We start from the raw sequence: 57,671 nt of genomic DNA on the forward strand, positions 1-57,671 counted from the left end.
GCGCGCCGTAACCCTGCCCTTGCATCTCGGCCAACGGTATAAACTTGAGCGCTGCTGAATTCATGCAGTAGCGCAGTCCGGTTGGTGCCGGACCATCCTCAAACACGTGACCCAGATGCGAGTCTGCATAGCGGCTGCGTATTTCGGTACGGACCGAAAAAAGACCTCTATCCTCTTTTTCAACTATACCGTCGGAATCAACAGGCTTGGTGAAACTCGGCCAACCCGTACCGGAGTCATACTTGTCACGGGATGAGAATAGAGGCTCGCCGGATACCACGTCGACATATAGCCCTGCTCGCTTCTCAGCATTATATGCGTTCCTGAAGGACGGTTCGGTAGCGTCCTCCTGAGTAACGCTGTATTGCTCTTTGGTCAACTGGACCTTGAGCATCTCGTCACTCGGTTTCACGAAGGTGTCGGGATTAAAGCCCTCTACCTGATCCTGATGTCCAAGCGACCCGTCAACACTTGCCGGGCGGTACTTTGAATAATCCACTGCCTGATCTTCGCCCCAGACCTTTTCGATGAACTGATAGCGCCCCGAGTTGAAGGTATAGAACTCATAGCGCAGCGGGTTTTTCGTATAGTAATCCTGGTGATAGTCCTCAGCATCATAAAAGGTATCGAAAGGAACTATCTCGATGACCACTGGCTCGTCATAACGACTGGAGGCTTCCAGCGCTGCCACCGAGGTTTCCGCAGCCCGCTTTTCTACCTCACCGTTATAAAAAATCGCTGGTCGGTATTGTCTGCCGCGATCTACATACTGGCCATCAGCATCCGTCGGATTAGCGGTTCGCCACAGGGTCTGGAGCAAGCCGTCGTAGGTAATAACCGCCGGATCATAATAGACCTGAACGGCCTCGGTGTGACCCGTACGCCCGCCTGAAACCTGCTTGTAGTCTGGATTGGCCTCATCACCGCCGCTGTATCCAGACACAGCTTCAATCACGCCGGGCACCTTTTCGAAGGCGGCCTCAACGCACCAGAAGCAGCCGCCTGCGAATGTGGCAATCGCCAGCGTGGAATCAGCCGGCGCGTACTTCGAAGCCATTTTCGAACCCATGTCGCTGGCAGCGTTCAGCTGGAACCCGGCCAGGGCAACGATAACTGCTGTGGATATCGGTAAAAGATAACGCTTCATGATGGTGTCCTCTTGCAGTGTGAATACCCACAGCTTGCGCGGGATTGATCACAGCAAAATCCGCGAGTTATCACGATTTCAAAACATCGTTCGCATCAAGTGGATTCCTTGGTAAGCGTATGCAAAAAACGGCGCCACCACAGGTGCGGTTTTCAACACTGATATCTCCGCCCTGTAGCACCATTATTCTGCGCGCTATCGCTAGCCCAAGCCCGGCATGGCCCGCCCCATAAGAGGCTTGGCCCCGATAGAAAGGATCGAAAATATGCTCCAGATCCTGCTCCGGGATGCCCGGACCACTGTCTTGTACGCACACCTGTGGGAAACCATCCACCTGACCAACCACCACCTCAATGCGCCCCCCGACGGCACTGTAAGCAATGGCATTACCGATCAGGTTATCCAGTACACGCTCGGTCATGCCCAGGTCCGCGAAGGCAACTGGCATTGTCGGATCGCCACTTAGCGTGAGCTCCAACTGACTATCACGCGCCACCTGCCCATGCTTCTGAACTACGTCGTGCGCCAGTTCTGCAAGCGGAAACGGCTCCGCTACTGGCTGCTTCTCTTGAGCTTCCAGTGCAGCCAGCTCGAAAAGATCTTCTACCAGATGGCTTAGACGTCGGCCTTCCTTGAGAGCAATATCAAGATAACGGTCCTGCTCGTCCGGACTGAGTCGCTCACGTCGTAACCTCAAGCTTTCGATATACCCCTGCATTGCAGCCAACGGGGTACGTAAATCATGGGATACCTGTGCGACAAGTTGGCGGCGTTGCGCATCTTTTTCAGTCAATTGCTCGATCTGGGAGGTAATTCGACGGGCCATATCGTCGAAGCTCACACCCAGATAATCTATTTCGTCACGCACCACTGGTCGCCTGTCACGCCAAGTGACACGGGGACTCTGGCTCATATTGCTGTTCTCGAACTCTTGCACCAGACTTGTCAAAGAGGTCAGGCGTCGCGTCAACAGCCGGAAAATAATCAGCCCTGTGACCATGACCACCGCCAGACTGATAAGCAGCGCCCAGGCACTCAGTGCCAGTAACTGGCTGCCCCGGGCCATGGTTTCTGCAGCGTCGTATTCCTCCCCGCGCAGCACCACATAGAGATATCCTTGTGGATCATCGGCAGAGGGTACTGGAGTGACGGAAAAAACTTTTTGTCGGTCATGGCTACGGGGATCGTCGCCCAGTACCGGATAGAGGCCAACGTTTTCCATCAATTGGCGTATAGGCACCAGCGAGACCTGCTTGCGCTTGATTTTCGCCGGATCCGCCGAGTAGGAGAGAATACGTCCGTCCATGCCCAGAAGGTAGATTTCGATGCTGGGATTGATGGTCATATATAGCGCGAACAATTCTTGCACGGCCACTCGGTCCAGTTTGCCTTCGCTGACCAGATTCCTGTCCGATACCAGATTGGTTGCCAGATCCCGGTGCAATGCCTGATTGACTGAGGCGCTGTAATCGCGCAACGAATACAGACTAATGAAGGTGTAAAGCAGGCCGACGGACAGCAGCAACACAAACAGCCCAGCAGCCAGGCGAGTGTAAAGTGTTTTCAGCATGGATCATTCGCGGAAGCGATAGCCCACCCCCCAGACGGTTTGGATAAATGCCGGCTGAGCCAGGTCTATTTCGATTTTGCCGCGCAGACGGTTTATGTGGGTATTGACGGTATGCTCATACCCTTCATGGTTATACCCCCACACCGCGTCCAGCAGCTGAGCACGACTGAACACCCGACCCGGATGCCGGGCAAAGTGCCAGAGCAGGTCAAACTCGCGTGCGGTAAGGTCAACCGGCTGATCCCTTACAAACACTCTCCGGCGTACTGGATCAATACGCAACTCGCCCTCGACAAGCTCTTCATCACAGGCTTCCGCCGTCGGCGCCGACGCCATGGCATCGACCCTCCGGAACAACGCCTTAACCCGTGCAGACAATTCGGCCACGCTAAAGGGCTTGGTTAGGTAGTCGTCCGCACCCATTTCCAAACCCAGCACCCGGTCCAGCTCGGTGCTTTTAGCCGTCAGCATCAGCACCGGCACATAACCCGGCCTGGAGCGAATTCCACGACATACCGACAGACCATCCAATCCGGGCAGCATCAAGTCGAGCACCACCAGGTCGATGCCTCCGGCACGAAAACGTTCAAGCCCGGTATCACCCCGATCACAGAGAATGGGGTTCAGGCCAAGTTCGGCCACATGGATGCAGACGAGCTCACCAATTTCCGGGTTATCTTCAACGATCAATACGTTTCGTGTCATAGGCTCAAGGTACCTGGCAAGCGCTCCATTAATTCATGGAATCCGATTTCTGCATTCCCTCGTGGTCCATGCCGTCGCCCATCTTGTTATCCATGCCGTCTTTCATCGTGTTTTCCATACCCATGTCCTCATCTTCCATGTGAGTGACCATGGCGCCCGGCATGTCATCTTTCATCATCTCCTGATGATCCATTGATTTCTTCATGTCGTCCTTCATCATGCCGTCGTCGGATGTCATATCAGCTGCATGGCTAACGCTTGCCATCAGCCCTAACAGACACATTGCCACGATTTTAGTCATGTTGTTCATAGTGATTCCCCAAGGATTAACACCTATCGATATGACAGGCTCGACACCATCCTCGGCGCGCACCATCACGAGGGCATCACCTAAGAGTAAAGAGTGTATCGCGGAAACTTCACGAATGTGTCACGGACGGTAGCTGAGCCCCGTCACGATATGGAGCGGAGAAGGTCCATTGTCATTCAGGGCCGGTCAGTTTCTCTGACGATAGATATAGGTCATCGGTGTTTAGCAACAGTCGGCCATCAGCGGCCCTCACACTGCTGCCTGGACTAGTTCATACTCTACCCATGCATGCAAACTACAATTAAGGACGCCGATACATGCCGAACAGTTCAGTGCACTGGGATCCAGACAGATTTTTTGACGATCTTCCAATGAAAGATACCCCCGGTATCAAGCTGCTGCTGGATCAGGCCGGCGTGCTTGTGGCAGGTCGGGGCGAAAGTATCGACAAAGTTCTTAAGCCTGACCAGCATATGCTCGGGCAGTCTATCGACACACTATTCCCCGAGACGTCCGGGAACGGCGGGCTACGAGAGGCCCACGCCAGTGCTTTGAACGGTAACTCAAAAAGCTGTCGCCAACGGGTCGGTGGTATAGATGTGGCTTGGGAACTGATCCCGGTGAATACAAAAAGAGGCGGAGAAGTACTGGCGCTTGCCATTATCCTAAGCGAAGACCATCCCCAAGAGAATGATGGACGAGAACGCCGGATTATGGACCGAACCACGGGCATTCCAACCCGGCAGGCGGTATTGGTGAAGGCTGATGAAATATTTAACAACCAAGCCGAGACGCAATGGGCCATCGTTCGACTTAATACTGTAGGTATGAGGCGCATTGGCCAAGCCCTTGGCCAGGATATGGGTGACCACGCGCTCCATCAGGCTGTCGGACATGTTGCAAGCTCGCTGGCCGAGGGTGAGTGCGTTGGTCGGGTAGATGGCAACGAGCTTATTGTGCTCATCCACCATAAAAATGACGACGATACCGTTGAGCGTATTCAGGCCATGGCTTTGCTGTTCGTCGAACCGCTGAAAGTTGGCCTGCTCCAGTTCATGCTTCAATTAAATGCGGGCATTGCCCGCTTCCCTCAAGACGGCATAACTGCAAAGGATCTGGAGCGGCGGGCCATCATCGCGCTTGAACGAACTCGGCGTTCTGATTTCCATTACGCATTTTTCAGCCTGGCTCTGGAGGATCACGTATTAGCTCACAGCTGGGTCCCGGCTGAAGCCACGCGCGCCCTTCGAGAAGCTGAATTTGAGCTGCACTATCAACCCGTAGTTGATACGCGCACCGGGGAGACAGTGTCAATGGAGGCTTTGATCCGCTGGCAACACCCGTGGAGGGGGATGATCTTGCCCGGGCACTTCATTCCAGTAATTGAACAAATGCCGCTTATCGTCAATCTCGATCTCTGGGTGCTTGAGCGCGCGTGCCATGAGGCGATGGCCATGGGCAAGCCGGTGGCGGTGAACATCACAGCCAACACCATAATAGGCCCAGACTTTTTGAAAAACCTGGACAGGGTCTTGGCTCAGAGCAAGCTGCCACCACGTTGGCTGACTCTGGAGCTCACAGAGCGAGTATTCAGTTCACCTGAGCTTGTGCTAGAGCCGTTAAAGGCAATTCACGAACGCGGCGTGCAAATTGCTGCCGACGACTTCGGCGTGGGCTATTCGTCATTATCCTACCTTTGGCAATATCCGCTGGATAAGCTCAAGCTCGACGGCTCTTTTATCCGTGCGGCAGCGCTCGATCAGCGGGCTAAGGTCCTAGTAAAGGGCCTTTTGCCGCTAATAAAAACCTTGAAAATGACAGTCATTGCGGAGTGCGTGGAAACTGAAGATGATCGTGCCTGGTTGCACGAAGCCGGCGTGTTTTTCCAACAGGGATATTATTTCGCACGACCGGCCCCTTGGAAGGGTAGCGGCACAATTGTCGCGCCATTTTCAGATATCAAAAAAGAATAAAAGAGAATCACCACTAGCGAACAGTAATCAGCAATGGCTTCTATCAAACCAGGGTTGATCGCCAACCCACTCGTCGGGGTAGTCGGCTAACGGCTCAATCTGCTCCATAAACCAGGCGCTCATTCGGCACCAGGCCAGCGGATTAGTGCTGCGTTCGCCTTTGGCAATCGCCTGCTTTACTGCGCTTACATCTACCCGACTCATATAGCCGCCGGTTATGACATCAGCCGCCTGACTAACGCTTGCCATCAGCCCTAGCAGACACATTGCCGCGATTTTAGTCATGTTGTTCATAGACATTTCCCCAAGGATTAACACTTGTCGATATGACAGGCTCAACATCCTCCTCGGCGGGCGCTTGAGTGAGGAACGGAGGGCTTGTGATTGTGTTTACACATGAGCAATACACACCACAGTTTTTTCACATCTACCCGACAGTCATTTCACACACGCCTGAGTAAGTTCGCGCCATCTTAGTTATCTCCCCAGGTGTTCTGTGAGCGAATCGACTCCAAAGTGTTTAGCAATAAGCCACAATATTCTGACCATGCTGGTTGCCCTGTGGTTGATGCTGAGCATGAACCTGGCGTTCTGGCGCACCGTCTGGCAGGGCGTCGGCGGACTAAGTAACGATAGCCTAGTGTTCCTGCTCAGCCTGCCGCTGTTTGTCTGGATTTGGCTGTATGTATTGCTCAGCCTCCTGGCCTGGGGGCGACTGACCAAGCCAGTATTGTGTCTACTGTTACTGGTGTCTGCCGGAGCCAGCTACTTTATAAACAGCTACGGCATCGTCATCGATTACAACATGCTCACCAACGCCATACAGACCGACAGCGCCGAAACCATGGAACTGCTCAATGGCAGCTTGTTTCTCTGGTTGCTGCTGTTAGGCATATTACCCGCTGTATTGGTCTATCGCGCGCCGATTCGCAGCATGAAATGGAAGCGCGAACTGGCTGGCAAGCTGGGTAGCGTGGCGATGCTATTGGGGATGTTTGGCGTCCTGGTCATGAGTCAGTACCAGCCCTATGCCTCATTGATTCGTAATCACCGTGAAGTACGCCTGATGCTGGTGCCCTCGAACGTAGTGAGCGCGGTACACGGATACTTGAAACGCGAGCTATCAACGCCCGTCACACTTGAAGTGGTCGGTACCGATGCCCATCGGCTCAGCGCAGTAAGCTCCGCCCACCGGCCGCGGGTCACCGTACTGGTGGTCGGTGAAACGGCCCGTGCCGCGAACTTTTCGCTTAACGGTTATGAGCGGCTTACCAATCCGGAGCTGGCGCAGCGCGACGTGATCAACTTCCCTCGGGCCTCTTCCTGTGGCACAGCCACGGCGGTGTCGGTGCCCTGCATGTTCCAGGACCTGGGCCGGGCAGATTACCAGGACTCGATGGCACGAAATCGCGAAGGCTTGCTCGACGTAATGCAGCGCGCCGGCGTAAACATACTTTGGCGCGACAATAACTCAGGCTGTAAAGGCGCCTGCGATCGAGTACCCACCGAAGATGTTTCGCACCTGAACCTCGAGGCGTTCTGTGTCGATGGCGAATGCCATGACGAGGCCTTGTTGCATACATTACAGACCTATCTGGACAACCTAACGCGTGACACCCTGGTGGTACTGCACATGAAGGGCAGTCATGGGCCCGCTTATTACAAGCGATACCCTGTCGCTTTTGAACGGTTTGTCCCGGTGTGCAAAGAGGTACAACTCGATCGCTGTGATACCGCCAGCATCGTCAATGCATACGACAACAGTCTGCTCTACACCGACCATGTGCTGGCCGCCACCATTGATTTGCTGCGCAACAATGCCGCACGTTTGGATACGGCGATGCTGTACCTGTCAGACCACGGCGAGTCGCTGGGTGAACACGGCCTATACTTGCACGGACTGCCTTATGCCATGGCACCAAGCGAGCAAACGCATATACCGATGGTCTTGTGGTTCTCTGAAGGTATGCAACGTAACAGCGGCATATCCGCCGACTGTCTACGCCAACAGGCCAGTCAGGAGGTATCGCAAGACAACCTGTTCCATTCGATGATCGGTCTGATGGGCGTGCGCACATCGGTCTATCAGCCACAACTGGATATTTTCCGTGCCTGCATGCCCGCTACTGTTGCCCAGCAGGTTGCACGCAGCGAACTAGGCGCCGATTGATTCAATAGAGCTTTATCCAATGGAGATGAAGTAATGCGTGATACCCAAGCTACAGAGACCATGATGAATAAAGTGCCGGCGGTGACGCTGGTGTTCTGGCTGATCAAAATCCTATCCACCACGGCAGGTGAAACCGGGGCTGATTTTCTGATTTTCAAGCTGCATGTCGGTCTTTCTGTGACCACGTTGATTATGGGTGCGCTACTCATAATGGTGATGGTGATTCAGTTACGCAAAATCCGTTACGAGCCTTGGGCATATTGGTTATGCGTGGTTCAAGTAAGCATATTTGGCACACTGCTCACCGATAGCCTAGTCGGCACCTATGGCGTGGCACTGACAACCACTTCGGTATTTTTCAGCATCGCCCTAGGGCTCACATTCGCGCTCTGGTATGCCTGCGAGCGCAGCCTGTCGATTCGACACATCTACCGTGGACGCCGCGAATACTTTTATTGGCTGGCGATTCTCATGACGTTTGCCCTAGGCACAGCGACTGGGGACTGGGTAGCGGAAGAAATGCGCTTGGGTTATTCCGTATCTGCGCTGCTGTTCCTGGGGGCTATTGGGCTGGTCGGAGTGGCGCACTACGTGTTCAAGCTCGATGTTGTGCCTAGCTTTTGGATGGCCTACATCCTGACCCGACCCTTTGGCGCATCCTGTGGCGACTGGCTCTCGCAATCCGTAAGCAAAGGCGGACTGGGGCTTGGCGTGGTTAACACCAGCGAAGTCTTCGCAGTGATCATCGTTGCTCTGGTAGCTTGGATGACTTGGCGCCAGCATAAGATCGATCGTGTTGTACAACCTACGGCATCACCATACAGAGATTAACAAATGATAGGTTCAGTCACTCAATGGTCAGCAGCAATAGCCCTTGCGCTATCAATTGTACTCCCAGCGCACTCGGCTGAGATTCCGCAGCCGACGGTGTTCGGCTGGGTTGAGGAAGGCATTCTTCTGCCCGAAAATGTCTCAGTGAAGATCAAACTCGATACCGGCGCGTTAACCTCCTCGATGGACGCCAAAAATCTGGAACGGTTCGAGAAAAACGGAACGGAGTGGGTGCGCTTCAACGTCGAATTTCAGGACAGCGATACAGGCGAAATAAACAGCCTCCCGTTTGAGCGCAAGATAGTTCGGAACGTAAAGGTACGCGGTGCAGGTGGTGCGGAACACCGGCCTATCGTGATAATGGAGATGTGTATCGGCAATGAAGTTTATAACGAACAGTTTTCACTGAAAGACCGCAAGAAGATGATTTATCCCGTACTCATCGGGCGGCGCACACTTGAAACTCTTGGTGCTGTGGATGTTTCTCGCACCTTCACCACTGAGCCCCGGTGCAGTTAAGCCGCTTTAGTTGACTAAAGGCTGGGAGCCACTTATTAAAGCTTGGTTACCAACAGGATCTTAGCGATATGAACATAATCATGTCATTCCGCCGCTGGGCCAGTGCGCTTAAGCGCCAGGTTCTGACGCTATGGTTCTGCTACCGCCACCCACAAACCCCTTGGTTGCCGAAAAGCGTTGCGATATGCGTAGTGGCCTATGCGTTAAGCCCAATAGATCTGATTCCGGATTTCATTCCGGTGTTGGGCTATCTGGATGATGTCATTCTCCTGCCATTAGGCATTTTGTTGGTGTTGCGGTTAATGCCCGCAGATATTCTTGAGGTGTGCCGAAGTCGTGCCAGGGAGTGGGAGCACAACGCGATGCCGAGACCAACAATCGAGTGGATGGCCGTTTTAATAGTGCTGATCTGGATGCTGGTAGCTGCAGGCCTATGGTTATATTTCGCATAGCCCCTTAGCCTTCTGGCTCGGCCAAATAAGCAACACTACCGAACAGTATCTACTTTCACGAACAAGGCTTTTTGCGCCGCCTCGCTCACCGCCACAACAGCTGGATGAGTAAGCCTGCGTTCCACAGAAATTGCGTAGTAGCTAAGCATGACCTCATCGACGCAACCAACAACCTCGGCGCCATATTGATCCCTAATTTCATCGCTCAGTATTATCGGCGCTGGGAAAATACCCACACCGGCCTTGCCAAAGGCTTTCATTAGCGCGCTATCGTCGAATTTACCAAGAATACGCGGCTGAATCTGGTGCTCGCTGAACCAGCGCATCAAGGGCGCCTGAACCGCCGCTTTATCGCCTGGAAGTAAAAAAGGGGCGCCTCTAAGGGATCGAGGGAAATCTGCCCGGTAGCGCACGGCCAATTCCGGCACCGCATAAAAGGCGATGGCGCACTGCCCCAGCGCGTGATTGTAGCCTTTCACTCCAAGCTCTGAGGGCAGCGGTCGATCCGAGATCACCAGATCAAGCTGATGAATGGCCAATTCTGCGAACAACCGCTCTAACTTGTCCTCGTAACATATGAGGCGCACGGATTCAGAGAGTGCCATGGCTGGCGCCAACAGCTGGTAAGCGAGCGTTTTTGGCACTGCGTCGGCAACCCCCACCCGAAACGGCAGTTCACCCCCTGCAGCCCCACTGAGTAAGGATTGTTCGAGCTCATAGCCTATCTGGAATATCTCGTCGGCATGGGTCAGTGCCAGTTTTCCCGCAGACGTCAGCTCGAGTCGCCTACCTACACGGCGAAACAAATCCGTGGTCAATGCTCGCTCGAGCTCAGCGAGTTGGCCACTGATCGTCTGAGGGGTGAGATGCAGTCTTTCAGCTGCACGCGTAATACTGCCGGCTTTGGCGACGTTCCAGAAATAATAAAGCTGCTTGTAATTAAGCATAGTGCAATCAGCCTCTCAATCAGTCTGCACCGATGTATTCGCAAAGAATAATCTGCTTTTCTTGATGCAGAAGCAATCCTAGTATCGCACTTTGAAATGGTCGGTCCCCCTCAGGATCGCAAACTGCAGGGTATGACCTGCCTGCTCAATAAGAGGGTGCTATGAATAGCGTCAAAAGGGAGCGGTTGCCGGCACAAGCGGCATCGAGGTTGAAAGGAATACGCTCGCGCACCTGGATGATTCTGGGGGCAGCGGTGCTGGCTTTTATCGGTCTGCTGATTTGGGCCGTCATTGCGGCCCTGTCCTGGCTATTTAGCCAGGTAGCGACTGTTTCCGACTTAGGCAAACGCTTTGCCGACGATGCTGTGACACAGGTCGAACAGATAGCGCCAGGACTGCGAGAACAGGCCGAGCAGTGGGTCCCAGCGGGAGTGAAAGACCAGGCAAACAGATGGCTGCCAATGGTAGGCGCGGACCTACCACCGGCCGATGTCAGTGGCACCGATGTTGGGCCGGTGTCGCGTTTTCCCGGCTTGGTGCGTAGCCACTTTACGCACGAAGGGAAAATCAATGAAGTGCGTTACACGGGCAACGTACCATTCGCGGCGGTACTGGCATACTACGTCCAGGGCTTTGCTGATGCGAGCTACGCTCACGAAGTGATCTCCGCCACAACCAGCATTGAGCAACACCGCTTCAAGGGTAACGGGGAATCCATCGACTTTTCATTGCTGCGGCATCAAGGTGCTCAGATAGAGGTTCGCTTGAGGCTCTCGTCTTCGTGATGGTTGAAGTGCTCGAGTCGATGAATCCTCGATGTGGAGTAAAGTGACATGCTTTTTGCTCTTCCACATTACCAGAATCGGCCCCTTGCGTTGCTCACCCAGCACGGCAAGGAAAAGGTGCTTGCGCCCAGCAACACGTCAGGTTTATGGATCGTCGAGCGCATAGCGAGACTGCCGTGCATGCATTGCGGTGCGCCAACCCGCTGTGACTACTGCAACCCTTGAGCTACTGATCATGCACAGCGCACTCATTACTATAGCCAACCTGCCGTTGAAACTCCGACTAAAAGCAGCATTTTGGGCCACTTGTTTATCTCGCGCGGCATGCGCTCGCTAACGCTATTTTGAGGATTTGAGATGATTAAAATTACTGAACATATGCGCAGGTACTCTTCTCAAGTGGTAGACGGCCTTGAAGCCACTCCCGCTCGAGCCATGTTACGAGCCGTTGGCTTCACCAACCAGGACTTCAAAAAGCCTCAGGTCGGTATTGCGTCGACCTGGGCCAATGTCACCCCCTGTAATATGCACATCAACAAGCTTGCCGAAGCAGCTGAGAAAGGCGCCAATGCGGCAGGAGGCAAGGCGGTCATATTCAACACCATCACTGTTTCCGACGGCATCGCCAACGGCACTGAAGGTATGAAGTATTCTCTGGTGTCGCGAGAGGTCATTGCCGATTCCATCGAAACCGTCGTTGGCTGCCAGGGTTTCGATGGCCTCGTTGCCGTGGGTGGCTGCGACAAGAACATGCCTGGCTGCCTTATTGGTATGGCGCGACTGAACCGCCCAGCCATCTTCGTCTATGGCGGTACTATCAAGCCCGGCAGCGGCCACACCGACATCATCTCGGTGTTCGAGGCCGTAGGCCAGCAGGCCAAAGGGGAGCTTGATTTGATCCAGCTTAAGCATATCGAAGAGACCGCAATACCCGGACCAGGCTCCTGCGGCGGCATGTACACCGCCAATACAATGGCCTCGGCCATTGAAGCACTAGGTATGTCGCTGCCAGGCTCTTCGGCACAGGAAGCCATCTCCAGCGACAAGACCTCGGACTCCTACCAAGCTGGCCAGCAGGTGCTGGAACTGATCGCTCGCGACATCAAGCCTCGCGACATCATGACGCGTAAAGCCTTCGAGAACGCCATCCGCGTCATCATCGCGCTGGCCGGCTCCACAAACGGCGTGCTGCACTTGTTGGCCATGGCTCATGCTGTGGATGTGCCGCTGACGCTGGACGACTTCACCGCGATCGGCAAGACCACGCCGGTGCTTGCTGACCTGCGCCCCAGCGGCAAGTACATGATGTCTGAACTGGTTGCCATTGGCGGTATTCAACCGCTGATGAAGCGCTTGCTCGACGCGGGGTTACTGCATGGCGATGTGCTGACTGTGACAGGTAAAACGCTGGCCGAGAATCTGGCCAACGTCAGCGACTATCCAGCCGATCAGGACATCATTATGCCGTTCGACAGGCCCATCAAAAAGGACTCGCATCTGGTTATTCTGCATGGCAACCTCGCGCCAACCGGCTCGGTAGCAAAAATTACTGGAAAGGAAGGGCTGCGCTTCGAAGGTACCGCGCGCGTATACAACCGCGAGGAGGAGGCACTGGCCGGCATCCTCAATGGTGAAGTCGTTGCTGGCGATGTCATCGTTATCCGTTATGAAGGTCCCAAGGGGGGTCCCGGCATGCGTGAAATGCTCTCCCCGACTTCGGCCATCATGGGCAAAGGACTCGGCAAGGATGTCGCTCTCATCACTGACGGTCGATTCTCCGGCGGCTCCCATGGCTTCGTGGTCGGCCACATCACGCCGGAAGCCTTTGATGGCGGCCCGATTGCACTGATTGAAAACGGCGATGCCATTACCATCGATGCAGAAACCCGCGAAATATGGGTTGCTCTATCCGATAGCGTGCTCGCCGAGCGCCGCGTGCGCTGGCAACAACCGGCACCGCTCTACACGCGAGGCGTCCTGGCCAAATACGCAAAATTGGTATCCAGCGCCGCAGAGGGTGCGGTGACCGATAAGTAGGTCAGACAGATAGCGACTAATACGCTCGGTGGAGTCGAAATATGGTACTGCTTGCAAGTACGCATGAAGATATAGTGCACGCCGCCAATATTGTGCGGTGCGGGGGGTTAGTAGCCTTCCCTACTGAAACAGTTTATGGCTTGGGCGCAGACGCCAGCAATGGCCAGGCAGTGACTCGTATTTTCGCTGCAAAGGGTCGACCCGCCGACCATCCTCTTATTGTCCACCTATCGGCGGCTGGCGAGTTGGAGCGCTGGGCACGCGATATTCCGGATGCAGCGTGGGTGCTTGCAGAACGCCTCTGGCCTGGTCCGCTCACACTGATCCTCAAACGCGCGGCGGGCGTCCTAGACGCAGTGACGGGCGGACAAGACACCATTGGATTGCGCGTGCCAGATCATCCTGTGGCGCTGGCACTGCTCAAAGCTTTCGGTGGTGGCATCGCTGCCCCGTCGGCCAACCGATTCGGACGCGTGAGTCCTACTTGCGCTGCCCATGTGTGGGCAGAACTCGGCGACGCCGTGGACTACGTGATCGATGGTGGATCCTGCCAGGTGGGGCTTGAATCCACCATACTCGACCTCAACGGAACACTGCCGCGCGTGCTGCGCCCGGGGGCCGTAACGGCTGACTTGCTTGCATGCATCCTTGGAGAACCGCTGGGCACCAGAGCCGGCAACCACCCGAGAGTATCGGGTTCACTGGCCTCACATTACGCGCCGGATACCCCGCTGCGATTAATCGAAGCGCATGCAATCGAGACTGCGGCCCAGTCATTTTTGATTATCGGACAATCGATTGCCGTCCTGTCGATGCGTCAAGTAGTTAGCCATCACCCCGATTGTCGGTGGATAACGATGCCCGCCAATCCCCGAGAATACGGACAGTTGCTGTATGCACGCTTACGCGAAGTCGATACCTGGGGTTGTCGTTGGATTCTCGTTGAGCAGCCACCCGCCTTGGCCGAGTGGGAAGCGGTACATGATCGCTTGATGCGCTCCGCCAGCGTCAGAGGGGTCGAGGGGATAGCATCATGAACTCACTTGGTCGCTACCCCTTATCCGAGAACCAGGCGCTGAGCTGACACCAGGCGAGCGGATTAGTACTGCATTCGCCTTCGGCAATCGCCTGCTTTACCGCGCCCACATCCACCCTATTCATATAACCGACGGCGTCTTCCATACGCTCGGCGGAACCAAAGCCACCCTCCAACATTTCCGCCATCGCTTCTTCACGACTCCAGCCGTCGTAGACTATGCGGTACATGGCACTGATAAGCCCGGTCCGGTTTTGGCCATGCTTACAGTGCAACAATACGCCGCCGTCTTGCTCGCCTGCCCGGATGGCGCCCAAAACGGCTATTACCTGAGTGTCGGTGACCCGGTCGCCGCGCAAGGGGATGTGAATACTGCGCATATCATCGCCGGCCAGCCATGGCTCGTCGCTTTCCTGATGCAAGTTGATTACGGTATGGATGCCGCGCTTGTGCAGTAGCGCAAGGTTGTTCGCCTGCGGTACAGCACTGCGATAGAGCGTCGGACTCAACGTATAAAAACGGAAGCTCGCGTCCAGCAGCGTCGCCCAGGCTTCCGGTCGCGCTTGCTCGGCGCTGAGTCTGGGCGACGGGATGTCTACGTGGTCACTACGCAACACATCGGGCCGCCACAGAAACACTGTGACCAACATTATGGACAGTGACAGCGCGAGCCAGCCTGCCGGACGCAACAGGCGCTTAAGTCGGTTCATTGTGAACGTCTCCATAGAGGTTTGCTGGGTCGGCCGCGCCTGAAGCCTGTCGGTACAGTATCAGCCGGTAGCAGATCAAACTGATGCACCAATCAAATAATAATGTCCAAATGTTATGGGACAGAAAATGCGCTCCCTGCATGGTGCGCCCAATAGAAAACACTGTTCCCAGTGTGAGCGCTACGACCAGTGCAGTCCGGGCTGCTCGTGGACGTCGGTCGCGCAGCATGAAAAACAGCGCCAACAGCGAAAAACCAGAAGATGCATGCCCGCCCGGCCAGCAACGACCGGCCTTGTCGCTTGGCGGCCGTTCGCTTAGCAGCGGGGTATGCACCTGATCGCCGCCATACTGCTGCAAGCTCCAGGGACACTGCACATTGGTCAGCGCCTTGAGCGGCGTCACCAGGCTGATACACAGCGTCATAGCCAACACCAGATACCCCAGCGATCGACGATATTGACGCAGCCATGTCGGCAGCAGGCTGAGCAAAAAGCCAATAATCGCCAGTACCCCGATGCCAATCACGGCCTGCTTCGCGCGGTCATGCAGTATGTCTTCCAGAAAGAAACTATGGCGGCCGATGAAGCCTACGCCCGGCTCATAGAACAGATTAGAAATAGCCATATCCAGTGGGCTCGGATCAATCAGCAGCAAGAGCATCATCAGACCTAGCGGCAACGCCAACCAAAGACGAAAGTTAAAAGGCCTAGAGACAGTAATAAGCGACCTCATCTCTGACTGACCTGAACTTTGGCTTGGGCTGGGGCGTGCCAGCCGAGCAAATTGTGACCGAAGTCGTAGCTCGCGCCCTCATAGTAGGCAATGCTGCGCGCGATTAGTGGATCACTCTGCTCGGCGAGGCTTTCAACACTTTTTCCCAGTGCATCGTCGTGCCGGCGCATCAGTTGACGCGGACTGAGAATCGCCAGGCTCGCGCCATCGAACAGGCCCAGATGCTGATAGTTACCAATTAATGCACGGCCTGGTGCAGCGTCGTCGCGCAACACATTGCGGCCAAAGAAGGTTGAGGTGTAATCCGTATTCAGCAAGCCCAGCAGCGTGGGCGCCAAATCAATCTGGCTGGCCAGCATACTCACCTCAGCCTGGCCGATCAGACCCGGCGCGTAGATGAACAACGGGATCTTATAGCTGCTGACCGGCAGGTCTTCCTTGCCCGCGCTGCCCGCCGTATGGTCGGCCACGAAAACGAACATCGTATTATCAAACCAGGGCTTTTGTTTTGCTGCACGGAGGAACTCACCAATAGCGTAATCGGTGTATTTCACCGCACCTTCGCGGCCGCTACCGGAGGCTATATCGATGCGTCCTTCCGGATAGCTGTAAGGACGATGATTGGACGTCGTCATCAACTGCAGAAAGAAGGCTCTATCCCTGGCGAAATCAGCATCAGCCACTTTCAGCGCCTGCCGGTAAAGATCTTCGTCGCTCATACCCCAGGCGTTAGTGAAGGAAACCTCTTCATCAGGCACACTGCCCTGATCGACGATGCGGTAACCATTACCCTCAAAAAAGGCGTTCATATTGTCGAAGTAGCCACGCCCGCCGTACATGAAAACGCTATCGTAACCTTGCGCGGTAAACTGCTGACCCAGACTGGCGAAACCGCTTTCGCGGCCTACGCGCTTGACAATGGAGCGGCCTGGAGTCGGTGGTATCGACAGGGTAATGGCTTCCAGCCCACGGGTGGTGCGGGTCCCGGTGGCGTACAGATTGCTGAAGTACAAACTCTGCTGACGCAGCGCGTCAAGCTCGGGGCTGAGCCCCCGGGTATCACCTTCGCTGCCCAGGTATTTGGCACTCAGACTTTCGATAGTGACCAATATCACATTCATCCGCTTGGGTTGTCCGGGGTTGTCGATCTGACGACGGATGCTCAGGGGATCGCTGTCAATGAAAGTGGCATTAGGCTCGCGTACTTCGTCACGCATACGCTCAGCGACCTGATTCAAGGGCAGCAGCGGGTAAAACTGCTCATAATCCAATTGGTTGTTACGGAAAGCGGCAAAAAACTGATACGGCCCATTCGCCGAAAGTTCGTGCTGATAGACATTTCCACCGGCGTCGCGCGGGAAATCCTGACCCACGACGCTGACGCCCAGCCCGATCAACAAGGCCCAACTTCCAAAAACCATACTGCGTTGGCGCCACGACAGCACGGGAGCCGATGCAACGCTGCGCATAGTGCCGCGCAGCGCCAGCGTGATAAAAACAGCAATCAGCGCCAGAGCGGCAAGCAGCGGGTAGATCGGGTAGGATTCGAGAATATTGTTGAGCACTTCATCGGAGTAAACCAGATAGTCCACTGCAATGAAATTGAAGCGCACGCTGAACTCATCCCAGAACAACCATTCTGCTACCGCCGTAAATAGCATGATGAAAATGCTAAGAATCAGCACCATCTGCAGCAGTCGTTGATTCCAGCGGCTTTGCCAAACGCGTTCAGGGCACAGCAGCAGGTAAAGCCCCAAGGGCGCCAAGGCATATAGCAGAAAAACCAGATCATAGACCAGACCTTCGCCGAAGAGGGCCAGGCTACTGCCAAGACCAAGCTGCGCTTCATTTAAATGAGTAGATAACAACAGGCTGCGAGTCAGGATGAAAAATGCCAGCCAGACGAAAGAGATCACGGCGAGAAAACGCGTTTGCGCAAACTTTAAAGAGTGCATTATAGAATCCACATTGATGAGACTGCAGCAAGTGTGGCCATACTGCTGTCAGCAGTTCGTCAATACGCTGTGAAAAAAGTGTTAATTATCCCATCCCGATAGTTGAGGAAGCTGGATGCGTATTCTTGTGATTGAAGATAACCGCGATATTCTCGCAAACGTGCTGGATTATCTGCAGATCAAGGGCTATACCGTTGATTGCGCGCAAGACGGGATCTCCGGCCTGCACCTGGCCGTCAGCGAGCATTACGATCTGATCGTTATGGATATCATGCTTCCGGGTATGGATGGCTACCAGTTGTGCCAACGCCTGCGCGAAGACGCCCAGCGCGATACACCTATTATCATGTTGACCGCGCGCGACCAGCTGGAGGACCGACTCAAGGGTCTGAGCAGCGGCGCCGATGATTACCTGGTCAAACCCTTTGCCCTGTCCGAACTGGTCGCACGCATCGAGGCTATTCTGCGCCGCAGCCAGGGTGGCTCAAGACACAAGCTGCAGGTAGCTGACCTCAGCTACGACCTCGACACCCTGCAGGTCAAACGCCAAGGCAAGTATCTCAAGGTCAACCCAGTGGGACTCAAGCTACTGGAGCTATTGATGCGTAAAAGTCCTGCGGTGGTACGCCGCGCGGTTCTGGAAGAAGCCCTGTGGGGCGAAGAGCTACCGGACAGCGACAGCCTGCGCAGCCATGTTCACCAGTTACGTCAGGTGATCGATAAACCCTTCACCCAGCCGCTGATGCATAACGTGCACGGGCTGGGCTACTGTCTTGCCGAGCGACACAATGAAGACTAAACAGCCTCTCGTTCGCCGAATCGGCATTGCATTTACCCTGATGACGCTACTAGTCAGCGGCGGCTTTTCCCTCGGCATTGTGGCGATTGTGCACTTTCTCGAAGAGCATCTGATCTCACAGGAAATGAGCGAAGAACTGGATAGCATTCTGGATAATGATCTGGCGCGAGGGCTGCCACCCCGGCTGAATATCAAGACCCGCTTATTTGCATCACACCTGCCAGGGTATGAAATCCCCAAGAGTTTTATCGGCCTGGATGAGGGTTTTACTGAGGTTGTAGCAAGTGAGACGGAGGCGCATTACGTATTCGTGAGGGAAACAGCTGAGCAGCGCTTTGTGCTGGTACAGGAGCAGGCCGAGTTCGAAGCGCGGGAGAATGGGCTCTTCGCCGTAGTCTTTGCTGGATTTGTACTCAGCGTATTGGCTGCGTGGATATTTGGCATATCGATGGCTAACACCATCATCGCTCCACTGTCCCGTCTGGCTCAACAGGTTCGCCATCGCGATCAGCTGCTGACCATCGCGCCCAATCTTGCTCCGGACTATCCGCCCGATGAGGTGGGGCATGTGGCCGCAGCCTTTGATGAGACACTGGGGCAACTGCGCAACTCGCTGGAGCGCGAACGCTTTTTCACCAGTGATGTCAGTCACGAGTTGCGTACCCCCCTGATGGTAATCGCCTCCTCAGTCGAGCTGCTGGCAGAGGGTGCACTGGGTGAGCGCGAGCGTCTTCAGGTCGAACGCATAAACCGCGCCACAACCGAAATAAGTGATTTGGTGGAAACCTTTCTGCTGCTGGCCCGCGCCAATACGCAACCCAACCCGCTGAGCGGCAGCGCTTCACTTGAGCAGGTTGCGCGCGAGGAGTCAGAACGCTGGGGGCCGCGCTTTGCTGAACAGGGGCTGGCATTCCACATCATTGTCGAAAAAGCGAACCATGATCTGTGGCACGGTGGATTTCTCAGCACGGTAATGTCAAACCTTATGCGCAATGCCCTCCACTACACAACAACCGGCGAAGTACTCCTGGTGCTGACCGCTAATGGCTTTCGCGTGGAGGATACCGGCCAGGGGATACCCAGTGCCCAGCAGGACAGCATGTTCAAGCCCTTCGTGCGCGGTTCACAAGCACGCGGTGAGGGCCTGGGGCTGGGGCTCTCATTGGTAAAACGTATCTGCACGTACCAACGTTGGCAAGTACGCATGCATTCCCTACCTGCTGGGGGTAGCTGCTTTGAGGTGATTCTGTCTTAAAGCGTTTTCACACAATTTTTACACTCTTTTGACAAGAGCTTGACCGGCGGTTGATTAGTCTGGCCTCGATACCTGATCCCGAGAGCCTCACAATGTCCAAAGATAAGCCGGTCACACTTGAATTTTCCGACAAGTACGATCAACAGCACTCTCACCAGTATCTGCAGAAACATCAGGCGGGCATGGCACGCCGGCTGTCTAACTGGCGCGACATGCAGCTGGCACGCAATGCATTGGAGGACGCAGGCAACCCCAATCTGGTGCTCGACCTGCCCTGCGGCGCTGGCCGCTTCTGGCCCTTGCTGGCAGAAGCGCCGAATCGCGTCATTCTCGCTGCGGATAACTCCGCCGACATGCTCACCACAGCAATGGCTGGTCAGCCCGCAGACATAGTAGAGCGGGTCAAGACATTCCAGACCTCAGCATTTGACATCGATCTGGGCGATAACGCCGTCGACAGCATTTTCTGTATGCGCCTGATCCATCACGTTGCCGAACATGAGCATCGCCTAGCCATGCTGCGCGAACTGTGCCGAGTGACTCGCGATACGGTCATTATTTCGCTCTGGGTCGACGGCAACTACAAAGCCTGGAAACGCAAGCGTCTTGAGGCACGCCGTGCAGCCCGAGGCAAGCCATCGGAGAACCAGAACCGCTTCCTGGTCAGCCGCGACACCATCGAAAGCGAGTTTCGTGGAGCCGGCTTCACTGTTCTCAACCACCATGACTTCCTGCCCGGCTACGCCATGTGGCGCGTCTATGTGCTGCGCAAGGTACGCACATGAATACCGCGGTCGGGCAAGCAGGCGGGAAGCTGTCCAGCTTCAAGCAATCGAGCTTTGAGCGCTGGTGGCGCACGGAAGGTGAATGGGTGGAAGAGCAAAACCAGCGACGCGGCGGCGAAAGCGGCGTAAAGCGGCTGCCACCCTTGCAACCGGGTCAACCATCGCTCTACAGCAAGCGCCAGATCGGCCATGTGTTCCGTACACTTCGCCATCCCTGTGGCTTGCCAACCGCACTGCGTGAAGAGCAGGCGTTGATAGCCTGTGAACAACTGGGCGTCACCGTGCCCAAGCGGATTTTTTGCGCAGCGCGCAAACATCAAGGTCAGTGGCAGGCACTGCTGATTACCGAGGAGTTGAGCGGCTTCGTCTGCCTCGATGAGTGGTACGCCGAATACGTGCCCAAGCTGACAGCCAACAGTCGCAACGCCGTGCTGCGACGTCTGGCACTGATCCTGAACAGACTGCACAGCGGGCGTCGACAACACGGCTGCCTGTACAGCAAGCACATCTACATCAACGTAACCTCCAAAAAACCAGAGGTCGCACTGCTGGACTTGGAAAAAAGCCGACTCAGACTCCTGCGCCGCAAGGCAATGGGGCATGACCTGTCGCAGCTCCAAAGACACAGCGGTGCCATGCCGGAGGCTGACTGGCACTACCTGCTCGAGTGCTATCACAACCCATATCTGGTCGATGAGGTAAACACGGATGCGACCTGATCCCATACCCGCGCAAGACGCATTAGCGCTTAAAAGTCACGGCGGCTTTGGTCGCGTGTTCAAGGCGACAGGTTACTCGCTGGCGGGCCTGCGCGCAGCGTTCGCCGGTGAGGCGGCTTTCCGTCAGTTGCTGGCGCTTAGCGCGGTACTGATACCATTGGCCTGCGTATTGGATGTCAGTGCGCTGGAGCGTGCGATCCTGTTGCTGGTGATCTTCGTCGCGCTGATCGTCGAACTACTCAACTCCGCCATAGAAGCCGTGGTTGATCGTATTTCACTCGCACTGCACCCCCTGTCCAAGCAGGCCAAGGACATGGGTAGCGCTGCGCAGATGATCTCGCTGCTGATGATTCTGACCGTCTGGCTAGTGATATTGATCTAGCCAGACGGGGCTAACTTTAGCCCTTGGATGCCCCCCAACTGAATGGAAATCTGTATATTCATGCGTGCTTCCCATAGTGCGACTGAGCTGTCTCGGTCGATCGTTGGCTTGCGTGGCCAGCTGCTGTTTGTTGTCGGTTCGCTGTTCGCAATCACCCTATTGCTGACGTTTCTTAGGGCGGGCCTGTTGGCCTATAACTGGGAGCTCGCCACGGAGGCTTCCTGGCGTGACTTGAGCGAAGCTCTCTACAATGGTCTGCGTTTTGATATGCGCGTAGTCATGATTGCCGGAGCGCCGCTGATTTTAACGTTTTTAAGCGTCCGATTGATGCAGCTGCGCAGTCTTCAGTGCGTCTGGCTGGTTCTGGCCACACTGCTACTCAGCTTGCTCGGTGTTATTGAATTGAACTTTTATCGTGAATTTCATCAGCGCCTGAACGCACTGGTGTTTCAATACCTGCAGGAAGACCCCGCAACCGTGCTGCGCATGCTCTGGTACGGCTTTCCTGTGGTACGACTGCTATTGGTACTGGCAACTGTATCGCTATTGATGTTCAGCCTGTTCCGCTGGCTCGATTATCACACCCGCGTGGCTGCAACCGCCAACACCCTACAGCTTACCCAGCGAGGCGCATTAGCCGCACGGCTGGGCGTATTGATGCTATTACTGCTCAGCTCCACCGTACTGGCGCGCGGCACCCTACGACAGGGCCCGCCTCTACGTTGGGGTGATGCGTTCACCACCGACTCGATGTTCGCCAATCAGCTGGGACTAACCCCAGCGTTGACACTCTACGCTGCCGCCAAGGCGCAGTACTCCAACCACCGCGATAATGCTTGGGTCGAGCTGATGCCGACAGCGCAGGCAACGGGCATTACTCGGCAGATGTTATTGGGCGCACACGATCAGTTGGTTGAGCCCGAGTTGGCGCCAATCCGTCGAGACTATCTCCCTCCAGCAGACGCTACGTTGCCGATCCGCAACGTAGTGGTGATCCTGATGGAAAGCTTTGCCGGGTATTACACCGGAGCACTGGGCTCGCCGCTGCAGATCACCCCCGAGTTCGACAAGCTGAGCACGCAGGGCCTGCTGTTTGACCGCTATTTCTCCAACGGCACGCATACCCATCAAGGCATGTTCGCCACCATGGCCTGCTTCCCCAATCTGCCGGCCTTCGAATACCTGATGCAGGAGCCTGAGGGTGGCAATCAGTTTTCCGGCCTGCCACAACTCCTCAGCGCACGCGGATTCGATGATCTGTACGTCTATAACGGTGACTTTGCGTGGGACAACCAGCAAGGCTTCTTTGGCAATCAGGGCATGACCCGCTTTATTGGCCGTAATGATTATGTAAACCCCGTGGTGTCGGACCCGACCTGGGGGGTGTCTGATCAGGACATGTTTGATCGCGCGGTCACCGAACTGCGCCAGCTTGATAATAAGCGCCCTTTCTATGCATTGCTGCAGACACTGTCTAACCACACGCCCTACGCTCTCCCCGACACCCTGCCGGTAGCAACCGTGAACGATCAAGGCAGTTACGCCAATGAGCATCTGAGCGCGATGCGCTATTCGGACTGGGCACTAGGCCGCTTTTTTGAACAGATCAAGAACGAGCCCTACTACGATCAAACCCTGTTTGTGATCGTCGGCGACCATGGCTTTGGTACACCTCAGCAACTAACCGAACTGGATTTGCTGCGTTTCCATGTCCCGCTATTGTTGATCGCACCGGGTATCACCGAACGCTTTGGTGAACGCAACAGCATCGTTGGCACCCAGGTGGATATAGTGCCTACCATTATGGGCCGGCTCGGCGGCAATGTGCGGCACCAGTGCTGGGGCCGTGACCTGCTCAGTCTGTCATCGGATGATCAGGGCGTAGGTGTAATCAAGCCTTCGGGCGGCGGCCAGACCGTCGGTATGATCCGCGGAGACCAGGTGCTGATTCAGCCACGGGGTGAAGAACCCAAACTCTACAGCTATCAGCTGGGAAGCAATCCCAGGGCCACACTTCAGCCTGATGCGCCACAATTGCAGGACTGGCAGCAGCAACTCGAAGCCTACGTGCAGACGGCAACCCAAGCCTTGCTGAATGATCGGGTGGGTGTTGAAGCCTCGCAAAATCGAAGTGTGCTGGGCACCGATTGACAAGCGAGAACCGCTCAGCTCAGGTCCTTCAGACCCGGGCTGGGCGGTTCTCGCCTTCCGCTGCGCTACCGAATCAGCGTCTCGCCAACCGTCGAGCTGCAAACCAGGCCCGCGTATTATCGCCCAGCACCAGCATACAGGGCGTGATGAACAGCGTCAGGATTGTGGCGATGGTCAAACCGCCGGCGATAGCGCTGGAAAGTTGCGTCCACCATTGGGTAGAGGGCGCGCCAAAGCCAAGGCTGGGCTCCAGCAAATTGACGTTCACAGCCAGCACCATGGGCATCAGGCCTAATACGGTGGTGATGGACGTCAGCAATACCGGGCGCAACCTCAGACAACCTGTTTGATGGGCGGCATCAAGGGCGGAGGCGCCATCGGCCCTGATCTGGTTGTAGGTATCGATCAATACGATGTTGTTGTTCACCACTATGCCAGAGAGTCCGATGATGCCCATGCCCACCATGACGATGCCGAAAGGCTGGCTGTTGATCAACAATCCCAGTAATACTCCAGCGGTAGAAAAGACGATAGCGGACATGATCAGCATGGCCTGATACCAGCTATTGAACTGCACCAGCAGGATCAAAAGCATAAGAAAGATCGCAACCACAAAAGCCATTCCGAGGAAGCTGGCGGCCTCTTGTTGATCGGCGCCCTCGCCCGCGGTATTGATCCGCACACCCACCGGCAGATCCAGACCACTGTTGAGCAGAGAGCTGAGGCGCTCACCCACCTGAGCCCCGCCAGCCAGATCGGACTTGATAGTGACCGCCCGGTTGCCATCGATACGATTGATGACGCTGGTCTTGGGCGCGGACTCCACTGTCACAAAGTTACTGATCGGCACCTGACCCCTGGGCGTCTCCACCGTCAATCGGGTCAGCTCCTCAACAGAGCGCCAGTTCTCCGGGAAACGTACACGGATATCCACCTCATCTCTGGCGTACTCTGGCCGGTATTTGGCCAGTAGCAAACCGTTGGTAACCATCTGTACCGCATTACCCACGGTCAGGACGTCAGCACCGAAACGGGCAGCAGCGGCCCGATCCACTTTCACCCGCCATTCAATACCCGGCAGACTGCGATCATCTTCGATATCGACAAAGCCACCCTGACTATTCATCTCGGCAATCAGCTGCTCTACCGCCGTATCAATGTCGTCCTGATTCGACCCGGTCACCTGCAACTCGATCGGTTTGCCTGCTGCTGGACCCCCTTCTTGCTTGCGAAATTCCAGAATAATCCCGGGGATGCCTTCAGTCAGGGCGCGCATATCATCCAGAATGGCATTCGCCCGGCGCCGCTCATCCCAGTCAGTAAACTGAAATTGCAACGTGCCCACTACATCTGGCGGCAGTTCACTACTGGCACTTACCAGAGAGCGCGCGTAGAGCGCTTTGACTTCGGACAAACCCAGCAGCCGCTGCTCTACACGCTGCAGCAACGCATCACGTTCGTGGATGGACAGATCTCCGCGAGCTCTTACCAATACCTGTGCCGACTCGGGCTCCACTTCCGGGAAAAATTCCACGCCATGATTGAACCCGGCGTAAGTCATAAAGATAACGATGATCGCCAGCAACATGCCAATGAAGGTCATACCGGGCCGGTGCAGCAGCTTAGCCAGAAGGTTTCCGTAGGCCTTGCCTGTCCGGCTGACCGTTACCTGCGCTGAAGCAGGCGCGTGCCGTTTTAGTGAGCCTAGTACCGGCAGGAATATGAGCGCCATGACCAGCGAGGCGAGCAACGCGATGATCACTGTCGCCGGCAAATAGCGCATGAATTGCCCCACCACACCAGGCCAGAACAGCAGAGGGCCGAACACCACTATGGTCGTGGCGGTAGAGGCAATAATGGGCCAGGCCATGCGTTCTGCCGCGTTACCCCAGGCCTGCGCAGGTTGCTGTCCTTCGGCGAGGTTACGATCAGCCAGTTCGCTGACCACGATGGCACCGTCCACCAGCATCCCGGCCACCAGAATCAGGGCAAACAACACAATGATGTTCATCGTGAAGCCGATCAGGTAGAGCACCATAATGGCAGCCAGAAAGGCACCTGGAATGGTGATACCCACGAGCAGAGCCGAACGCACCCCCATCGTGGCAACGATCAGAATCAGCACCAGCACCACAGCAGTCAGCACGTTATTCAACAGGTCCGAGAGCATGGTCTCCACCTGCGTGGACTCATCCATGATGTAGTGCACTTCCAGACCTTCAGGGAAAAACTCGCTCGCTTGCTCGATCAATGCACGGGTCTGCTCGGTGGTAGAAATGATGTTGGCTCCAGCGCGTTTTTTGACTTCCAGCACCATGGCCGGCTGACCGTTGATTCGCGCAAAACCGAGTGGATCCTTGAAGCCCCGGCTAATAGTTGCGACGTCGGCAAAGGTGACGACGGTGTCGCCGTCCACTTTCACTGGCATATTCAACACGTCATCCAGGTTTTCGATGACCCCGGGCACTTTGATCGACATCCGCCCTTCACCGGTATCCAGACTGCCCGCCGCCACCAGGCGGTTGTTGTTGGATACCAGGTTGAACAACTCCATGTAATCCAGTCCATAGGTTTCCAGGGCCTGGGGATCAACAACGATTTCCAGCAGATCTTCCCGGTCTCCGCCTATTTCCACCTCAAGCACTTCCGGAATGGCTTCGATACTTTCCTGCAACTCACGTGCAAAAAAGACCAGTTCGCTTTGCGACACCGGTCCGGCCAGGCCGATCGACATCACCGGAAACAGAGCGACATTGATCTCGTTTACTGTTGGCTCATCGGCTTCACTGGGAAGCTTGCTACGGCCCGCGTCGACCTTTTCCCGTACATCGGTCAGTGCTTTGTCTGCATCAAAACCGGCGTCGAACTCTAGCATCACTGACGCATGCCCCTCACTCGACACCGACGTCATCTTCTGAATGCCTTCCAGTGATCGCAGTTCGTGCTCCATGGGTCGCACCAAGAGGCGCTCGGCATCCTCGGGACTGATGCCGTCCAACGTCATGGAGACGTACATCATCGGAATGGCGACGTCGGGATTGGCTTCCTTAGGGATAGCGTTATAGGCAAATAACCCGCCGATAAAAAGAAAAACTAACAAGGTAATGACGGCGCGACTGCGACCTATCGCGGCGTGGATGACCGAGCTCATTCCGCCGCTCCAATTCCTGGCGAAGGCTGCAACGGAGGGGTATCCGATTGCGCAGCATCTGAGATATTTCCCGGGCTTTGCACCAGCTCCGTCTCCACCTGTTGACCCGGATTCACGAAACCGGCGCCCTGAGTAATAATTTGTACACGCTCCGGCAGACCCTCCACTGTCGCACCGTCTTCGGCGATGGATACAACCCGAACCGGGTAATTGATAACCTTGCCGTCCTCGCCTACCGCACGAACGCCCAGTTTTCCATCCGGCCCAAGCCGCAGCAGTGCAGGGGAAAACCGGTGCGCCATGACCGATGCCAACTGGATACGCAGAGTGGCGCTGCCCCCCGCTACGCGCCATAGATCCGGATTAGCCACTTCTATTTCAACATAAAAGCTTCGTGTTTGCGGGTCGGCAGCCAGACTGACAAACCGTACTTGACCGTCCAGTTCGCGGCCGTCGAGCAGCTGCAGTTTGACCGGCTGACCCTGGGCCACTCGACCCACATCCTGCTGTGGAACCTGAGCGTTGGCCTTCAATCGCTGCACATTAACCAGAGACATCATCGCATCGCCGGACTGAACCAGCTCGCCAACCTCGACATGGTGCCGGTCGACGATGCCATCAAAAGGCGCTACCGGCTGATTATATTCCACCGCCAACTGGGCGGCACTGAGATCAGCCTGAGCGCGGGCCAATTCGCCTTCCAGACGTATTACTTCTGTCTCGGTGACGTAATTAGAGACTTTCAGCTTCCTCGCGCTTTCCACTTCTTTCTGACGCAACCGATACATGGCCCTGGCCTGCGCCAACAATTGGCTTCGGCCCTCATCGGATAGCTTCAGCAGTGGCTCGCCAGCAGATACCCTGTCGCCCTGCTGCTTGAATAATGTCTCCACACGCCCGGATACCTGAGCCATTATCTGAACCTGCTGCCAAGGCAACAGCTGTCCCTGCAACACCTGTTCCCGGCTCATGGGCTCAGCTTGAGACCAGCGAGTCTCGACTTCTTCAAGTGTCTGCTCCACTGGCATAGCGGCTGCTGGGGCCTCGTCCCGAGCGCTTCGGGTCTCACCCAGCAATAACCAAAGAATCAGAATGACTGCCATCAGAATAGCCAGTACTACAGGCGATATTCCACGTGAAAATGTGTTTCTGAGGGAAGCCATCACAGAAAATCCTTCAAGGGAGTTCAAATAAAATCATGCACAGGGACGGTTACAACGCAATCGCGACAGGCAGTATATCTGCCAACAGCACTCTCTGCTCACATGGCCTTTCCCGCGCCTTAAAGGCCGCGCGGATCGCTTTCAAGCACGGCGCAGGGCGGGACTCAGGCGCAACATATCCAGAATGCCATCGACCAGCATTTCGGCATGTGCGTTCAGATCCATCCCATCGGGGACGAGCAGACATTGGTCGAGTATCCCGGTGATGAAAGCGTGCACACAGCGGCTGGCGACAGTCAGATTAAGATCGTCGGGCAATTGACCCTTGGCGATCGCATTGCGCAGACTCAGTTCGATGTTATGTTCATATTCACGACGGAATGCCTGCATCCACTGGCGCAAATTACCAAGATCTTCGGTGTACTCACACTTGTGAAAAAGAATCTCGCTGACCCTGCGTACTTGCGTGTCCGTTGCCGCGCGCTGGAATATCTTTATCAGCAAGTCACGCATACGACCCAGCGGGTCGGGCTCACTGGGATTTCTACTCGCCTCACCAAGCGGCTCCAAAGGCAGGCTGATGTGTTTGAGCAGGGAGCCCACCAGTTCTGATTTATCCTGAAAATGCCAATAGATGGCACCACGGGTAACCCCGGCGGCAGTAGCAATCTCAGCCAATGATGTGCGCGAAATACCCTTGCGGTAAAAACATAGCTCAGCGGCGCAGAGAATCTGATGTCGGGTCTCCTGCGCCTCTTCCTTCGTCCGTCTGACCATCCGTCATATCACCCAATTAGTATTGAGAACCATACCGCCGGACCTGGCAGGTGTGCAGGCTGCGAATGTTAACTAATGTTATCCACACTTACAAACATTCATGAATGTACGTATATTATGCTGCAATATAGCCATGGGTTTCTCATTGGCCAACCGATATATGCAATACGTGCTCCAAGGATCCTGCCATGCCCACCCCGATATCTAAGCGAACCGCGCTTCTTCCCCTGCTGGTAGTTGTTGTACTGCTAAGCGCTTGCAACACTCAAGAGGCCCCCTCGTCAGAGCAGCAACAAGCTCCACAGGTGGTCGAAGTAGGTATCGTCACTTTGGTATCCGAACCATTCGAGCTCACTACTGATCTACCTGGAAGGACTGCGCCGTTGCGCATCGCTGAAGTACGCCCCCAGGTGGACGGTATTATTACCAAACGGCTATTCACCGAAGGCAGCGAGGTCAAAGCGGGTGAGCAGCTGTATCAGATCGACGCGTCGGTCTATCGATCTGCACTTAACAGCGCGAAAGCGGCTCATTTATCCAGCACATCACTAAGTGATCGTTACGCGCAATTGATTGAGGACCAGGCTGTTAGCCGCCAAGCCTACGACGAAGCCCGCGCCGCCAGCCTGCAAACCCAAGCAGCCCTGGAGCGCGCCGAAATTGATCTGCGCTATACCCAAGTCAGAGCGCCGATTGACGGCCGGATTGGCCGCTCGGCAGTCAGCGAGGGTGCGCTGGTGACAGACGGCCAGGAAGCTGCGATGGCTACCATTCAACAACTCGATCCCATTTATGTAGATGTAACCCAGCCCGCCCGTGACCTGCTGGCCCTGCGCCGCGATCTGGCCGAAGGCCGTTTACAAAAAGTCAGCGGCAACGCCGCTCGGGTCACACTGCAACTGGAGGATGGCAGCGTCTACGCGCATCCAGGCACGTTGGAATTTTCCGAAGTATCGGTCGACGCAGGCACGGGCTCGGTCACGCTGCGAGCGGTGTTCCCCAATCCGGATACCATGCTGCTGCCCGGCATGTTTGTACACGCGCAACTGATCGCTGGCACCCGCTCCGAGGCCATTCTGGCACCACAACAGGGCATTACCCGTACTCCACGCGGCCAGGCCACAGCACTGGTAGTCAACGCAGACAACATCGTCGAGCTGCGCGAAGTGAGTACTGAACGCGCCGTGGGTAATCGCTGGCTGATCAGCGACGGGCTGAATGACGGTGACCAGCTGATCACCGAAGGTTTGCAATTCGTGAAGCCCGGTGCAGCAGTCAAAACTGTGCCTGCAAAGAATGTGTCCGCGCCTGCGTCCGCTGCTGACCAGGAAGGATAATTCATATGCCTCGCTTTTTTATCGACCGTCCGATTTTCGCATGGGTCATTGCCTTGGTGATCATGCTCGCCGGTGGCCTGGCGATCCTCACTTTGCCGGTTAACCAATATCCGAGCATCGCACCGCCGGCGGTGGGCATCTCCGTCAGCTACCCCGGCGCTTCAGCCCAGACAGTGCAGGACACCGTCGTTCAGGTTATCGAACAACAACTTAACGGTATCGATGGTCTGCGCTATATCCGTTCGGACAGCAACTCCGACGGCAGCATGTCCATTACTGTCACTTTCGACCAGGGCGTAGACCCCGATATTGCCCAGGTCCAGGTGCAGAACAAGTTGCAGCTTGCCACGCCACTGCTGCCCCAGGAAGTCCAGCAACAGGGCATTCGCGTGACCAAATCGGTCAGAAACTTCCTGATGGTGATCGGTGTAGTATCAACCGACGGCAGCATGAATCGCGATGACCTGGCCGATTACATTATCTCCAATCTGCAAGACCCGATCTCCCGGACCGACGGTGTAGGTGACTTTCAAGTATTCGGCGCGCCCTATGCCATGCGCATCTGGCTTGACCCGGCGAAACTGAATAATTTCAAGCTCACACCGACTGACGTTCGCAGCGCCATTCAAGCGCAGAACGTGCAGGTATCAGCGGGTCAGTTCGGCGGCCTGCCCGCGGTACCCGGCCAACAGTTGAACGCGACTATTATTGGCAAGACCCGGATGCAAAGCCCCGAGGAGTTCCGCGAGATTTTGCTTAAAGCCAACCCGGACGGCTCTCAGGTACGCTTAAAAGACGTCGCTCGTGTTGAGCTGGGAGCGCAAAGCGCGAACATTTCTGCTGAGTTCAACGGTCTACCCGCATCCGGTCTCGCCATAAAACTGGCCACCGGGGCCAATGCACTGGAAACTTCCGAAGCAATCAAAGCTACGATTGCCGAACTGGAAGCATTCTTTCCTCCCGGCATGAGGGTCGAGTACCCCTATGAAACGGCCCCGGTGGTCTCGGCGTCGATTAATGGTGTAGTGCACACCCTGATCGAGGCAGTGGTACTGGTATTTCTGGTGATGTATCTGTTTCTGCAAAACTTTCGTGCCACCTTGATCCCTACGCTGGCGGTGCCTGTTGTGCTTCTGGGCACCTTTGGTGTGCTCTCGGTATTTGGTTTTACCATCAATATTTTAACGATGTTCGCGATGGTGCTAGCCATCGGTCTACTGGTAGATGATGCCATTGTCGTGGTTGAAAACGTTGAGCGGGTCATGGCTGAGGACGGCCTGTCACCCCTTGAAGCGACGCGAAAATCCATGGACCAGATTCAGGGCGCGCTGGTCGGCATTGGCCTGGTGCTTTCCGCAGTATTCATACCCATGGCCTTCTTTGGTGGCTCTACCGGTGTCATTTATCGGCAGTTCGCGATCACTATTGCATCGGCGATGACACTGTCGGTGCTGGTCGCACTGACATTCACTCCCGCACTGTGCGCCACGCTGCTCAAACCCATACCCAAGGGCGGGCATGCGGAAAAACGGGGCTTTTTCGGCTGGTTCAACCGCACTTTCGATCGCAGCGTTAATCGTTATGAGCGCGGGGTGGCCAGTATGCTCAAGCGCAAGGCGCCTTACCTGCTGATCTACGTCGTCATTGTTGCTGTTATGGCCGTACTTTTCACCCGCATACCCTCCGCGTTCCTACCGGACGAGGATCAGAGCGTCATGTATGCCCAGGTTCAGACGCCGGCAGGCTCCACCGCCGAGCGCACCCAGGAATCCATCGATACCATGCGCAAATACCTGATGGAAGAAGAAGGCGATGTGGTTAATTCAGTATTTACTGTCACCGGCTTCAGCTTTGCCGGACGGGGACAAAACTCGGGCATAGCCTTTATTGGTCTGAAACCCTGGGGTGAGCGCACGGAACCGGGGCAGAGCGTATTTGCACTGGCTGAGCGAGCGCAAAAGCGATTCAGCACCTATCGCGATGCAATGGTATTTGCATTCGCGCCGCCAGCCGTCATGGAACTGGGCAACGCCACCGGCTTCAATCTGTTTCTACAGGACAATGCCGGCGTCGGTCACGATACCTTGATGCAGGCACGCAACCAGCTGCTCGGAATGGCTTCACAGCACCCGGCCCTGATGGCCGTGCGTCCTAATGGTCTGGAGGATGAGCCGCAATATCAGCTGACTATCGACGACGAGAAGGCGCGTGTACTTGGCGTTTCACTGAGCGAAGTGAACAGCACTCAATCAATCGCCTGGGGCTCCAGTTACGTCAACGACTTTATTGACCGTGGTCGAGTCAAACGCGTGTACCTGCAGGGAGAAGCCAGCGCACGGATGAATCCCACAGATCTGAGTAAATGGTACTTACGTAACAATCGCGGCGAAATGGTGCCTTTCACCGCGATTGCCAGCGGCAAATGGATTTACGGATCACCGAAACTCTCACGCTATAACGGCGTCGCGGCAATGGAAATCATGGGCGAAGCGGCACCAGGCTTCAGTACGGGCGAGGCGATGGTAGCTGTTGAGGAGCTTGCTAAGAAATTGCCCCAAGGCATAGGCGTCGCCTGGACCGGCCTATCCTACGAGGAACGTATTTCTGGAGATCAGGCGCCAATGCTCTATGCCCTGTCGTTGCTCGTTGTATTCCTGTGCCTGGCTGCACTATACGAGAGTTGGTCGATCCCAATGGTAGTGATGTTGGTGGTGCCGCTCGGCGTGATTGGTGCTTTGATAGCCACACTGGGCCGCGGACTGACCAACGATGTGTTTTTCCAGGTCGGATTGCTGACCACCGTGGGCTTGACGGCCAAGAACGCCATTCTCATCGTCGAGTTTGCCAAGGATCTGCGCGAGCAGGGCATGAGCCTGTTCGATGCCGCGGTGGAAGCCTGCCGTATGCGCCTGCGGCCGATCATAATGACCTCGCTGGCCTTTACTCTCGGCGTGCTGCCACTGGCACTGGCCAGCGGTGCCGGCGCGGGTAGTTCACATGCAATCGGTACGGGTGTGATTGGCGGCATGATCACCGCTACGGTACTGGCAATCTTCTGGGTGCCGCTGTTCTTCGTAATAATTTCGTCCCTGTTCAGCAGCAAAAAAACCGAGAGCGATGGTCATGAGCCAACCGCCCATGAGGTCAACCCATGAAGCACGCGTTGAGCGTTAGCCTTCTGATGCTTGTACTGACAGGTTGTTCACTGATGCCGGACTATGAGCGGCCAGTCTCGCCGGTAGCCAGCAGCTGGTTGCAGAGTGAAGCCGACGATGCGGCGATCGACAATGCAATGATTCCAACGCCTAGCTGGCACAGTTTCTTTCACGAGCCGCAGCTACGCGACTTGATTGCGGTGGCGCTTGAGAACAACCGCGACTTGCGGGTGGCTGCCCTTAATGCGCAAGCTACGCGCGCGCTCTATCGTGTTCAACGCGCTGAGCGATTACCCAGCGTTAGCGCGGAGGCAGGGGGTAGTCGAACGCGCACACCCTATGATTTCAACGGTACAACCCAAAACGGCATCACCAGTCAGTACAGCGCCACACTGGGCGTTGCCTGGGAGCTGGATTTATTTGGCCGCGTGGGCAGCCTGCAACAGCAGGCGCTGGAAGAATACCTGGCTACCGAGGCCGCGCAGCAAAGCGTCAAGATCAGTTTGATTGCCAGCGTTGCCAATACCTATCTCCTCTGGCAAGCGGATTCGGCGCTGCTGCAAGCGACGCGGGACACGCTAGACACGTTTGAAGACAGCTTGCGACTCACCCAGCGCAGCTTCGACGTCGGCATTGCTTCGTCCCTTGAGCTCACTCAGGCCCGCACCGCCGTCGAGACTGCGCGCAGCAGTCTGGCGGCTTACACACGCAGGGTCGGTGAAGACCGTAACGCCCTCGACTTGCTGCTGGGTCAACATGTGCCGGTATCCCCTGCCAAACAGCCACAACAGGGCACCTCGGTTTTGTCGGCCCTGCCAATCGGCCTGTCTTCGGACGTACTGCTTCAACGTCCCGACATCCTTCAAGCCGAATATCAGTTGCGCGGAGCAAGCGCCAACATCGGCGCCGCACGTGCTGCATTTTTTCCCAGCATCAGCCTGACTGCCAATGCCGGTAGCGCCAGCGGTCAGTTGTCCGGACTGTTCGACAGCGGCTCGGAGTACTGGAATTTCTCACCCAGTATCAGCCTGCCCATTTTCAGCGCTGGCCGTCTGCAGGCGAATCTTGATTACGCCGAACTCATTCGCGATGTGCGCATAGCCGAGTACGACAGGGCCATCCAGATTGGCTTCAGCGAAGTCGCCGACGGCCTCGCTGCACGGCAAACCTATGTGGACCAAGTCGCGGCGCAACAGAGCTTGCTTGATGCTAGTGAAGATTACTTCCAGATTGCCGAGCGCCGCTATCGTAGCGGTGTAGATAGCTACCTGACCCTGCTCGACGCTCAGCGCCAGCTATTCAGCGCCCGCCAGCAGCTGATCACCGACCGATTGAACCAGACGACCAGCGAAGTCGATCTATTTCGGGCCCTAGGCGGAGGCTGGAGTAACCAGGCCGAATAGATCCTGGCCGGCAAGCAGCCGTATCGACTAATAAGCACTCTCCCTTGAACCTGAGAAGATCTAATTGGGGACCAGTACGCACTCGCCACTCCGATTTATTCTTTTTTAGTCTAAGCATATAACCTAAAGACAGTTATGGTTAATCTTAATTGTTTTAGCCGGTTTGGTAACGGAGCGTGATCATGCAACCTCATGTAGAACCCTTTTTCGACTCAGCCACCTTCACTTACAGCTATGTCGTCACAGACCTTGCAACCAAACGGTGCGCTATCATCGACTCGGTGCTTGATTACGATCCTGCGGCTGGCCGTACCTCTTTCACGAGTGCCGATCGCCTGATCACTTATGTACGTGAGCAGGGATTAAAGGTGGACTGGCTGCTGGAAACCCGCGTACATGCCGATCACCTTTCCGCTGCCCTGTATCTCAAGCGCGAACTGGGTGGCCAGCTTGCCATCGGTGAAAACATCACTATCGTCCAGAAGACCTTCGGCAAACTGTTTAACGCAGGTACCGCATTTGCGACGGATGGTCGCCAGTTCGATCATCTGTTTAAGGATGGTGATACCTTCCAGATAGGAAACATCGAAGCACGCGCCGTGCATACCCCTGGGCATACTCCCGCCTGCATGACTTACCTGGTAGGCGATGCGGGTTTTGTTGGCGATACCTTGTTCATGCCTGACTACGGTACTGCCCGGTGCGACTTCCCCGGCGGTGATGCCCGCATGTTGTTCCAGTCTATTCGCAAGTTGTTTGCACTGCCCGATGCTACCCAACTGTTCATGTGCCATGACTACAAGGCGCCAGGCCGCGAAGACTTCCGTTATCAGACAACGGTAGCCGAAGAGCGAGCGCACAACGTGCATGTTCATGAGGGTATTGTAGAGTCCGAATTTGTTGCCATGCGCAGTGGCCGTGATGCGACCCTGGGCATGCCAACTCTGATATTGCCGTCGGTGCAGATAAACATGCGTGCAGGTCAGTTGCCGCCAGCCGAAGAAAACGGTACGCGTTATCTGAAGATCCCCCTCGATGTACTGTGAGTCAGCCACCATGAACGCCATCAAGCGCCAGGGTTACGTCATCACGGGTGCCGCGGGATTTCGCTACCTCGTCGACCCCCATCCTGATGAAGAGCGTCATAGCACATGAAGCTGAGTCGCTGGCTACCCTGGATCGAATGGGGTCGACACTATAATCAGAACACCGCTGCGCAGGATGGGTTGGCGGCTTTGATTGTAACCTTGATGTTGATCCCACAAAGTTTGGCGTATGCCATGCTTGCGGGACTGCCACCGGTGACCGGTTTGTATGCCAGCATCCTGCCGCTACTGGCTTATGCCTTGTTCGGCTCCAACCGAGCACTGGCCGTCGGACCTGTCGCGGTGGTATCGCTGATGACTGCTGCGATATTGGGTCCGCTGTTTCCCGCCGGGAGCAGTGAATAAATCGGCGCGGCGATGCTGCTGGCTTTGCTTTCGGGTCTGATCCTCAGCGTCATGGCGCTCTTTCGGCTGGGCTTTCTGGCCAACTTTCTCAGTCATCCGGTCATTTCAGGCTTTATCAGTGCTTCGGGCATTTTGATTGCCGTCGGACAACTCAAGCACATACTGGGGGTGTCAGCCTCTGGTGGAAATCTGCAACAGATTTCGGTTTCCCTATGGCAGGCGCTACCGAATATACATGTACAAACGCTACTGACAGGTTTGCTCAGCCTGGCATGGCTGTGGTGGGCACGTGGTCGACTGGGCCCCCTCTTGCAAAGACTTGACGCTAGCGAAAAGATGGCGAGCAACCTGGCCAAGGCCGGACCCGTATTGGCGATTATCGGAGCCATTGTGGCGGTATCGTTTCTGCAGCTGGCAGACACCGGTGTCAAGGTGGTAGGCGCTATCCCGCAGGGCCTGCCAGCCATGATACACCCTACTCTGAGCCTGAAACTGGCGCTCGAATGACTGCCTGCAGCATTGTTAATTAGCCTGGTCGGCTTTGTCGAGTCTGTCTCGGTAGGACAGACGCTGGCGGCCAAGCGCCGTCAGCGAATCAAGCCTGACAGCGAATTGCTCGGACTGGGCGCAGCGAATCTCAGTGCCGCTTTTAGCGGAGGATTTCCAGTGACCGGCGGTTTTGCTCGCTCCGTGGTGAATTATGACGCAGGCGCTCAAACACCCATGGCAGGTATTTTCACCGCTGTCGGGATCGCTATCAGCGTCATGCTATTGACTCCGCTGCTGCACAACCTGCCACACGCTGTACTGGCAGCGACCATTATTATCGCCGTATTGCGCCTGGTTGATCTTGGATCACTGAAGCGCACCTGGCGTTATTCCCGCCAGGATGGGGCAGCCCAGGCAGCAACATTGCTGGGCGTACTGATGATCGGTGTTGAGGCCGGTATCTTGCTCGGCGTTGGCTTGTCCCTGATGCTTTTTCTAAGACGCACCAGTCAGCCACATATAGCCGTAGTCGGTCAGGTGCCCGGCAGCGAGCACTTTCGTAATGTCGAGCGCTTCGCCGTCATTGAATCTCCCAGCGTTCTGTCGTTGCGGGTGGACGAAAGCCTGTACTTCCCTAACGCGCGTTTTTTGGAAGAGCGCATTGTCGAATTGATTGCTGCCCGTCCACAGGTGCGTCATCTGGTATTGATGTGCCCCGGCGTGAACCTCATCGATGCCAGCGCGCTGGACTCGTTGGAAACTATCGTCGAACGACTGACAGCAGCAGGTGTGCAACTGCATCTGTCGGAGATCAAAGGGCCTGTCATGGATCAACTCAAACGATCAAACTTCCTGCAGCAATTTGGCGGGCAGGTATTTATCAGCCAGTTTCAGGCGCTGAGAGTGCTTGATCCCAACATCGCTCTGGAAACACTGAAACAAGAACCGCATACTCTTTATCCACTTATCAAATCCGAGGGTAAAAACTTATGAAAAGCGCCCACGACCTGGTTACCGAAGCCAGAACCCAGATTCATGAGGTCTCTGTAGAGGAGGCCGATGTTGCCATCCGCGATGCGGACGTGCTGATTGACGTGCGTGAAAGCGATGAATTTGCCGCCGGACATATTCCCGGCGCAATGAGTATCCCGCGGGGTCTGTTGGAGTTCAAACTCAGTAGCGCGCCGGAGCTGGCAGCCCGCGACCTCAAGCTCGTGCTCTACTGCAAGAGCGGAGGACGCTCTTGCCTGGCAGCCAGCTCCTTGCAGCAGATGGGCTATCTGAATGTACAGTCCATCAATGGGGGTTTCGATGGCTGGAATGATGCTGGCAAACCGGTGGCTTCCCCCAGCGTGCCGTCCTTCGATTAAAGCTGCGCGGCATTACCATGAAGTCCTGATTTATAGCGGCACTCGTTCCCAAACCCAGAACGAGCCCGTCGCTATGATGGCCACTACTCCGACCGGCAATATTACTTGTTGGTATACCCATTGGTTGCGCAGCAAAAAGATGACCGGCACAACGCCTACTACAACGGCCAGTTGGGCTAATTCAACACCAAGATTGAAGCTCGCTAGTGCAACCAGAAGTGAGGAGGTTCCGACCAAAAAGTCCGAGAGCACACTGGCGAAACCAAAACCGTGGATCAGCCCAAAGCCGAATCCAACAAGGTATCTTCGCGTACCCAGAAAAGGCCAGATAATATTAATGGCCACGGCAACAATCGATAAAGCAATAAAGGTTTCCACCCACTCGATGGGCAACCTCACAACGCCCAAAGTGGCAATGACCAGCGTTGCAGAATGAGCCGCGGTAAATGCAGTAACGATCAGCGCAACGTCCTTTAGCGCCTTAGTCGGATCATTCTCAACAACCCATTGCCCGCGCTCGCGGCGCACCGCAGCAGGAAGCAGCAACGCCAGCAAAAACAGCATGTGGTCGTAGCCGATCCATAGATGCACCATACCCTCCCAGATAAACTCTCCAGCAGTTTGCCAAAGACTGGGTGTACCCATAAAAGCCAGATTTTGCTGATCTGGACCCAAAACAGTCAACCGATCACCCCCCTCTGTACGGGTCATGACCAGCGCGCGATGCATCGGATCCTCATCGAAAAATAGGTTGTAACTCAAATCCGATGGAGCCCTGGCTGGATCAAAGCAATCGGGCCTGAACTCTACGACCAGATAATTGCCGTCGCTGTGCCGGCTTAGTCCGGCCAAGCGCCAGCTTGTCGTGCACGCCAGATCACCCGACATGATTTGCACGCGGGAGGCCAGATAGCCGATGATGCTGTCCCGCTGGCTAACGAGTTCGCTCCAGAGCAGTTGCCCATCATTATCACCATCAAGGGCAATAACCCGGGCAAGGTCCACCAGCGCGATATCGAGTCGACCTGGTGCGTCTTCATGGGTGTCATCCCAGTAAAGAAAGCTGTCACTGGCCTTGTGGGCCTGAGCACCGCCGGCAAACAGCAAACTGAACAAAACGGCAATCAATATTTTACTCATAGCATGTCTTCGTCATCACTCGAAACGTTCAAGCCTGAGGGTTGCCCGGCCGCTGCGGCAGCGCGGATCAACAACTCACGATCTGGCGCAGCTCGCTGTGTTTTCCAATTCTCGCGGGCGGCCATAAAAGCAGCATCAGGCTCATTCTTCACATCCAGCATGAACCGTGCATACTCCCACTGGTGAAGAAACTCGCCACGCCAGCGTGCCTCGGCAAAACGCTGCTCCAGATCCTCCGACAACACATTTGCGTCAGGATGACCCGTTCGTTTAAGGGCAATTGCGCGTAATACCGCCAGGGTGTCTATAGGCTCGTAGCCCTGAGTGATCCTTACGACTGTCTCTGGGTCACGCTGATCCAGAAGCCAGTCGGCATAGCGCGCTCGCCGATACAGATCATCCGGATCCTGCAGCAGGCTTTGCTGCCAGTATGTCCCTGCTTCGGGCAAATGCAGCCGTGACGCCATAACGGCCAGGGTGACCAGCGCATAATCGCGCTCAACTGGATGCGCGCCGCTGGCGGTTTCCAGGGCCCGATTCAACTTGCTGACAGCCTGCTCTGGCTGCTCTGCATAACTGGCCACTTCCTGTGTACAGCTTTCTGCCAAAAGACCCGGCCGGTACTGTCTCAGATATTGACAGGCGCGATCGGCGGTCTCCAGATCATCACGCACCAAGGCAATGCTATAGCGCGTAAGCCAGGCCTGAGCGTTATTAGGCTGCTGCTGCAAAACTCTGTTCAAGTCGGCTTCAGCTTCATCAAATCGGTGTAGCCGCTGAAGCACAGTGGCTCGCATAAGATATACGTCGCCCGTCCACTGCGCTTGGGGCAGACGCTCTAAAAGCCCTTGGGCTAAACCCAGCGGCCTCGGGCTACCGGTTGCCCGGGAATGTTCGATATGGATTCGGACCTGGTTCACCAGATCCTCCGCAGACATGACTTCCTGAGCCGGCGCTGCTTGCCCACTCACCTCCATCTGCAGAATGACCGCATCGGCAGCGGGAATGCTAACCGAGGGGCCCATGGGTGCCGCTGCTACCGCAAACGGGAAAAGCAGCACCATCAATAAACTGAAGGGCAAGCCCGGGCATAAGCCCGGGCCTCCTTTATGGCTGACTGAGGAGGTCACTGAAAGCGTCCTCGTTTTCCTGATCATCAAAGGTAATATTCAACCCATTGATGGCCACAGGCTCAGTCGTGTTACTGGTGGCAGCAAACATGCTCTTTACCAGCGTGGTGAACGACGTCGATCCGCCTGCCCCACCATCGTCACCGCCCTGATCGATAGAACTGCTACCCCCACCGCCGCCACTACTCAGGCAACCGGTAAGGAGCAAGCCAGCCAGACTTGAGATACATAGTGTCTTTATCATGCTCATGTCAGTCGATCCTTAGTTAGGCGAGCCGGGCAGCGGCGTATTCAGATACGGGAAAGATGCCTGTAAGTTGGCCGGGTCTACCCGAACGCCGTCGGTAAACTCAGCTTGGTTGTTCGGAGCCACATTCTGATCTTCGATCAACGCACCCATTGCAACGCGCAGGGATACATCGACTACGTCATCAATTGGCCGACGACCATTAGGGAAGCCTGCAATGTCTCCTTCAAGTACACCCAGATCATTCTGCAAACCGGACGGGGTTGCATCGACCTCGGGGTTCAGCCGCAGCATTTCCGAACCCTTCACGCCCTCAGCTCGGTTCAATGTAGGTACACCGGTAAGAAAAGCCGTTACTAGATCAGTACGCGGGAACAAATTGGGGGCGACAGCAGCGCCGGGAAAGAGAATTTCCAGCAGCTCCGGAAGGGCGGGGTGAGTCACGTAGGTCACAAACTGACCGTCATCCTTGGGTTCGCTTGAATTGAATGCGTCCTTATCCTTGAGCCCGATGACCACTTCGTTTACCAACGGCATGCCTAAACGGGATACCTGAGTGTATGCACCGCCCTGAATGCTGGCGCCCTTGCCATTGGCCATTGGCTGAGGATTAAGCACGCGCGCTTGACGCAGACTGGCGGTGGTCCAGCCACCTATGACTTTCTGACCGTTGCTGGTCTCTGCCGTGCCAGTCAAACATGAAGTAGGCACTTCAAGTGCCAACGACGTTACGTTTTTATCGGCGAGGTCGTTCGTTTCTGCATTTCGAGGACCCAGTGGATTGGTATTGACCAAGTCAAATATCTCGCCCAGGTTGACAGCAAAGGCCTCTTGGCGCTGACCAACAAAAACCCGAGCATCACCTATACAACCAGGAATAATCGCACTGTAAATGTGGTCGTCAGCGTAGGCTGCATAGTCGTTGATCGACTTATTACCGATATTATCGAGGGGCTTGTTGAAGGTTGCGGTTTGATTGAATGCATTCATAACTGACTCGGCAGTGCCGGTCCGACGATCGCCACGAATAACCGTCAGCTCATAAGTCTGCCTCACCTGAACCGCTTCGGTGTCACCTGCTAAAGGTCCGATTGGACCGATATTTTTCAATGGGACAGACACTTTTTCAATACTGCCTGCATCGCCAATTTCGAGTTGAAGATCCTGTTTCACGTCGGTCATCTTGAAGCGAAACGTAATGTCTTCTTCAGCATTACCCGAGTTATCGATGTGGATTTCATAAATGGCATTGCCATCCAGATCAAAATAATTCGGCCCGCCGTAGGCGTCCTGCAACGGCAGGTAGTTGGCAATCATGGTCACAGTGTCTTCGCGGCCAGGCTCGTAACTGCGAAACATGTAAAAATCGGTACCGTCGACCTTGGGTACTTCGGTAATGAACGGTGCTTCACGGTGGCTGGAGGCAAAACTGATTGCTGAGCCAAGGCTGGCGCCTATTACAGCAGTTGCCAACAATGATTTTGCCAGCACGGATCGTGTATAAAACCTGTCCATATGTAATTCCTTCTCTGTTCGTTTTGTTGTTACCCGTAAGTAGTTACGGAACAAAGAAGAAAATAGATGCAGCAGAGTGCCTATTTTTTGCAAAAAAAATTTAGATCCAATATCTAGCAGAAAACAGAAGAGAGTGCGGGATCAGAAAAAGCCAGGACGCACGTTATGTACATCCCGACTCAAGTCCGTACAGCAACATCAGATGTCTGCCAGCAAACCTTGCGCAACCACCGGCCCAGTGGGCAGCCCGGTGGGTGAGCCGCCTGGGGGCTCAAGTGAGATAGCAAATACACTGTTGGCATCGGCGAGCAATCTAAGCTCCTCCGGCACCTCCAGACGCACCGCTTTGTCCGCTGGCAGCAAACCAAGCGACTGCGGAGGACGATCACCTGCAATCAGCCACAGTTGGGCTTGTCTGCCTTCGAGTTGAATCTCGGAGGCTGGCACAACCACAAGGTTACGTCGGCTCGCATCGAGGGTAGCCGTATATACAGTCTGACCGCTCTCCAGTTGCAGCGCAGTACTTAGCATGCCGTCCGTGGGTTGGAGGTCGACGGCTACTGGCTGCATCACCACAAGCAACACTGCCAGGATCATGGTCGTGGCAAGTCCGCCAACGGAAAACCAGCGCCACAGCGACAGACTGTCCCAAATTCCGCTCGTGAGTTTGGATTTGGCATCGGTTGCGCTTGGTGCTGTGTGACCCAGGCTGTCGCGGATGCGTGCCCAGACATATTCTGGAGGTGCATCCTCAGCAATCTCCGCCAGCATTGGCGAAAGATGTGCATGCCACTCGACTAATCTCTGTGCTGATTCAGCATCAGTCGCAACCTGGGCTTCAACCCGTTTACGCTCATCGGCATCCAACACACCCAGTGCGTATTCTGCTAACCGCAGATCATCTTCTTCGCTGTTTACTAGGATTGTATTCATTTTTCCAGGCACGCCTTGAGGCTTATCAAGCCACGTCGTATCCAGCTCTTCATGGTGCCAATGGGGACACCCGTGCGGGTTGCCAGATCGTCATAGGTACTACCGTCAAAGAAGGCTGTCCGAATGACGGTACGATGCTGGTTGCGCAAATTCGAGAGACAGTTATCGAGAAGCTTCTGGTCGCTGGCGGCCTCGACCGGATCGCGCGACTCAGGTTCAGGCAAATGGTCTAGATCGACCGGGTCCGTATGGCGATCGATTCCGCTCAAGCGTAATCGATCAAGGCACTTGTTACGCGCTATAGCCGACAGCCAGGTAATCGGATTACCCCGTTGGACGTCAAACTGGGCAGCCTTGCTCCAGACAGTGAGATACACCTCCTGCAGGACATCTTCAGCGTCACTGAGCTGCACAAGCATGCGTTTGCATATACCAAAAAGCTTACCACTGGTCAGTCGGTACAGTTGCTCGAATGCCTGTTGATCGTGCCGCCCGGTTGCCAGCAGCAGCCGGTCTAAACCGGCTAGGTCTTGTATTTCGTCGGTTGACACACTGCTGCCCCTCCTTGATCTGATGGCTCATCATGACTTATCTATTGTGCTGAAAGCTAGCAGCAATCACAGACGCAGGCTACTCGGGTGAGGCGCTAGTTGTTTCCCGATCTTTCCACAGGGATACCAGAACACCGGATTCAACGGCACGTCCCAACTCGTGAGGCTGTTACACTACTCCTATTTATCGAGAGATCGCATCATGGCCTTGATCGGGCGCTACAACCGTTTGCAAATAGTCAGTCACGTCGGCTTCGGGCTCTACCTGGATGGTGGCGCGGAGGGTGAAATTCTGTTGCCCAACCGCTACATCCCCAAGGACCAGGCAACGGCAGAGGAGGACTGGCTGAACGTGTTCGTTTATTTGGATAGCGAAGACCGACTGATTGCCACCACCGAAACGCCCAAGGCGCAGGTCGGCGAGTTTGCCAGTCTGAAGGTAGCCGAAATCAACAAGATCGGTCTTTTTCTCGATTGGGGTCTGCCCAAGGACGTGTTACTGCCACATTCAGAAGAAAAGCGTCCACTCAAGGAAGGGGACTATGTTGTCGTCTACTTGTACCTCGACAAACATACGCGGCGCATAACTGCGACGGCGCATCTTGATCGCCATCTGGACCAGACTCCTGCGCGATATACCACCGGTCAGGCTGTCAACCTGTTGATTGTGGGCACCACCGATCTGGGTTTCAAGGCCATTATCAACGGCGAGCACTGGGGCCTGGTCCACAAGAACGAAGCATTCAAGTTTTTGCGCGGCGGCATGCGTGAACAAGGATACATTCGTGAAGTACGCCCCGACGGAAAGATCAGCTTGAGCCTGCAGCCGGTCGGCGCAGAGGCGGCGGATACATTGCAGCAACAGATACTGGACAAACTCGAAGCCAACGGCGGATCGCTGTCCGTGAGCGACAAGAGCCCGCCGGAAGTGATCAGTCGCCAATTCGGCGTCAGCAAGGGCAATTTCAAGAAAGCCATTGGCGGGCTGTTCAAGCAAGGGCGCATCGTTATCCACGCTGATCGTATCGAGCTGGCCTGATGCCAGAAGTAGCAGGGCGGCCACTGCCATTATCCACCGCCCTGCTGGCCAGCCTGGCCATGCTTGCGTTTGCCGGCAACTCAGTACTCTGCCGCCTGGCATTGGCGGAAACCCAGATCGACGCCGCCAGCTTTACTGTTTTGCGTATTATCAGCGGTGCATTGCTGCTCTGGGCATTGCTGGCACGGCGCAAACGCAGTCGAGCCAAAGCGGGCAATTGGGCCGGCGCCCTGGCACTGACGGTATACGCTGCGGCGTTCTCTTTTGCTTATATGCAACTCGATACTGGTGTGGGCGCTCTGCTGTTGTTTGGTGCGGTGCAGCTGAGCATGCTTTTGTTCGGCTTGCTGCGTGGCGAACGACTGGGGGCGGCTGCTAGCGCTGGACTGATTCTGGCCATGGTCGGCGTAGTTGCGCTACTCCTGCCAGGCAGCAGTGCTCCACCCTTGATAAGCTCATTGGTGATGTTGTTGTCGGGCCTGGCCTGGGGTGCTTATTCGCTGCTGGGCAGAAGCACCAGTGATCCACTGGCATCGACAGCAGACAACTTCCTGCGCTCCATCCCCCTGGTGTTGTTCGCAGCACTGCCCTTTCTTGATCAGGTTCACTGGGATACGACTGGCGCGCTGCTTGCCGTATTGTCTGGAGCAGTTACTTCAGGTCTCGGCTATGCAATATGGTACAGCGCATTGAGGGGGCTGGGCTCAATACAGGCCGCATCGATTCAACTGTCTGTGCCGATTCTGGCCGCAGCCGCAGGCATGCTGTTATTCAGCGAACCTCTCACGCCGCGAGTGCTGATCGCCGCTGCGGCCGTGCTCGGCGGACTGACCCTAGTCTTGAAAGCGCGGAATTTGAAATCCCGCGCTTAATGCGGCAATGACCCATGCCTGATTCAGACAAATTGCTGGCTGTTGAACTCCCGCAGCAGATGCTGCGGCCCCGGCATACTCAAAAGTCTAACACCCCAGCTATCGCGCCAGTTTCCACTAGGCTGCGCTAGGGTTGTTCCAGCCCCCTTCTTCGCTTGTCGCGCCTCGACATAGGCATCGGTATGCCGACAGTTGCGGCATATCACCTTGCCCGAATCAGTACTGGTCTTCAGGGTTTTACCTTCGCGACCGCATGTAAGGTGCCCACCGAGCTTGAAATACATAACCGTAATCAATATCCCTTTCATCAAAGTTCATGCGGGCTTTATCCGAGCTCGCGGATACGGTCGAAGACATACTGAGCGTGAAAGAGCTTGGCTTCGTCCGGCTGATATTTCGACACCCGTACACCGCTTCCACTCCCCTTCTTGCCTGAGCGAGTAAGCGGCGTTTACGTTTTATTTACGAAGACCCTGCCCTTTGCCACTGGTTTGTTTATGCCCGCCAGCCCTAGTCTAAATCCAAGATTACGGAGCCAGACGCATGTTCAAGTTTATACGCCCTATAATATATGTTTGTGGCATCCTGATCCTGATCATGGCCATGCTGATGCTCTGCGTCAGCGCGTTCGCAGGCGTATTGAATGATCCGGAAATGCCTGTTTTTCTGACCAGTGCAGGGGTCACTGCAGCGCTGGGTTTTGCGATGGTCGCATCCTGTCGCAGAGCGCATTTTCACCTGGTATCACGGCAGCTGTATTTGCTGACCAGCGCCAGTTGGTTGATGATGTCTTTGGCTGGCGCCCTACCGTTATTCTTTAGCCACCATCACATATCCTTCAGTGATGCCTGGTTCGAGGCCGTATCAGGGATCACCACAACCGGCTCGACGATTTTCGTTGGTATCGAGAAACTACCTGCCAGCCTGTTGCTATGGCGCTCAATTCTCCAATGGCTGGGCGGGCTGGGAGTGATTGGTATGGCCGTGTCAATTCTGCCGTTTCTACGCGTCGGTGGCATGCGGCTATTCCATACCGAGTCCTCAGACTGGTCGGACAAGTCGATGCCTCGCATCCAGACCCTGGCGAGGGCCCTGCTGATAACCTATCTGACCATCACCGCTGCCTGTACCCTCAGCTACTGGCTCGCTGACATGAGCGCATTTGATGCGATAAATCATGCCATGGCGACTGTCTCGACCGGTGGCTTTGCCACAGACGACCGCTCCATGGGCCGTTTCAGTAGTGCTGTTCTGTGGATCGCGGTGGTATTCATGCTGCTCGGCGCCATGCCTTTCACCATGATCATCGGCTTTGCCCGCCGACCCCGACTTGCCGCGCTAAACAACCAGCAGGTTATAGGTCTTCTAGGTATCGTCGCCGCGATCTCTTTACTGTTGACGCTGTATCTGATCATCCAGGGCTCGCAAACACCGTTTCAGGCGGCGACCCAAGCGACCTTCAACCTGGTCTCGGTGATCACCACCACGGGCTTCGCTTCCGCCGACTACACGCTGTGGGGGCCGTTCAGCGTCGCGCTCTTCTTTATCGTAACCTTTATAGGTGGCTGCTCTGGATCAACCAGCGGTGGAATGAAAATTTTTAGATTTCAACTCAGTTACCTGTTTCTGCGCAGCCAGGTTCGCAAACTGATCCATCCCAATGGCATATTCGTTACCCAGTACGCGGGTAAGCCGGTCGGGGATGACATTATTTTATCCGCGATCGCATTCTCTTTTCTGTTCTTCCTGTGCCTGGCTGGATTTACCCTTGTGTTGGCGATGATGGGACTCGATCTGGTTACCAGCCTCACCGCGACAGCAACAGCGCTGACCAATGTGGGTCCCGGCCTTGGTAACATCGTCGGGCCAGCGGGTAATTTTTCTTCGCTGCCTGACGCTGCAAAATGGCTGCTATCCTTTGCGATGCTGTTGGGTCGTCTGGAACTGATGACCATGATGGTGCTGTTCTCTCCCATGTTCTGGCGCGGCTGAGCGGAAAAATGACATTGCACAGACTGACCCGCAAAGACGTACTTTGCGTCACCCTACCTTGGCTGACACCATTGGTTGCCACAGCGCTGGCGTTGGTGCTGGCAAGCGTTATGCCTGCTGCCAACCTTGCACTGATTTATTTGGCTGCAGTGTTGGTGACGGCAGTCAACACCCGTGTCTGGCCCGCGTTGGCATGCGCCCTGCTCAGCTTCATAGCCTATAACTTCTTCCTCACTGAACCGCGTTTCTCATTGCGCATGCTGCATCATGAAGATGTGCTCACCGGTGGTCTGCTGGCGATGGTTGCACTGATCACCGGGCACCTGGCCGGGCACCTGAGCGAACAGGTAACCGCCCTGCGTGACAGCAAGCGCTGGAACGAACAACAAATGGCATGTGCCCGGGCGCTCTCGGTGTGTGTCGATGGCCCTACACTGATACAAGCTTTCTCCGCGCAACTGGCTGAGACATTGGACTGGTATGCCCGCAGCGTCGATCCAGGACCCGTGTCACCCTATGAGGCGCCCAGAACCGTGACGTGGCACGAGGACCCGGGCGGCGTCACAGTGGTACTGCGAAGTTCCAAAGGAGAGCCCGTAGACGCAATCAGACTTTCGGCCACTGAGCCCGTCAGTCTCTGGCACCGCGAGCGCCTTGATGCTCTGGTCAGTCTGGCAAGTCTGGCCTGGGGCCGAATTCAATTGGACGAGTCGCTGAAGCAGGAGACTCTTGGCAAGGAGCGTGAACAGCTTCGCTCCGCACTCCTGTCATCCGTCTCCCATGATCTGCGCACGCCGCTGTCGACCATGATTGGCTCGGTGTCGAGTCTGATTGATCTTTCTGACTCCCTGGATCCCGCTCAACGCGCGGAATTGTTGGATAATACCTTGAGTGAAGCGCGGCGCCTTGACCGTTACATTCAAAAGCTGTTGGACATGACGCGCCTGGGGCACGGCGAGCTGACCTTGGATCGCGACTGGATAGGACTGGATGACGTCATCAGCGTAGTCATTCGCCGCAGTCGTGCGTTGCTCAAGGATATCGAACTGAAAATCGACATGCCGGCGGATCTTCCCTTGCTCCATGTCCACCCTGCTTTGATCGAGCAAGCGCTGTTCAACGTACTGGAAAACGCCGTCCGATTTTCGCCCGCCAACGGCCGCATCGGGATCGCGGCTCTACAGGAAGAGGATTGGCTGCATCTCGACGTACGCGACAGCGGTCCGGGTATTACTCCAGAAAAACGCGAGCAGGTATTCGATATGTTCCACACCTTCAGCCACGGCGATCAATACGCTGCAGGCACCGGCCTGGGTCTGGCCATCTGCCGCAGCATCATCGTCGCCCACGGAGGTCGAACCTCAGTAGAGGACAGCGCATCCGACGAAGGTGCCTGTGTGCGAATCAGTCTTCCCTTGCCACCGTCCTTGGCAGGCCGGGAGACCGAGCTATGACAAACGTGCTCATCATTGACGACGAGCCGCAAATACGGCGCTTTCTGACCATTTGCCTAGGTTCACAGGGTTATCAGTTACTCGAGGCTGAAGACGCTCGACAGGGTCTGCAGCAGACGGCGCTGCACCAGCCCGATCTGGTCATCATGGATCTGGGACTGCCTGACATGGACGGCCAAGTGCTATTGCAGGGTTTACGCGAGTTCTATAAGGGGCCTGTAATAGTGCTCTCCGTGCGCAACGGCGAGAAGGATAAGGTCATGGCGCTGGACAACGGTGCCAATGATTATGTAGAGAAGCCTTTTGGCGCTAACGAGCTGCTCGCGCGCATCCGCTCTGTGCTACGCACTTTCGGTGACGTCACGGTTCCGCCAACCGGCTATGACGATGGTTTTCTGCGGGTGGATTTGCTTGGCCGTCGTGTCCGCCTGGGTGCGGAAGATCTACATTTGTCCAAGAAGGAATTCGAGTTGCTGCGCAGCCTTATTGCGCACCCCGGCCGTATTGTTACCCAGCAACAATTATTGAAAGATATCTGGGGCCCACACCACACCCATGACACCCACTATTTGCGAATCTTTATTGGACGCTTACGCAGCAAACTGGGGGACGACCCGACGGCCCCACGCTATATCGAAACCGAATCGGGTGTTGGCTACCGATTTATCGGCCAGCCAGACTGACGTATACGCAAAATTTACGACACCCAACCAACACTGACATGGTTTGTTTACAGCCTTGCGGCCAACAATAAGCGCATGTAGCAGCCATGGAGATTAGCGCATGCGTATCATTATTCTCGGCGGAGGTCAGGTTGGCGGAACACTGGCAGAACATCTGGCCGGTGAAGAAAACGACATCACCATCGTCGACACCAGTAGCAGCCGTTTGCGCGAGCTGCAAGATCGTCTCGATGTGCGCACGCTGAATGGATCGGGATCACACCCTCAAGTGCTGGCCAAGGCCGGAGCAGAGGACGCGGATATGCTGGTTGCAGTTACCAATAGCGACGAGATCAACATGATCGCCTGCCAGGTAGCCTACAGTCTTTTTAATATACCTACCCGCATAGCCCGTGTGCGCGAGCCCGACTACCTCACCCGCGATGGAGCGCTTTTCAGTCGAGAAGCAATACCGGTCGACGTACTGATCAGTCCCGAGTCACTCGTCACCCGGGGCATAAAGCGTTTATTGCAGTATCCCGGTGCGTTGCAGGTACTGGATTTTGCCGACGGCAAGGTGCAACTGGTAGCCGTCAAGGCACGCTACGGCGGTGCCCTGGTAGGCCAGCGCATTGCCGCCTTGCGCGAACATCTGCCCGGCATCGACATGCGTGTCGCTGCTATTTTCCGCAAGGAACAGCCGATCATGCCGCACGGCGATACGGTGATCGAAGCGGAAGACGAGGTTTTTTTCATTGCGGCCCGGTCCAACATTCGTCTGGTCATGGCCGAACTCCGACGTCTGGATCGTCCATACAAACGGATCATCATCGCCGGTGGCGGCAACATTGGCGCGCGGTTGGCATTGAGCATAGAAAGAAAGTACCAGGTGAAAATTATTGAGCAGAATCTGACACGCTGCGAGCAGCTATCTCAGCAATTGCTTACTGCCACTATCCTGCACGGCAGCGCCTCTAACCGTGAGCTTCTTATCGAGGAGAATATAGAAGCTACCGATGTATTTCTTGCACTGACCAATGATGACGAAGCCAACGTGATGGCGTCCATGCTGGCCAAGAAACTGGGCGCCCGCACCGTGATTACCCTGATCAATAACCCCGCCTACGTTGACCTGGTGCAAGGGGGCTTGATTGATATTGCGCTGTCGCCACAACAATCGACAATAAGCGCCTTGCTCACCCATGTGCGACGAGGGGACGTTGTCGCGGTGCATTCGCTCAGACGCGGTGCCGCAGAAGCGTTGGAGGCAATAGCCCATGGCGACATGGACAGTTCGCGTGTTGTCGGCCGGCGGGTGGACGAGCTACCATTACCGGCCGGCGCCACGGTGGGTGCCCTGGTTAGAGGTGAAGAGGTCATCATGGCCCATCACGATACGGTGATTACTGACGGAGACCACGTGATCCTGTTCGTTGCTGACAAGAAAGCAGTTCGATCCGTAGAAAAGCTGTTTCAGCTCGGATTCGGCTTTGTCTGATCACCTCTCCTTGGGCCCGCTCTGCCGCACCCCCAATTCTGGTTAATTATTCGACTAACTCGTGTAAACCAGCCCGTTCGATAACGTAGCCGAGGCTATCAAAGTTGATATTCGCTCCCGAATTGATAGCCACCAGCACCTGATCTCGACACTGCAGGCGGGTCACGTACTTCTTCAGTCCAGCAACGGCCAAAGCTCCTGAAGGCTCGGTGATCGAGCGTGTATCATTGAAAATATCCCGCAGCGCGGCGCACGTTTCATCGGTGGTGACGGTGATCACCTCATCCACCCAGTGCCGACACAGGGCAAAGTTGTGTGCCCCCACCTGGGCGACTGCTACGCCGTCGGCAAAAGTTCCCACCTTGGGTAACACCACTCGCTCCCCCGCCGCCAGCGCGACCTGCAAGCAGTTGGAATCCTCAGGCTCGACGCCAATTACCCGAATGGCCGGACGTAGATACTTTATATAGGCCGCCACACCGGCAATCAGCCCGCCACCGCCTACAGGCACAAATATCGCATCCAATTGCCCGCTGTGTTGCCGCAGTATTTCAACAGCGACCGTACCCTGACCGGCAATCACCGCCGGGTCGTCATAGGGCGGCACAAAGCTCAAACCACGCGCCTCAGCCAGTACCAGGGCAAAAGCCAGCGCCTCAGAAAAGGCATCACCGTGCAAGAGCACCTGTGCACCCCGCGACCGCACACCGTGCACCTTGATTGCGGGTGTCGTGACGGGCATGACGATCACCGCAACGATCCCCAGCTTCTGCGCAGCCAATGCCAGACCTTGCGCATGGTTCCCGGCCGAGGCTGTTATCACGCCCCGCGCCCGAGCTTCAAGGCTCAAGCCCGACACCTTGGTATAAGCACCGCGGATCTTGAACGAGAATACCGGTTGCAGGTCCTCACGCTTGAGCAGTACCTGGTTTGCCAGGCTTGCGGATAAACGCGCCGCCGGCTGCAAGGGCGTTTCGATTGCAACGTCATAAACCGGAGCAGATAAAATCTGCGTCACCGTATCGCGCAGCAGTTGCTGACGCAGTTCGGGACTGTCACCCTCCCCATCCGGATCAGAAGGAGAGCAGGCCCGAACGGGACTCTGCTGAAATGAGGAAAACAACATAATGTCTCCTGAATCGATCTGTGACCCCGGAGACAAAAACAAAAAACCCGCCTCGAGGGGCGGGTTATTTAGAGCGACGTGAGTCAGCCCGCCAAGGGTGGAATGGCGGTAATAATCATTCGGCTGATCAACACATTGAATTTTTTCATAGACTGAATCTAGGCGTGTGGGTGCTAAACGTCAAGGAAACTTTGCTCGCGGAGTCCACGCCGCACGCCGCCGTCATCGGCTGCCTATTGGCGGCGATTACTCCACTGACACCATCCGCGTGGAACTGATTTGCGAAAATCAGGACGTGCTGTAACCGCTGCAGTGCTCCACCGGATTAGCGAAAGAAGCCAAAGCGCCGTACGCAAACGTCTACATCGAATGCAGCCCCAATGGCGACCACGGCAACACTCTTGATCCCTGCAGGCTCCAGCTCGGCGCTCGTTCGGTGCGCATGCAGCTGCTCATAGGACACTATAAACCGGGTCCATTGCGACCTCACCTGCAGTGCGCAGCGAAAGGACTGCCAGGGTTTCTCCAGCTGAGCGGTTTTCACGTGCAGGTTATATTCATGGGCTGCACCACATAGCTCAATAAATAGGCCCTTGTAATCAGCACCCGACCAACTTGGCTCAATATCCAGCTTCATCTGCACAAAACCACCGTTGTTCTCCAGGCTGGTACGCCCAGTCAAACAGGTGCAAGGAGAGCTGTTTCGCTCGGATTGGCGCAGAGCGGCAGTGGACACACCGCCCATGACCTCATCACTGATCGCGGCCCAGGGCGATGCCACGTCCTCACTGGCCCGATAGACATCAACCAGTTGCTCCGCTCGGACCGAGGGGCCCTGGATTTCGAGGTATTCATTCATACGCTTGAAGCACCTCCAGACTGACAATCTCGGTTGCTTTTTCGTGGCAGGCATCGAGCAGCACGGGCGGCGCTACACCCGCTTCATGCGCCTCCTTCCAGCGACCGGCGCATAAACACCATCTATCTCCCGCTTTGAGCCCGGGAAAGTCCCATTCGGGCCTTGGCGTGATCAGATCATTTCCCCGTTCCAGACTGTATTGCAGGAAAGCGTCAGTGACTGCGGCGCACACAACATGCCGCCCCCTGTCCGCATCGCCGGTATGGCAAAAACCATCGCGATAAAAGCCCACTCGGCTCTGCCCACAACATGGCTCCAGCGGTGTACCTAATACATTCTTGGCTGTAGTCGCCATAACATGCTCCTCTGTTGCTTGTTGTTTCAGTAGCCAGTCATTTCAAGATAACCGACGCCCGTATGACTGCCCGCGACATTCACAGGCCCTTCCCAATAAGGGATCCCGGTACCCATCCAACTGGCCGGGTTAAGCGCCTGAGCTGTGACATCGAAACCTTTATGCGCGATCTTCAGCCGCCACCGAATAGGCACGTTGCGGTTAGCGACCTCCGTCTCTTCTAAAGGCGTCATGACGATCGCCGACTGCTCCAGCGGCTCAGCAACACCGGAGGGAGTAATCCAGGTACCCGAATAGAAATGGCTGTCATCATCGCTGCGCAGACGAAACAGCATCAGCTTGCTGCCGTCCTGAAGGTGCAGGGAAAACCAGTCCCAACCCTGTTGCTCCGCCGCCAACGGCTGGCTACTCCATTCTCTATCCAGCCAGGCCTTACCGGTGACCCGCCGCGTCTCACCCTGCCATTGGATCTCTCCATCAACCTGAAAAAACGGCTGGCTGAAGTACCAGGAAGCCTGTCCACGATCGGACTTTTGGCTGAAGCCACGCTCGCCATGCAGGATCAACGGAGCGGTCGCCTGCAAGTTCAAGTCGTAGCTGAAACGCTCTCCTGTTGCACTGACCTGCAGCGGACTGAGTTGCGAATCGGCCTCGCCAGTCAGCGACCAGTCATCTATCCAGGCCTGAAATGGCTGTGTGTGAACGCCAGCCTGACCGATACCCCCGCGCGCAAGACGATCGGCGTAGTGATGACCGTCTGCACGGGTCAGCGCCGCGTGACCCAGCCATACCTGGGCGCTCTGCCAACCATTCTCAGCCTCGGCACTACTTTGTGGCGCCATGGCCTGTCGGAAAAGAGTCCATTGCGCCCCCCACTGTTCACCGCTTTCATCGGTGAGGTTGGCGGTGACATACCACCATTCAATACGGTAATCGGGATGTGCTCCGAAATCTTCAGGAAAGTCCAAAGACTCGCCTCGCCTAACAACACTGAAGCCCTGCGCTTCACTGCCGAGGCCGGCAAATCCGGCAGGCGCCGCTGGCTCGGTGCGGTCGCAACCAACTAAAGCGGCTATAGCAAGCGCGGCAATCCACCTAGACGTCATGGGTAAAGCTCCTGAGCAAGCGGGTCGGGCCAGTTCGCATAATGCGCCAGGCAGGACCGATGCTCGCCAGCAACACCGCAAGTAACGCGAGCAACACCAGAGTCAGCCACTGGCCCGGGAACCAGTGCCAGGGTAGACGCCAACCAAATGCCTGCACGTTAACTACCTCAACCAGACACCAGGCCAGAACCAGGCCTAGAGGGATCGCCAATGCACAGGTAAGGGCAGCCAGCATCAACATCTGTGCCAGGCTCAGCGCCGCCAGTTGGCCGGGCCGAAGACCCATGGCCCAGAGCGGTGCGAGCTGGCTCAGCCGACTGTCTGCCAAACCGAGCAAACTGGTAAACAAGGCCACCGCCGCAACGCCAAGCGTCAGCGTATTAAGCGCTGCAGTGGCAGCAAAGGTCTGCTCGAATATATTTTGTGAATAGGCCTTGAGGGCCGCTTGGTCAATCACTCGGCTATCACCCAGATCGAACGTATCACGCAGCGCTGAGGCAAGCTGCGGAACACTTTGCGCGCTAGCCAGAATACCGATGCTACTCACCGGCTGGTCAGGCCAGCGGTGCTGCAGGCCTGCTGCTGAGACCAGTATTTGTCCCTTAGGATTACCGTAATCAGCATAACGCCCCAGTATTTCAAGCGACCAGAGCCCATTGGGGGTATCCAGTTCCAGCGTGTCGCCCAATGCCAGATTCAAGCGAAAGGCGAGTTGCTCGCTGACCAGCGCACCTTCTCCCGCGGCGAGTGCTGGCCAGGGATCGCTGGTTGATTCGAGTAGAGGCCATGTTTGCGCATAAAGCGGGTGTTCAACAACGCCACTCAATTGTGAGGGCCAGCCACCGACACGCGTATCCAGCTGCCAACTGGGTAGTTGCGCGATGACTTCAGAACGCTGTTCGAGCCACCGCTCGATGGCGACGGCCTGCGCATCATCCTGTGGACGCACGTAAATGTCTGCCGCCAGACGTTGATCCAGCCAGCCGGTAAAGGTCTGGCGAAAACCCTCGGTCATGCTACCGACGCCAATATTAGCCGACAGCGCCAGCAGCAGAGCCATCAATGCGATGCCAAGACCCGAGACCTGCTGCTGACTGTCAGCCCAGAACCATTGCCGTACCGGACCAGCGGGGCGCATCTGGGCAAAACCCAGTAACGTTTGCAGACACAGGGGCAGTAACAACGCCGCACCCAGCAACAGAGAGGCGAGTAACCCGAAACCGCTGAGTAGAGAATCGCCCCAGACCACCATCGCCCCTGCCAGCGCTAGCAGCAACAAGCCAAGCGACGTCTGTAATCTGATTAAACGACCCTGCGCTTCGCGCCAGGCCTGTGGCCGGGACCAGTCCAGCACTGGCAAACGCATGGCCGCCAGCACGCTGCTACCGCCAGCAATAAGAGTGCCAAACAGACTCATGCCCATCCCCGTCAGCCACCAGCTGGCATCCAGTGCCAGCTGGGCCCCAACTTGAGCGCCATAGAGCCCACGCAGGCTGGCCGCAACATCACCAATGAGCAGGGCGGCCAGCGCAAAACCGCTGAGCACACCCAGACTGCCGCCAATCAACGCCAGGACCAGCAGCTCCAACAGCAGGACCCCAAGCAATGTTTTCAGGCTGACGCCACAAGCGCGCAGCGTCTGCATCAAGCCACGACGCTGCTCCATGGCCAAGCCCGCGGCGGCGTGGACGATAAACAGGCCGACCACGAAGGCTAGCAAACCGAGCGCCGTCAGGTTGAGGTGAAAACTGTCAGTCAGACGCACCAGATCAGCTTCACCCCGCTCTTCCCATACCAGCGGCACATTGGCCGGCACGGCCGGCAGATGCGCGGCGAAAGCCGGTTCGACAAGAAGCTGGGTGAGCATGTCAGGCTGATCCAGTAACTGCTGCGCATGGCTTATATCCACCAGCAGCATGCCCGGCGGCAAGCCTTGCACCACCTGCAGCGGCGGTAATTGCGCGCCGCCGACAAGGGTTGGAGTAGCACCCGACTCGAGGCCAAATTCTGCCAGAGTATCCTGCGCTATCCAGGTGACACCAGGCGCCAACATGAAGGCGCGCAAACTATCCTGATCAGCTATCTCAGACTCTACGCCGCCTCCGACGGGCAGGGTCAGGGGCTCGATACCCGTTAATTGTAGGCGCCGTCCCTCATGGGTACCAGCCAGCATCACGGTACCCCGTAGCATGGGCGATACTGGCCAGCCTGCGCGCCTGAGCGTAACAAAATGGGCTTGCACGAATGGCTGTCCTCCAGGGGCGAGCAACACGGTCTGTGCACCGCCGGAAAACAGATCGGCGGCACGGTCATAGCTGTCCCGCGCCTGACTGTTGAGAGCCTGAACGCCGGTCCAGAGGCCGGTAGCCAACCACAATCCGACCAGCAGGCAGGCTGCCTGGAGTGGATGTCGGCGCCAGTGGCTAAGCAGCGTATGCAACACCCATCCGCAATGGCGTATCACACGTCGCTCCCATCTATAATCCCATCAATATAGCCATGAACGAGCCCGGATTTGAGTACCACCTGGCGGTCCAGACGCGCAGCCAGACGAGCGCTGTGAGTGACCATCAGCAAGCTTGCTCCGGCCTGCTGCACCAGATCGAGCAACAACGTCATCACCTCATCGGCACTGCTTTCGTCCAGGTTGCCGGTTGGCTCATCTGCCAGAATCAACGGCGGTCTCAAGGCCAATGCGCGCCCGACGGCAACTCGCTGTTGCTGGCCACCTGATAGCTGTTCCGGGTAACGCTGCAACAACTCACTGAGCCCCAGTTGTTGCGCCAGCCGGTCGAGCCAGACGTCATCCACACGCCCGGCGAGGCGCGCTTGAAACGCCAGATTGTCCGCGACTCGAAGAGAAGGAATCAGATTGAATTGCTGAAAAATCACCGCTACTTCACTACGCCGAAAGGCCGCACGGGC

Annotated in this window: 49 protein-coding genes and 2 pseudogenes (2 of these 51 only partly in view); 26 read left to right on the forward strand and 25 right to left on the reverse strand. The window is 55.9% G+C overall.

Annotated elements, in window-relative coordinates:
* The 4 genes from msrB to ACJAXR_RS03515 form a co-directional block, all read right to left on the reverse strand.
* Positions 1-1,147, reverse strand: partial view of a peptide-methionine (R)-S-oxide reductase MsrB gene (gene msrB, locus ACJAXR_RS03500; protein ID WP_415056836.1) — the 5' portion only. 29 nt of this gene lie to the left of the window's left edge; only the first 1,147 of its 1,176 coding nucleotides appear in the window; its start codon is at positions 1,145-1,147; the stop codon falls past the left edge of the window.
* 70 nt (positions 1,148-1,217) lie between these two features.
* Positions 1,218-2,717, reverse strand: a complete 1,500-nt coding sequence (locus ACJAXR_RS03505; RefSeq protein ID WP_415056837.1) for a sensor histidine kinase — start codon at positions 2,715-2,717, stop codon at positions 1,218-1,220.
* A 3-nt stretch (positions 2,718-2,720) separates the two neighbouring features.
* Positions 2,721-3,422: a winged helix-turn-helix domain-containing protein gene (locus ACJAXR_RS03510; protein WP_415056838.1), complete on the reverse strand. Its 702-nt coding sequence runs from the start codon at positions 3,420-3,422 to the stop codon at positions 2,721-2,723.
* A gap of 28 nt (positions 3,423-3,450) precedes the next feature.
* A complete protein-coding gene (locus tag ACJAXR_RS03515; RefSeq protein WP_415056839.1) occupies positions 3,451-3,732 on the reverse strand; it encodes a hypothetical protein in 282 nt (93 codons plus the stop codon).
* Between the two features lie 599 nt (positions 3,733-4,331).
* Here ACJAXR_RS03515 and ACJAXR_RS03520 point away from each other — a divergent pair.
* A complete protein-coding gene (locus tag ACJAXR_RS03520) occupies positions 4,332-5,705 on the forward strand; it encodes a putative bifunctional diguanylate cyclase/phosphodiesterase (RefSeq protein ID WP_415056840.1) in 1,374 nt (457 codons plus the stop codon).
* A gap of 27 nt (positions 5,706-5,732) precedes the next feature.
* Here ACJAXR_RS03520 and ACJAXR_RS03525 read toward each other — a convergent pair whose 3' ends face one another.
* Positions 5,733-5,999 carry a hypothetical protein gene (locus ACJAXR_RS03525; protein WP_415056841.1) on the reverse strand — a complete coding sequence of 89 codons (267 nt, stop codon included), beginning with the start codon at positions 5,997-5,999 and terminating at the stop codon, positions 5,733-5,735.
* Positions 6,000-6,201: 202 nt separating this feature from the next.
* On the opposite strand from ACJAXR_RS03525, the gene eptA reads away from it, so the two are divergent.
* The 4 genes from eptA (at position 6,202) to ACJAXR_RS03545 (ending at position 9,677) form a co-directional block, all read left to right on the forward strand.
* On the forward strand, positions 6,202-7,875 hold the full coding sequence (eptA, locus tag ACJAXR_RS03530; RefSeq protein WP_415056842.1) for a phosphoethanolamine transferase EptA: 1,674 nt from the start codon (positions 6,202-6,204) through the stop codon (positions 7,873-7,875).
* Between the two features lie 33 nt (positions 7,876-7,908).
* On the forward strand, positions 7,909-8,706 hold the full coding sequence (locus ACJAXR_RS03535) for a hypothetical protein (RefSeq protein ID WP_415056843.1): 798 nt from the start codon (positions 7,909-7,911) through the stop codon (positions 8,704-8,706).
* A 3-nt stretch (positions 8,707-8,709) separates the two neighbouring features.
* Positions 8,710-9,225: an ATP-dependent zinc protease gene (locus ACJAXR_RS03540; RefSeq protein WP_415056844.1), complete on the forward strand. Its 516-nt coding sequence runs from the start codon at positions 8,710-8,712 to the stop codon at positions 9,223-9,225.
* 68 nt (positions 9,226-9,293) lie between these two features.
* Positions 9,294-9,677 carry a YkvA family protein gene (locus tag ACJAXR_RS03545; protein WP_415056845.1) on the forward strand — a complete coding sequence of 128 codons (384 nt, stop codon included), beginning with the start codon at positions 9,294-9,296 and terminating at the stop codon, positions 9,675-9,677.
* Positions 9,678-9,712: 35 nt separating this feature from the next.
* Here ACJAXR_RS03545 and nhaR read toward each other — a convergent pair whose 3' ends face one another.
* Complete coding sequence (nhaR, locus tag ACJAXR_RS03550) at positions 9,713-10,624, reverse strand: transcriptional activator NhaR (RefSeq protein ID WP_415056846.1); 912 nt, start codon at positions 10,622-10,624, stop codon at positions 9,713-9,715.
* A gap of 161 nt (positions 10,625-10,785) precedes the next feature.
* Between nhaR and ACJAXR_RS03555 the strand changes: the two genes are divergently transcribed.
* The 3 genes from ACJAXR_RS03555 (at position 10,786) to ACJAXR_RS03565 (ending at position 14,483) form a co-directional block, all read left to right on the forward strand.
* Positions 10,786-11,409 (forward strand): hypothetical protein, encoded by a 624-nt coding sequence (locus ACJAXR_RS03555; protein WP_415056847.1) that lies wholly within the window; start codon positions 10,786-10,788, stop codon positions 11,407-11,409.
* 357 nt (positions 11,410-11,766) lie between these two features.
* Positions 11,767-13,446 (forward strand): dihydroxy-acid dehydratase, encoded by a 1,680-nt coding sequence (gene ilvD, locus ACJAXR_RS03560; protein WP_415056848.1) that lies wholly within the window; start codon positions 11,767-11,769, stop codon positions 13,444-13,446.
* A gap of 41 nt (positions 13,447-13,487) precedes the next feature.
* A complete protein-coding gene (locus tag ACJAXR_RS03565; RefSeq protein ID WP_415056849.1) occupies positions 13,488-14,483 on the forward strand; it encodes an L-threonylcarbamoyladenylate synthase in 996 nt (331 codons plus the stop codon).
* A 13-nt stretch (positions 14,484-14,496) separates the two neighbouring features.
* Here ACJAXR_RS03565 and ACJAXR_RS03570 read toward each other — a convergent pair whose 3' ends face one another.
* From ACJAXR_RS03570 to ACJAXR_RS03580, 3 genes are read right to left on the reverse strand one after another with little or no spacing between them, the layout of a single operon-like run.
* Positions 14,497-15,192: a dual specificity protein phosphatase family protein gene (locus ACJAXR_RS03570; RefSeq protein WP_415056850.1), complete on the reverse strand. Its 696-nt coding sequence runs from the start codon at positions 15,190-15,192 to the stop codon at positions 14,497-14,499.
* On the reverse strand, positions 15,179-15,925 hold the full coding sequence (locus ACJAXR_RS03575) for a phosphatase PAP2 family protein (RefSeq protein WP_415056851.1): 747 nt from the start codon (positions 15,923-15,925) through the stop codon (positions 15,179-15,181). The genes ACJAXR_RS03570 and ACJAXR_RS03575 overlap by 14 nt, the downstream gene beginning before the upstream one ends.
* On the reverse strand, positions 15,922-17,880 hold the full coding sequence (locus ACJAXR_RS03580) for an LTA synthase family protein (protein WP_415056852.1): 1,959 nt from the start codon (positions 17,878-17,880) through the stop codon (positions 15,922-15,924). The genes ACJAXR_RS03575 and ACJAXR_RS03580 overlap by 4 nt, the downstream gene beginning before the upstream one ends.
* 115 nt (positions 17,881-17,995) lie before the next feature.
* Here ACJAXR_RS03580 and ACJAXR_RS03585 point away from each other — a divergent pair, with 115 nt between their 5' ends.
* From ACJAXR_RS03585 to ACJAXR_RS03610, 6 genes are all read left to right on the forward strand, one after another.
* Positions 17,996-18,679 (forward strand): response regulator transcription factor, encoded by a 684-nt coding sequence (locus ACJAXR_RS03585; protein ID WP_415056853.1) that lies wholly within the window; start codon positions 17,996-17,998, stop codon positions 18,677-18,679.
* Positions 18,669-19,934 carry a sensor histidine kinase gene (locus ACJAXR_RS03590; protein WP_415056854.1) on the forward strand — a complete coding sequence of 422 codons (1,266 nt, stop codon included), beginning with the start codon at positions 18,669-18,671 and terminating at the stop codon, positions 19,932-19,934. Before ACJAXR_RS03585 ends, ACJAXR_RS03590 begins: the two co-directional genes overlap by 11 nt.
* A 92-nt stretch (positions 19,935-20,026) precedes the next feature.
* The gene (locus ACJAXR_RS03595; RefSeq protein ID WP_415056855.1) at positions 20,027-20,719 is read left to right on the forward strand and encodes a class I SAM-dependent methyltransferase; all 693 of its coding nucleotides are present in this window, start codon (positions 20,027-20,029) and stop codon (positions 20,717-20,719) included.
* Positions 20,716-21,438 carry a lipopolysaccharide kinase InaA family protein gene (locus ACJAXR_RS03600; protein WP_415056856.1) on the forward strand — a complete coding sequence of 241 codons (723 nt, stop codon included), beginning with the start codon at positions 20,716-20,718 and terminating at the stop codon, positions 21,436-21,438. The genes ACJAXR_RS03595 and ACJAXR_RS03600 overlap by 4 nt, the downstream gene beginning before the upstream one ends.
* Positions 21,428-21,820 (forward strand): diacylglycerol kinase, encoded by a 393-nt coding sequence (locus tag ACJAXR_RS03605; protein WP_415056857.1) that lies wholly within the window; start codon positions 21,428-21,430, stop codon positions 21,818-21,820. Before ACJAXR_RS03600 ends, ACJAXR_RS03605 begins: the two co-directional genes overlap by 11 nt.
* Before the next feature lie 60 nt (positions 21,821-21,880).
* The gene (locus tag ACJAXR_RS03610) at positions 21,881-23,971 is read left to right on the forward strand and encodes an LTA synthase family protein (RefSeq protein ID WP_415056858.1); all 2,091 of its coding nucleotides are present in this window, start codon (positions 21,881-21,883) and stop codon (positions 23,969-23,971) included.
* A 73-nt stretch (positions 23,972-24,044) separates the two neighbouring features.
* On the opposite strand, the gene ACJAXR_RS03615 is transcribed toward ACJAXR_RS03610, so the two are convergent.
* The 3 genes from ACJAXR_RS03615 to ACJAXR_RS03625 all read right to left on the reverse strand — a co-directional run bounded on the left by ACJAXR_RS03615 (position 24,045) and on the right by ACJAXR_RS03625 (position 29,062).
* Positions 24,045-27,122, reverse strand: coding sequence for an efflux RND transporter permease subunit (locus tag ACJAXR_RS03615; protein ID WP_415056859.1), 3,078 nt, complete (start codon positions 27,120-27,122; stop codon positions 24,045-24,047).
* Positions 27,119-28,285 carry an efflux RND transporter periplasmic adaptor subunit gene (locus ACJAXR_RS03620; protein ID WP_415056860.1) on the reverse strand — a complete coding sequence of 389 codons (1,167 nt, stop codon included), beginning with the start codon at positions 28,283-28,285 and terminating at the stop codon, positions 27,119-27,121. The genes ACJAXR_RS03615 and ACJAXR_RS03620 overlap by 4 nt, the downstream gene beginning before the upstream one ends.
* A gap of 141 nt (positions 28,286-28,426) precedes the next feature.
* On the reverse strand, positions 28,427-29,062 hold the full coding sequence (locus tag ACJAXR_RS03625; protein ID WP_415056861.1) for a TetR family transcriptional regulator: 636 nt from the start codon (positions 29,060-29,062) through the stop codon (positions 28,427-28,429).
* A 188-nt stretch (positions 29,063-29,250) separates the two neighbouring features.
* On the opposite strand from ACJAXR_RS03625, the gene ACJAXR_RS03630 reads away from it, so the two are divergent.
* The 6 genes and pseudogenes from ACJAXR_RS03630 to ACJAXR_RS03655 all read left to right on the forward strand — a co-directional run bounded on the left by ACJAXR_RS03630 (position 29,251) and on the right by ACJAXR_RS03655 (position 38,267).
* On the forward strand, positions 29,251-30,399 hold the full coding sequence (locus tag ACJAXR_RS03630; RefSeq protein ID WP_415056862.1) for an efflux RND transporter periplasmic adaptor subunit: 1,149 nt from the start codon (positions 29,251-29,253) through the stop codon (positions 30,397-30,399).
* 5 nt (positions 30,400-30,404) lie between these two features.
* The gene (locus tag ACJAXR_RS03635) at positions 30,405-33,554 is read left to right on the forward strand and encodes an efflux RND transporter permease subunit (RefSeq protein ID WP_415056863.1); all 3,150 of its coding nucleotides are present in this window, start codon (positions 30,405-30,407) and stop codon (positions 33,552-33,554) included.
* Complete coding sequence (locus ACJAXR_RS03640; RefSeq protein WP_415056864.1) at positions 33,551-34,957, forward strand: efflux transporter outer membrane subunit; 1,407 nt, start codon at positions 33,551-33,553, stop codon at positions 34,955-34,957. The genes ACJAXR_RS03635 and ACJAXR_RS03640 overlap by 4 nt, the downstream gene beginning before the upstream one ends.
* Before the next feature lie 182 nt (positions 34,958-35,139).
* Complete coding sequence (locus tag ACJAXR_RS03645; RefSeq protein WP_415056865.1) at positions 35,140-36,003, forward strand: MBL fold metallo-hydrolase; 864 nt, start codon at positions 35,140-35,142, stop codon at positions 36,001-36,003.
* A 105-nt stretch (positions 36,004-36,108) separates the two neighbouring features.
* Positions 36,109-37,890, forward strand: a pseudogene (locus ACJAXR_RS03650) (SulP family inorganic anion transporter).
* Positions 37,887-38,267 (forward strand): rhodanese-like domain-containing protein, encoded by a 381-nt coding sequence (locus tag ACJAXR_RS03655; RefSeq protein ID WP_415056866.1) that lies wholly within the window; start codon positions 37,887-37,889, stop codon positions 38,265-38,267. The pseudogene ACJAXR_RS03650 and the gene ACJAXR_RS03655 overlap by 4 nt, the downstream one beginning before the upstream one ends.
* Before the next feature lie 30 nt (positions 38,268-38,297).
* On the opposite strand, the gene ACJAXR_RS03660 is transcribed toward ACJAXR_RS03655, so the two are convergent.
* The 6 genes from ACJAXR_RS03660 to ACJAXR_RS03685 form a co-directional block, all read right to left on the reverse strand.
* Entirely contained in the window at positions 38,298-39,407 is a 1,110-nt protein-coding gene (locus ACJAXR_RS03660) for a HupE/UreJ family protein (protein WP_415056867.1), read from the reverse strand.
* Positions 39,404-40,537 (reverse strand): tetratricopeptide repeat protein, encoded by a 1,134-nt coding sequence (locus ACJAXR_RS03665; protein ID WP_415056868.1) that lies wholly within the window; start codon positions 40,535-40,537, stop codon positions 39,404-39,406. The genes ACJAXR_RS03660 and ACJAXR_RS03665 overlap by 4 nt, the downstream gene beginning before the upstream one ends.
* Positions 40,515-40,787 carry a hypothetical protein gene (locus ACJAXR_RS03670; RefSeq protein WP_415056869.1) on the reverse strand — a complete coding sequence of 91 codons (273 nt, stop codon included), beginning with the start codon at positions 40,785-40,787 and terminating at the stop codon, positions 40,515-40,517. Before ACJAXR_RS03670 ends, ACJAXR_RS03665 begins: the two co-directional genes overlap by 23 nt.
* A 12-nt stretch (positions 40,788-40,799) precedes the next feature.
* Positions 40,800-42,299, reverse strand: coding sequence for a DUF4331 domain-containing protein (locus ACJAXR_RS03675; RefSeq protein WP_415056870.1), 1,500 nt, complete (start codon positions 42,297-42,299; stop codon positions 40,800-40,802).
* 198 nt (positions 42,300-42,497) lie between these two features.
* On the reverse strand, positions 42,498-43,232 hold the full coding sequence (locus ACJAXR_RS03680; protein ID WP_415056871.1) for an anti-sigma factor domain-containing protein: 735 nt from the start codon (positions 43,230-43,232) through the stop codon (positions 42,498-42,500).
* On the reverse strand, positions 43,229-43,783 hold the full coding sequence (locus tag ACJAXR_RS03685; RefSeq protein WP_415056872.1) for a sigma-70 family RNA polymerase sigma factor: 555 nt from the start codon (positions 43,781-43,783) through the stop codon (positions 43,229-43,231). The genes ACJAXR_RS03680 and ACJAXR_RS03685 overlap by 4 nt, the downstream gene beginning before the upstream one ends.
* A gap of 202 nt (positions 43,784-43,985) precedes the next feature.
* Between ACJAXR_RS03685 and ACJAXR_RS03690 the strand changes: the two genes are divergently transcribed.
* Both ACJAXR_RS03690 and ACJAXR_RS03695 read left to right on the forward strand, forming a co-directional pair.
* Complete coding sequence (locus ACJAXR_RS03690; RefSeq protein ID WP_415056873.1) at positions 43,986-44,822, forward strand: S1 RNA-binding domain-containing protein; 837 nt, start codon at positions 43,986-43,988, stop codon at positions 44,820-44,822.
* Entirely contained in the window at positions 44,822-45,694 is an 873-nt protein-coding gene (locus ACJAXR_RS03695) for a DMT family transporter (protein ID WP_415056874.1), read from the forward strand. Before ACJAXR_RS03690 ends, ACJAXR_RS03695 begins: the two co-directional genes overlap by 1 nt.
* A gap of 23 nt (positions 45,695-45,717) precedes the next feature.
* Here the strand turns inward: ACJAXR_RS03695 and ACJAXR_RS03700 are convergent, their stop codons facing one another.
* The gene (locus ACJAXR_RS03700) at positions 45,718-46,002 is read right to left on the reverse strand and encodes a hypothetical protein (protein ID WP_415056875.1); all 285 of its coding nucleotides are present in this window, start codon (positions 46,000-46,002) and stop codon (positions 45,718-45,720) included.
* A gap of 235 nt (positions 46,003-46,237) precedes the next feature.
* Here ACJAXR_RS03700 and ACJAXR_RS03705 point away from each other — a divergent pair, with 235 nt between their 5' ends.
* The 4 genes from ACJAXR_RS03705 to trkA all read left to right on the forward strand — a co-directional run bounded on the left by ACJAXR_RS03705 (position 46,238) and on the right by trkA (position 51,300).
* Positions 46,238-47,686 carry a TrkH family potassium uptake protein gene (locus ACJAXR_RS03705; RefSeq protein WP_415056876.1) on the forward strand — a complete coding sequence of 483 codons (1,449 nt, stop codon included), beginning with the start codon at positions 46,238-46,240 and terminating at the stop codon, positions 47,684-47,686.
* Between the two features lie 8 nt (positions 47,687-47,694).
* Complete coding sequence (locus ACJAXR_RS03710; RefSeq protein WP_415056877.1) at positions 47,695-49,140, forward strand: ATP-binding protein; 1,446 nt, start codon at positions 47,695-47,697, stop codon at positions 49,138-49,140.
* Complete coding sequence (locus ACJAXR_RS03715; RefSeq protein ID WP_415056878.1) at positions 49,137-49,823, forward strand: response regulator; 687 nt, start codon at positions 49,137-49,139, stop codon at positions 49,821-49,823. The genes ACJAXR_RS03710 and ACJAXR_RS03715 overlap by 4 nt, the downstream gene beginning before the upstream one ends.
* Before the next feature lie 100 nt (positions 49,824-49,923).
* Complete coding sequence (gene trkA, locus ACJAXR_RS03720; RefSeq protein WP_415056879.1) at positions 49,924-51,300, forward strand: Trk system potassium transporter TrkA; 1,377 nt, start codon at positions 49,924-49,926, stop codon at positions 51,298-51,300.
* Positions 51,301-51,358: 58 nt separating this feature from the next.
* On the opposite strand, the pseudogene ilvA reads toward trkA, so the two are convergent.
* The 6 genes and pseudogenes from ilvA to ACJAXR_RS03750 all read right to left on the reverse strand — a co-directional run.
* A pseudogene (gene ilvA, locus ACJAXR_RS03725) lies at positions 51,359-52,345 on the reverse strand (threonine ammonia-lyase, biosynthetic); the annotation flags it as partial.
* 406 nt (positions 52,346-52,751) lie between these two features.
* Entirely contained in the window at positions 52,752-53,285 is a 534-nt protein-coding gene (locus ACJAXR_RS03730) for a CIA30 family protein (RefSeq protein WP_415056880.1), read from the reverse strand.
* On the reverse strand, positions 53,278-53,640 hold the full coding sequence (locus tag ACJAXR_RS03735; protein ID WP_415056881.1) for a DUF2237 family protein: 363 nt from the start codon (positions 53,638-53,640) through the stop codon (positions 53,278-53,280). The genes ACJAXR_RS03730 and ACJAXR_RS03735 overlap by 8 nt, the downstream gene beginning before the upstream one ends.
* A gap of 26 nt (positions 53,641-53,666) precedes the next feature.
* Positions 53,667-54,746: a lipocalin-like domain-containing protein gene (locus ACJAXR_RS03740; protein ID WP_415056882.1), complete on the reverse strand. Its 1,080-nt coding sequence runs from the start codon at positions 54,744-54,746 to the stop codon at positions 53,667-53,669.
* Positions 54,736-57,189, reverse strand: coding sequence for an FtsX-like permease family protein (locus ACJAXR_RS03745; protein ID WP_415056980.1), 2,454 nt, complete (start codon positions 57,187-57,189; stop codon positions 54,736-54,738). The genes ACJAXR_RS03740 and ACJAXR_RS03745 overlap by 11 nt, the downstream gene beginning before the upstream one ends.
* A gap of 17 nt (positions 57,190-57,206) precedes the next feature.
* Positions 57,207-57,671, reverse strand: partial view of an ABC transporter ATP-binding protein gene (locus tag ACJAXR_RS03750; RefSeq protein ID WP_415056883.1) — the 3' portion only. 225 nt of this gene lie beyond the right edge of the window; 465 of the gene's 690 nt are visible here — the last part of the coding sequence; its start codon lies off the right edge, out of view — the gene reads right to left on this strand; the stop codon is at positions 57,207-57,209.

The organism is Halopseudomonas sp., assembly GCF_047631575.1.
Taxonomy (GTDB): Bacteria; Pseudomonadota; Gammaproteobacteria; order Pseudomonadales; family Pseudomonadaceae; genus Halopseudomonas.

What these genes read in the sequence shown, in the direction of transcription:
- ACJAXR_RS03505 (WP_415056837.1), bottom strand. Translation starts at nt 2,717, where the DNA reads ATGCTGAAAACACTTTACACTCGCCTGGCTGCTGGGCTGTTTGTGTTG.
- nhaR (WP_415056846.1), bottom strand. Translation starts at nt 10,624, where the DNA reads ATGCTTAATTACAAGCAGCTTTATTATTTCTGGAACGTCGCCAAAGCC.
- ACJAXR_RS03690 (WP_415056873.1), top strand. Translation starts at nt 43,986, where the DNA reads ATGGCCTTGATCGGGCGCTACAACCGTTTGCAAATAGTCAGTCACGTC.
- ACJAXR_RS03590 (WP_415056854.1), top strand. Translation starts at nt 18,669, where the DNA reads ATGAAGACTAAACAGCCTCTCGTTCGCCGAATCGGCATTGCATTTACC.
- ACJAXR_RS03695 (WP_415056874.1), top strand. Translation starts at nt 44,822, where the DNA reads ATGCCAGAAGTAGCAGGGCGGCCACTGCCATTATCCACCGCCCTGCTG.
- ACJAXR_RS03540 (WP_415056844.1), top strand. Translation starts at nt 8,710, where the DNA reads ATGATAGGTTCAGTCACTCAATGGTCAGCAGCAATAGCCCTTGCGCTA.
- ACJAXR_RS03615 (WP_415056859.1), bottom strand. Translation starts at nt 27,122, where the DNA reads ATGAGCTCGGTCATCCACGCCGCGATAGGTCGCAGTCGCGCCGTCATT.
- ACJAXR_RS03740 (WP_415056882.1), bottom strand. Translation starts at nt 54,746, where the DNA reads ATGACGTCTAGGTGGATTGCCGCGCTTGCTATAGCCGCTTTAGTTGGT.
- ACJAXR_RS03705 (WP_415056876.1), top strand. Translation starts at nt 46,238, where the DNA reads ATGTTCAAGTTTATACGCCCTATAATATATGTTTGTGGCATCCTGATC.
- ACJAXR_RS03565 (WP_415056849.1), top strand. Translation starts at nt 13,488, where the DNA reads ATGGTACTGCTTGCAAGTACGCATGAAGATATAGTGCACGCCGCCAAT.
- ACJAXR_RS03735 (WP_415056881.1), bottom strand. Translation starts at nt 53,640, where the DNA reads ATGGCGACTACAGCCAAGAATGTATTAGGTACACCGCTGGAGCCATGT.
- ACJAXR_RS03555 (WP_415056847.1), top strand. Translation starts at nt 10,786, where the DNA reads ATGAATAGCGTCAAAAGGGAGCGGTTGCCGGCACAAGCGGCATCGAGG.
- ACJAXR_RS03645 (WP_415056865.1), top strand. Translation starts at nt 35,140, where the DNA reads ATGCAACCTCATGTAGAACCCTTTTTCGACTCAGCCACCTTCACTTAC.
- ACJAXR_RS03605 (WP_415056857.1), top strand. Translation starts at nt 21,428, where the DNA reads ATGCGACCTGATCCCATACCCGCGCAAGACGCATTAGCGCTTAAAAGT.
- ACJAXR_RS03670 (WP_415056869.1), bottom strand. Translation starts at nt 40,787, where the DNA reads ATGAGCATGATAAAGACACTATGTATCTCAAGTCTGGCTGGCTTGCTC.
- ACJAXR_RS03655 (WP_415056866.1), top strand. Translation starts at nt 37,887, where the DNA reads ATGAAAAGCGCCCACGACCTGGTTACCGAAGCCAGAACCCAGATTCAT.
- ACJAXR_RS03730 (WP_415056880.1), bottom strand. Translation starts at nt 53,285, where the DNA reads ATGAATGAATACCTCGAAATCCAGGGCCCCTCGGTCCGAGCGGAGCAA.
- ACJAXR_RS03680 (WP_415056871.1), bottom strand. Translation starts at nt 43,232, where the DNA reads ATGAATACAATCCTAGTAAACAGCGAAGAAGATGATCTGCGGTTAGCA.
- ACJAXR_RS03715 (WP_415056878.1), top strand. Translation starts at nt 49,137, where the DNA reads ATGACAAACGTGCTCATCATTGACGACGAGCCGCAAATACGGCGCTTT.
- ACJAXR_RS03575 (WP_415056851.1), bottom strand. Translation starts at nt 15,925, where the DNA reads ATGAGGTCGCTTATTACTGTCTCTAGGCCTTTTAACTTTCGTCTTTGG.
- ACJAXR_RS03625 (WP_415056861.1), bottom strand. Translation starts at nt 29,062, where the DNA reads ATGGTCAGACGGACGAAGGAAGAGGCGCAGGAGACCCGACATCAGATT.
- ACJAXR_RS03525 (WP_415056841.1), bottom strand. Translation starts at nt 5,999, where the DNA reads ATGAACAACATGACTAAAATCGCGGCAATGTGTCTGCTAGGGCTGATG.
- ACJAXR_RS03510 (WP_415056838.1), bottom strand. Translation starts at nt 3,422, where the DNA reads ATGACACGAAACGTATTGATCGTTGAAGATAACCCGGAAATTGGTGAG.
- ilvD (WP_415056848.1), top strand. Translation starts at nt 11,767, where the DNA reads ATGATTAAAATTACTGAACATATGCGCAGGTACTCTTCTCAAGTGGTA.
- ACJAXR_RS03545 (WP_415056845.1), top strand. Translation starts at nt 9,294, where the DNA reads ATGAACATAATCATGTCATTCCGCCGCTGGGCCAGTGCGCTTAAGCGC.
- ACJAXR_RS03710 (WP_415056877.1), top strand. Translation starts at nt 47,695, where the DNA reads ATGACATTGCACAGACTGACCCGCAAAGACGTACTTTGCGTCACCCTA.
- ACJAXR_RS03660 (WP_415056867.1), bottom strand. Translation starts at nt 39,407, where the DNA reads ATGAGTAAAATATTGATTGCCGTTTTGTTCAGTTTGCTGTTTGCCGGC.
- ACJAXR_RS03535 (WP_415056843.1), top strand. Translation starts at nt 7,909, where the DNA reads ATGCGTGATACCCAAGCTACAGAGACCATGATGAATAAAGTGCCGGCG.
- ACJAXR_RS03570 (WP_415056850.1), bottom strand. Translation starts at nt 15,192, where the DNA reads ATGAACCGACTTAAGCGCCTGTTGCGTCCGGCAGGCTGGCTCGCGCTG.
- ACJAXR_RS03580 (WP_415056852.1), bottom strand. Translation starts at nt 17,880, where the DNA reads ATGCACTCTTTAAAGTTTGCGCAAACGCGTTTTCTCGCCGTGATCTCT.
- ACJAXR_RS03630 (WP_415056862.1), top strand. Translation starts at nt 29,251, where the DNA reads ATGCCCACCCCGATATCTAAGCGAACCGCGCTTCTTCCCCTGCTGGTA.
- ACJAXR_RS03595 (WP_415056855.1), top strand. Translation starts at nt 20,027, where the DNA reads ATGTCCAAAGATAAGCCGGTCACACTTGAATTTTCCGACAAGTACGAT.
- trkA (WP_415056879.1), top strand. Translation starts at nt 49,924, where the DNA reads ATGCGTATCATTATTCTCGGCGGAGGTCAGGTTGGCGGAACACTGGCA.
- ACJAXR_RS03620 (WP_415056860.1), bottom strand. Translation starts at nt 28,285, where the DNA reads ATGGCTTCCCTCAGAAACACATTTTCACGTGGAATATCGCCTGTAGTA.
- ACJAXR_RS03600 (WP_415056856.1), top strand. Translation starts at nt 20,716, where the DNA reads ATGAATACCGCGGTCGGGCAAGCAGGCGGGAAGCTGTCCAGCTTCAAG.
- ACJAXR_RS03700 (WP_415056875.1), bottom strand. Translation starts at nt 46,002, where the DNA reads ATGAAAGGGATATTGATTACGGTTATGTATTTCAAGCTCGGTGGGCAC.
- ACJAXR_RS03610 (WP_415056858.1), top strand. Translation starts at nt 21,881, where the DNA reads ATGCGTGCTTCCCATAGTGCGACTGAGCTGTCTCGGTCGATCGTTGGC.
- ACJAXR_RS03675 (WP_415056870.1), bottom strand. Translation starts at nt 42,299, where the DNA reads ATGGACAGGTTTTATACACGATCCGTGCTGGCAAAATCATTGTTGGCA.
- ACJAXR_RS03635 (WP_415056863.1), top strand. Translation starts at nt 30,405, where the DNA reads ATGCCTCGCTTTTTTATCGACCGTCCGATTTTCGCATGGGTCATTGCC.
- ACJAXR_RS03585 (WP_415056853.1), top strand. Translation starts at nt 17,996, where the DNA reads ATGCGTATTCTTGTGATTGAAGATAACCGCGATATTCTCGCAAACGTG.
- ACJAXR_RS03515 (WP_415056839.1), bottom strand. Translation starts at nt 3,732, where the DNA reads ATGAACAACATGACTAAAATCGTGGCAATGTGTCTGTTAGGGCTGATG.
- ACJAXR_RS03640 (WP_415056864.1), top strand. Translation starts at nt 33,551, where the DNA reads ATGAAGCACGCGTTGAGCGTTAGCCTTCTGATGCTTGTACTGACAGGT.